This is a genomic window from Gilliamella sp. B3022 (genome assembly GCF_028751545.1).
Classification (GTDB): Bacteria; Pseudomonadota; Gammaproteobacteria; order Enterobacterales; family Orbaceae; genus Gilliamella.
Map to the genome: position 1 here is coordinate 1,672,472 of NZ_CP071867.1, position 57,671 is coordinate 1,730,142.

Consider the following 57,671-nt stretch of genomic DNA (forward strand, 5'->3'; position numbering starts at 1 on the left):
ATCCTGATATAGGAGTTACTTTTTTCGCAACCGTTGTGATTATTACTATGATTGCATCACAAAAATTTGATCCGCGCTTAATTTGGGATCACTCTCCAGTTAAAAGTTATAATAAATAGGAATACTATGGCAACATCAAGTAAATTAGCGAAAATCATCAAAATTCGAGCTATCTCGGCTATATGGATTATTCCAATTGTTACTGCAATTGTTGGTCTTTGGATCATCTATTCGCATTTTGCTGATAGAGGGACTTCTTTTACCTTACTTGCGAAAGATGCAAGTGGTATTGTCGCAGGCAAAACAGTTATAAAAAACCGTAGTGTTGATATCGGTATTGTCGATGAAGTAACTTTATCAAAAGATTTTGAAAAAGTGGTTATTAAAGGTCGGATCTATAATGATATGGAACCACTTCTAAAAAATGATTCTATTTTTTGGGTTGTCAAACCGGAGATTGGTCGTGATGGTGTGACAGGGTTAGGCACTATTGTATCTGGTGTTTATATTGAGTTAGCGTCAGGAAACGATACGCATAATTTCAAAAATAATCCTTTTATACTATCCGATACTCCACCATTATCTGATCCAAGTATTAAAGGAATTCGAGTCAATCTTGAAAGTGATCAAAATGGTGTGATTCCACGTGGAGCATCAGTGATGTTTCATGGTTATCGTGTTGGTAATGTTGAAACTTCCGAGTTTGATATTAATTCACGTAAAATGAAATACCAAATTTTTATTACTAAACCTTATGATGCTTTAGTCACTCAAAATGTCCGCTTTTGGAAGGAAGGAGGCATTGATTTAACATTGTCTTCGTCCGGTGCTAGTCTGAACGTACCTTCCTTAGATGTTTTAATGTCTGGTGGGATTAGTTTTGATTTGCCGGATGGCTCTAAGTTAGGAGCGCCAGCTGAGCAATATGCAGTATATAAATTATATGAAAATAAAAAATCAATTCAAGATTCACAATACACAGAATATAAAGAGTTTCTGATTATGCTCTCTGAATCCATATCAGGATTGGTTGAAGGGGCACCTGTTGAATATCATGGTATTCGGCTAGGTACAGTATCAAAAGTCCCATTTTATACAGCTGAAATGTTAGATAAAACATCTATTTTAAATCAAAAAGTACCTGTTTTAATCAGGATTGAGCCCGATCGCTTATCGGAATGGGTTGATGAAAAGATCGATATCGCAACCTTAATAATGAATGAGCAAAAAAATGGATTAAGAGCCTCGTTAAAAACTTCTAATATGTTTACAGGTGCGCTTTATATTGATCTTGATTTTTATCCTGAATTAAAAAATAAATATAATGCCAACTTATCCAATCAATATGGTTATAGTACTATAGAAACAACGTCAACAGGTATTGCTCAAATTCAAGCCAAAGTCATGCAGTTATTAGACAATTTTAATCATTTACCATTGAATAATACTATGACGGAATTTAATAAATCGCTCGCTTCAAGTCAGCGCTTAATAAATTCATTAAATCAAATAATGGCAAGTAATGAAATGCAAAATATGCCAAAAGATCTACAAAAAACCTTAAGAACATTAAATGATACCATGAAAGGCATACAACCAGGATCAGAACTTAATAAGCAAATGAATGAGAGTTTGCAAAAAGTTCAACAAATGATGGATGAATTAACGCCATTACTTAATACACTCAATGATAAAAGTAATGCATTGATTTTCTCAGCTCCGATTAAGAAAGATCAAGAACCGAAAGCAAAGGGTAAAAAATAATGAATAAGATGATGAGAAATTTACTTCTAACATTTTGCGGAACTGCATTTATGTTATTAGTTGGCTGTTCAACGAATATACCTAACAAAAGTTATTTCCAATTAGCTACTAGTTTACCTATTCAAACACCAAAAACATTGAAATCAACCGATCGTTTTCTAATGATCGACTCAGTTGATGTGGTCAGTTTTTTAAATAAGTCTGGTATTGTTTTGCAAACAGAAGATATCAAGTATGTCACAGCAACAAATAATTTATGGGTTTCGACGCTTTCTCAACAGCTTGAAGAACGTTTAGTACAAGATTTAAGTTTGTTACTACCAGATTATTTGGTTTCGAGTACATCTTTGACCACACCAACATTAACTGTGAAACTTTTTATTGATGGTTTTCATGGTAGTTATAATGGTGATGCAATTATAAAAGGACGTTGGATTGTTACTGATAATAAAAATCATATTGAAACAAAACCATTTGAACGCCATGTTCCATTAGCAAAAAATGGTTATGATGCTTTAGTTAAAGCATTGTCAAAAGGTTGGCAAGAAGAAGAGCAAGATTTTGTTTATTCTATAACACATTAAATTATTAAATATTCCGTCAGAATTCTGGCGGAATATTTAAATAATAAAAGATCACAAGAGCCGCTTAAACCGATCAAATACTTTATTATCAATTTCAACCCATTTACGAACACTATTAATAAAGGCAATTTTATCTGCATTTAATAATTCGTTAATTAAGATTGTTTTTTCAATTATTTGTTTTTTATCCAAATAAAATTGTCGCATAGTACCAGCCAATAATCCCGATTCAATTTTAGGTGTTACCCATTGATTATTAATCAATAGCACAAGATTGCCGTTAACAAATTCAGTTATTTCATTATATTGATTAAAATTAATATATTCCTTACCTATAGTTAATTGTGGGAAATGTTCACGGTTTGATGTTTTGTGATACAAATAGACATTTTTGTTATTCACGCATTGTGGTGCCAATACGATTTCATTAATGTTCATAGCTGTATTAATAACATCTTTACTTATTTTCCATTGACCATCTTGTTGTAGTAAAATTCTGATTTTATAACTACCTTCAGTATCTGAATTGGCTAATTTAACCAATTGCAATTTGATAGATTCAATATCACATTTAAAATCAAAATAGCTAGCCGAATCAGTCAGTCTGGTTAAATGTTCATTGAGTAATAAAAATTGCCCATTTTCTAATAATAATGATTCAATAAGATATCGAGGAGTCGTTGTTGTGGAGTTTAATATAGCGGTCTTAGCTAAAATTTCCTCGTATTCATCGTGTGATGTTGAATCCCAAGTGATTCCTCCTCCAACACCATAATGTATCTGCTGATTGTGAATGGTTAACGTCCGAATTGGAATATTAAATATTGCTGCTTTCCTATAGGGTTTAATGTAACCTATGGTTCCACAGTATATGCCTCTAGGTGAGTTCTCCGTGTCTGCAATGATCCGCATTGTACTTGTTTTAGGTGCACCAGTAATTGAACCACAAGGAAACAATGCTTGAAAAATTTGATACAAACTGACATTTTCTGCTAATTCAGCTTGAATGGTTGAGGTTAACTGCCAAACGGTAGGGTATTTTTCGGTAGAAAATAATTTGGGTACAATGACTGATCCTGTCTTAGCAATTCGGCTTAAATCATTACGTAATAAATCAACAATCATCATATTTTCAGCCTGATTTTTCTCAGAAAATAATGTTTCTAACTGTTGTTTATCATGTTGATTATTTAAACCACGAGCAGCGGTTCCTTTCATCGGCCTTGTCGTAATCGTTTGATTGTCTAATTTAAAAAATAGCTCAGGTGAAATTGATAAAATCTGATAATGTTCAAATTCAAGATAAGCACAATAATGCGCTTGGTTATTTTTTTGTAAAAATTTATAGTAATTAAAGGCATTATCATTAAATGGTGCACTAAATTGAATCGTGTAATTGGTTTGATAAGTATTTCCTAATTCAATTTGTCCGCGGATATAGTCGATTTTTTGATTATATTCTTCAATTGAAGTATCGCATTTTAAATCGAACAGAGAAGGTTGATAATCATTTTTGGTTGATGATTCAACTATTGAATAATCCCTGTAAATACCAAAGAGTAACACAGGTAATGCATCACTTGAGTTAGAGATTTTTTTGGTTCTATTTGCTTGATTAAATCCCATTGCACTTTCATAAGCAAGATAACCGACCGCATAAAAGCCTTGCTGAGTGAATTTTTCAATTGCATCTAATTGCTGTTTAACAGTAGTGTAATCGTTAGATCTCAAAATTGTTATTGGGTCAGAAAAACATTTCTGTTGATTCTCAAAATCAATATACATTTTCATATTCATTTTACTCATATATAAAATTATGAATCATTTGTAAACCTGATTCTGTTTTGATTGCTTCTGGATGAAATTGTACCGATTCAATAGGTAATGTCTTATGACGTAATCCCATAATAAGACCTTGTTTGTTGCGCGCAGTAACAATTAGTGGAGAGTTTGTGTGAGATAAATTGTCGTTAACAATTAAAGAGTGATAGCGAACTATAGAAAGCGGGTTTTTAATGCCTTTAAATAATCCTTGACCATCATGTGTAATTTCATCGATTTTGCCGTGCATAGGTAAAGGTGCTTTACAAATAGAATAACCATAATACTGTGCAATCGCTTGATGTCCCAAACAAATTCCTAATATAGGGCAATAATGAGCAAATTCAGCAATCACAGTAAGTGATACTCCGGCATTACTTGGTGTTCCTGGGCCAGGTGAAATAATTATTTTAGCAAAGGGGAGCTGTTTTATTTGTTCAATGGTCATTTCATCATTTTTTATCACTTGGACAGTTGCATCCAATCGGCATAAATAATCATATATATTGAACGTAAAAGAATCATAATTATCTATTAATAGTATCAAAATATTTTCCGTTAATTAAAAAAATTCTTTGTCAACTTGGTAATGATGTAAATCATCATTATAAATGATAAGACACTACAGCCGACATTATCGATAACACTTTTATTACATTGATTTGATTAATCAAGTTAGCTTTAGTTTAAATCTGTATACTTCTGGCTCCATTATACAAGCAAGAAACTCAAATGAGAGATGATTGCTAACTTAATATTGCACATTATTCTTATTTTTTTACTTAAACGTACCCATAACCTGAAACATCTTGACAAGATTACCTTATTTTTGTGATGCCACTCGCAAAAACATACAACTCTACTTGTATGGTAGTATTAATATCGCTATTTTTGTGATGCTTAATTTCTACAAAGAGGTATCAAATGAAAATAATTAAAGCCGAAGTTTTTGTATGCAGTCCAGGACGAAACTTTGTCACATTGAAAATAACTACAGATGAAGGGGTTTGTGGTATTGGTGATGCAACACTTAATGGACGTGAATTATCAGTGGCTTCTTATCTTAAAGATCATCTTTGCCCACAATTAATAGGGAGAGATGCCAGTCAAATAGAAGATATTTTTCAATATTTCTATAAAGGTGCCTATTGGCGTCGAGGCCCCGTGACGATGTCAGCGATATCTGCCATAGATATGGCGTTATGGGATATCAAAGGTAAAGTTGCCAATATGCCACTTTATCAATTATTGGGCGGTGCTTCACGCACTGGCGTAATGGTGTATTGTCATACTACAGGAAAAGATATTGGAGAAGCATTGGATGATTATGCTAGACATAAAGAGATGGGTTTTAAAGCAATTCGAGTCCAATGCGGTATACCGGGAATGAAAACGACATATGGTCAAAGCAAAGGGAAAAATCTGGCATATGAGCCTGCTACGCGTGGCAATTATCCTGAAGAGCAGTTTTGGGCAACAGATAAATATCTCGACTTTACACCAAAATTGTTTGAAGCGGTAAGAAGCAAATTCGGTTTCAACGAGCATTTATTACATGATATGCACCATCGCTTAACTCCAATTGAAGCTGCGCGTTTTGGTAAAAGTATTGAGGATTATCGTCTATTTTGGATGGAAGATCCAACACCTGCAGAAAATCAAGAATGTTTCCGTCTAATTCGTCAACATACAGTTACTCCCATTGCTGTCGGTGAAGTATTTAACAGTATATGGGATTGCAAACAGCTAATTGAAGAACAGTTGATTGATTATATCCGAACTACAATTACTCATGCAGGTGGTATTACTCACATGCGTCGTATTGCTGATTTTGCTGCACTTTATCAAGTTAGAACTGGCTCTCATGGACCATCTGATTTATCACCAATTTGTCATGCTGCTGCTCTACATTTTGATATGTGGGTACCTAACTTTGGTGTACAGGAGTTTATGGGCTACTCAGAACAAATGTTAGAAGTCTTTTCACCTAATTGGACTTTTAATGATGGTTATATGCATCCAAGTGATGAACCGGGTTTAGGTATCGATTTTGATGAAAAACTCGCCAAAAAATACCCATACAACCCAGCTTATCTGCCAATTGCTCGTTTAGAAGATGGCACTTTATGGAATTGGTAAGTTCAAGGAGTTTATATGAAAAGTATTGTAATAAAACAACCTAATGAATTAGCCATTGAAGAGCGTGAAGTTCCTCTGCCGAAATCTGGAGAAGTTAGAGTAAAAGTTAAATTAGCAGGCATTTGTGGTTCAGATAGTCATATTTATCGCGGTCATAATCCTTTCGCCAAATATCCAAGAGTAATTGGACACGAATTTTTTGGTGTAATTGATGCAGTTGGAGAGGGAGTTGAGCAATCAAGAATTGGTGAGCGTGTTTCAATCGATCCTGTACTTAGCTGTGGAGATTGTTATCCTTGCTCGGTTGGTCGACCAAATGTATGTACATCATTAACTGTACTGGGTGTTCATCGTGATGGTGGATTTAGTCAGTATGCAGTTGTACCAAGTAAAAATGCTTATGTAATACCAACTGAAATCGATGATGAACTTGCCGTAATGATAGAACCTTTCACAATAGCTGCTAATTCAACGGCACAGTTAAAACCGACCCCAAACGATACTGCATTAATTTATGGTGCAGGTCCGATGGGATTAACCTCAGTACAAGCTCTGAAGGGTGTGTATAACGTTAAAGAAGTGGTCGTTGTTGATCGCATTGATGAACGTTTAATTATGGCAAAAGATAGCGGTGCTGATCGGATTATTAATAACACATCATTTTCTGTAAAAGATGAATTGGAAAAATTGAATATCAAACCAACGGTAATTATTGATGCCGCTTGTCACCCATCGATTTTACAAGAGGCTATTACAATTGCATCGCCAGCAGCAAGAATTCTCATAATGGGCTTTTCAAGCGATCCATGTCAGATAACACAACAGGGCATTACCAGTAAAGAGCTTTCTATATTCTCTTCACGACTCAATGCGAATAAATTCCCAATTGTTATTAATTGGTTAAATAAGAAACTCATTGATCCTAAAAAACTTATTACTCATCGATTTGATTATACAGATGTGATTGAGGCTATCCAAACTTTCGAAAAAGATCAGAGTAAGTGTTGCAAGGTTTTACTGACTTTTAGTTAGGTGAATTTTTATGTACTAAATGATAAGCGAGTTAGATATGAATAAGATAGGAAATAATAAAAGTGACAGAAATACTTCAGATTTAGTTAAAGCAGCTGTTTCTGGTTGGCTTGGAACCGCATTAGAATTTATGGATTTCCAATTATATTCTTTAGGCGCAGCACTTGTATTTCGCGAAATATTTTTTCCAGAACAATCAGCAATTATGGCATTGATATTAGCTATGGGAACCTATGGCGCAGGATACATTGCACGTATTGTTGGCGCTTTTGTTTTTGGTCGCATGGGGGATGCCATTGGTAGAAAGAAAGTATTATTTATAACGATCACTATGATGGGTATTTGTACCACGTTGATAGGATTTTTACCAACTTATGCACAAGTTGGTATTTTGGCACCATTAATGTTGGTTGTTTTACGTATTATTCAGGGATTGGGTGCTGGTGCTGAAATTTCTGGTGCTGGTACTATGCTCGCAGAATATGCACCAAAAGGTAAACGAGGGATTATTTCATCACTTGTCGCAATGGGAACCAATTGTGGTACTTTAAGTGCAACAGCAATTTGGGCAATAATGTTTTTTTTACTGGACAAAGATCAGCTCATATCTTGGGGTTGGCGAGTACCATTCATTGCTAGTGTCATTGTTATGTTTTTTGCCATATGGCTTAGAATGAATTTAAAAGAGAGTCCTGTATTTGATGATATAAGTGATGCAAATGTAGAAAAATTTAATGATGAACCATCAATTAAGCATATTTCGTTATTAGAAATGTTTAAAAGCAAATCTTTTTGGTTAGCAACGGGTTTACGTTTTGGTCAAGCTGGAAATTCAGGTTTAATCCAAACTTTTTTAGCCGGTTACTTAGTACAAGCATTATTATTTGAAAAAAGTATACCAACTGATGCTTTAATGATCAGTTCGATTGTTGGATTCTTCACAATTCCTTTCTTAGGTTTGTTATCAGATAAAATTGGTCGCCGCCTACCTTATATCATTATGACTTTGTCAGCAATGATTCTTGCTTATCCAATGTTATCCATTATTGTTAATAAAAATCACCCAGTAAATACCATTATGTTATGTTTAATTGTTATTCATAATGTTGCAGTATTAGGACTGTTCGCTTTAGAAAACATTACAATGGCGGAAATGTTTGGGGCTCGTAATCGTTTTACACAAATGGCGATATCCAAAGAAGCGGGTGGACTTATTGCTGTAGGGTTTGGGCCAATATTAGCGGGAATTTTCTGTAATATGGTGAATGATTGGTGGCCAATTGTTGTTATGATTATTCTCTATTCATGCATCAGTTTAATTTCCGCAATTTTTATGCCAGAAGTCAAAGATCGTAATTTATCTGATTTAAAAGATGCTGCAGAATAAATATAAAAATATAAAAATGGAAAAAAATAATGAAATTATCTAATCAAGCTTTATTACAACTACCTAAAGAGGTCATTGTCCCAAATTATGATAGAAATCAAATTAAAACGAAAATAGTTCATCTTGGTTTTGGTGCTTTTCATCGTGCTCATCAAGCAGTGTTTACTGATATTTTAGCTGCAGAACATAATAGTGATTGGGGATACTGTGAAGTCAATTTAATGGGTGGTGAAAAACAAATCGCTGATCTTAAAGAGCAAAACTATTTATTTAGTGTGTGTGAGATGTTCTATGATAACTGGTCTACCCGAGTTGTGGGTGTAGTTAAAGAAGCATTACATGTTGATGTAGATGGCATAGTGAAAATTCTAGATGTCATGACGCACCCACAAATCGCGATTATATCACTAACTGTTACCGAAAAAGGTTATTGCTATTTACCCGCAACAGCATCAATTGATATCAATAACGTACTTATTAAACACGATATAGATAATCCAACTAATCCTAAAAGTGCACCGGGTGTAATTGTTGAAGCTTTACGTATTCGTAAAGAAAAAGGCTTAAAACCCTTTACTGTCATGTCTTGTGACAATATGCCTGAAAATGGTCATGTAACACGTAATGTGATTTTGGCTTTAGCAAAAATAAGGGATGCAAATTTAACACAATGGATTGAAAAAAATGTCAGCTTTCCATCTACAATGGTTGATCGAATTGTGCCGGCAGTAACGTTAGATACAATGGCAAAAATACAAAAGCAGTTGGGAGGCATAGAGGATCTTGTTGGTATTGCCGGTGAACCATTCATACAATGGGTTATCGAAGATAATTTTGTAGCAGGTCGCCCAGAATGGGAAAAATCCGGTGCTGAGTTAGTAAATGATGTTTTTCCGTATGAAGAAATGAAATTACGTATGCTGAACGGTAGTCACTCCTTTTTAGCCTATTTAGGCTATTTGGCTGGGTATCTACACATAGATGAATGTATGCAAGATCCTTATTATGTAAAAGCCGCTCGTCACCTTATACTTCAGGAGCAAGCAACAACCTTACGTGTAAAAGATATAGATTTACTAGCCTACGCGAATTCGTTACTTGATCGTTATCGTAACACGGGTCTTAAGCATCGTACTTGGCAAATCGCAATGGATGGTACATTAAAATTACCACAACGCATGCTCGATTCGGTTCGTTTTCATTTAGCGAATAATACACCATTTCATTGTTTAGCTTTAGGTATCGCGGCTTGGATGCGATATGTTAGTGGTGTCGATGATAATGGTAAAGTTATTGAAGTTAGTGATCCTGCTGCCGAGCAACTAAAAGCGTTGGTATCAAACAGCCCAGATAATCAAGAACGAATCAAAGCATTATTATCATTGACGCATGTTTTTGGTAAAGATTTATCCAGCAATCAATATTTTATCGATCAAGTTACCAACGCTTATTTATCTTTAAGGGATAAAGGGGCTAAACAAACCGTCGAACAATTAGCGCAGAGTTTTCAATACAACTAACAATAATCCCTAAAATCAAAGTGTAATTACCAGTAATGGTATTACACTTTTCTAAATATTTAAGTATAAGACAGAACCCATTTTATTGTTTTGAGTTTTTATTAAAAAAACTTTTCATATACTTAAAAATCACCTACTATTCTTAGTAATTTATTTTATTACTTTAAGATGGTATATGTTTAAATCTATCGACTTAAATATTTCTGAACCTGTTAATCAACAAATTTATCGTACATTAAGAAAAGCTATTATTACCTGTTATGTATTGCCTGGTGTTTTACTTTCAGAAAAAGAAATTTCCAGTCAATTCAATGTTTCTCGCCAACCTGTTCGTGAAGCGTTCATTAAACTAGCTGAAGCAGGTCTTGTACAAATTCTCCCTCAACGTGGCACATTCGTAACCAAAATTTCTATTAAAAAAGTAATTGATGGACAATTTATTCGTGAAGCGGTTGAATGCGCTATTATCAAACGCGCCGCTATAGAAATTAGCCAATCAGATATTTCATTGTTACAAAAAAATCTTGCGGAACAAAAACAAGCCAATGAATGTAAAGATGTATGCTATTTTCTGGAAAAAGATGATGAATTCCATCAAATATTAATGAATGTAATTGATTGTCCCATGGCATGGCAAACGGTAGAAAATATCAAAGCAATGATGGATAGAGTAAGATTTTTAACATTAGAAGATATTTCTCCACCGGAAGATTTAGTTAAACAACATGAAAAAATTTTGATTGCACTGGAAAATCATGATCCAGAGCTTGCAGTACAAGCTTTACATGAACATTTGTCGACGATTCTTCAAACCATAACAATTGTATCGCAGAAAAAAAATGAATGGTTTATTGATTAATTTTTATTTCATGGATTGTAAAACCGAACCATTTTTAAAATGTTAGATTTATATCTTTGGCTTTTAGTTAAAGAAGAATGAAATTATTGGTTATCATTATGCTAGGATGTTTTTGTTTTGAAAAAACTGGGTAAAGTTGTAATATGATTAAACAATTAAAAATTCAAGTGAGTGGACGGGTACAAGGGGTTGGATTTCGTTTTTTTACTCAACAAAAAGCGAAAAAACTTGGATTATTGGGTTACGTTAAAAATTTGGATAATGGTGATGTTGAAATTCTTGTTCAAGGAGATAGTCTGCAAATAACCCAATTCACTGAATGGCTTAACCATGGGGGTCCCTCTTCTGCTCGAATTAGCAATGTTAGTATTTATGAATTAATACCTGATATTGATTTAACTTCTTTTAATGTCAGATATTAATTTAATAAAAAATAAAGTAAAATAACTGAATTGCTGAACTTAAAGATAACGATTTATCCTTGTTATTGATTAAACTTATTCGTGTGATAAAAATATGCTATGAATAAAAAAAATTTAATCTATATCTTACTTATCATTGTGGTGATTGGTGTTTATTATAATTATCAGAAAGATGATGACTCAGATACAATGTCAACAATCAATTTAACTGATACACCAATATATCAAAGCGATAATATGATAACAAATATTTATGACATATCAGGAGAGATCATCTATAAAATAGAATCAGTTAAAGTTAGACATTTTGAAGAATCAAATAATACTGAATTTGATTTACCCAATTTGACTATTTATGATCGAATGCATTCTGCTACATGGCATATTCACTCACAAAAAGCTACGTTAACCAATGATAAGCTGATTTACCTAAATCAAAATGTTCAATTAGATAATTTAACTACTGATGCTCAATTACAGCATATATTAACAGATAATGCCATTATTGATTTAACGACCCAAAATGTCACCTCTAAAGATCTTGTTACTATAAAAGGGGTTGGTTTTTTTTCAAAGGGTCAAGGATTAGCTGGAAATCTACGAACAAAAACCGCGAACATACTTGAAAATATAAAAACTTATTATAACACTGGGGCACAATAAAAAAATGAGATTGCAAAAACGGTTTATTTATCCATTATTTTTTATATTATTTATTTCATATGGGTGTTTTGCTGATGAACCAAATACATCAACACCCGAAGTACAACAAGATAAAAAGATGTTAGTTAATAATAAACCTATTACTATAGATGCTAATAACCAACAGATTGATATTGACAAAAATATCATAACATTTAGTGGTAATGTGCATATAACTCAAGATGGTTTAACAATCATAGCTGATAAAGTGATTGTTACTGATATGCAGGATTCTACAAAACAGAAAATTACAGCTTATGGTAATCCAGTAAACTTTAAACAAATATTACCTCAAAATAATAAAATTGTGACAGGACATTCAGAGCAAATTATCTATGATGTTAAACAAAATATTGTCACCTTGCAGAATAATGCAGAATTATTTCAGCAGGATAATCATGTTGTTAGTTCAATCATTACTTATAATGTTAAAAAGCAGTTGATACTAGCTCAACCTAAACAAGGTCGAGTAAAAAGCACTATAATTCCAAGCCAAGTTAAAGAGATTAATAAATAAAATGTCAATTTTAAAAGCGGAAAATTTAGCCAAAATTTACAAGAAACGTCGTGTGGTTGAAGATGTAAGTTTAACTGTAAACTCAGGTGAAATTGTTGGTTTATTAGGGCCTAATGGTGCTGGTAAAACCACCACTTTTTATATGGTTGTTGGTATTGTAACTTTAAATGCGGGTAAAATATTTCTTGATGATCATGATATAAGCATATTACCTTTACACGAACGAGCTCAAAAGGGAATCGGTTATTTACCTCAAGAAGCTTCAATCTTTAGGAAACTCTCGGTTATTGACAATATTATGGCCATTTTAGAAACACGGAATGATATTGATAAAAACGAAAAAATTGAACGAGCTGAAGAACTTCTTGAGGAATTTCATATCACCCATATACGTGACAATAGTGGACAATCTTTATCTGGTGGTGAAAGACGTAGAGTTGAGATTGCTAGAGCGTTAGCGGCTAACCCTAAATTTATTTTACTTGACGAACCTTTCGCAGGAGTTGATCCTATATCGGTTATTGATATAAAAAATATAATTAAACATTTACGCGATAGAGGACTTGGCGTATTAATAACGGACCACAATGTGCGCGAAACATTAGACGTTTGTGAACGGGCTTATATTGTAAATAAAGGACATTTAATTGCTGAGGGTTCACCAAGTGATATCTTAAGTAACGAATATGTTAAACGCGTTTACTTAGGAAATGAATTTAGATTATGATAAAACCCAGTTTACAACTGAAAATTTCTCAACAGTTGTCAATGACACCTCAACTTCAACTAGCGATACGACTGTTACAGTTGTCAACGTTAGAATTACAGCAAGAAATTCAAAGTGCACTTGAAAATAATCCGTTACTTGAGATTGCAGATCAATATGATGAAGTAAATATTGAGCAAATTGAATTAAGTGAAAACGTTGACACTCGTGAAGCCTTAGATAGCCGAGAAATTCCTGATGATATACCGCTTGATGCTTCATTAGATGATATTTATACAGCAGGAACGCCCTCAGGAACTCATTCTGATTATCGTAATGATGAATTACCTGTTTATCAAGGCGAAACTCATGAAACATTATATGACTATTTAAAATGGCAACTTGATTTAACCCCTTTTAGCGACATTGATCGTGCCATTGCTGTGTCAATTCTTGATGCTATTGATGAAAGAGGCTATTTGACTGTTTCATTGGATGAAATCTTAGAAGAACAAGGTAATGATGAGATTGAACTTGAAGAAGTTGAAACGGTTTTAAAACGAATTTGGCATTTTGATCCAATCGGCGTTGGAGCAAGGACGTTGCAAGAGTGTTTATCAATTCAAATCCAATATTTGACTCCACCAACATTTGTTAAACAAATTATTGATAATTATCTTGATTTATTAGCAGTTCGTGATTATCGCACACTGAAAAAAATATTGAATGCAACAGATGAACAACTCAAAGAATCTATTGATTTTATTCAGCATTTGCAACCTTATCCGGGTGATTCAGTAAATACTACCCCTCCAGATTATGTGATCCCAGATGTATTAGTCAAAAAAATGAATGGGAGATGGATTGTTGATTTAAATAATGACACGATGCCTACTTTACGTATTAACCAGCAATATGCAGCTATGGAAAAAATTGCCAGTCAAAGCGATAGCCAATATATAAAATCACATTTACAAGATGCTAATTGGTTTATTAAAAGTATAGAAAATCGTAACGAGACTTTGTTAAAAGTTAGCCAATTTATTGTTGAACACCAACAAGAGTTTTTCGAGCATGGTGCAGAATCTATGAAACCAATGATTTTATCGGATGTGGCTACGGCTATTGATATGCATGAATCAACAATTTCTCGTGTGACTACTCAAAAATATTTACAGAGTCCTGCTGGAATATTTGAACTAAAATTCTTTTTCTCAAGCCATGTTAATACTGAATCTGGGGGGGAAGCTTCGTCAACAGCTATTCGGGCATTAATAAAAAAATACATATCCACAGAAGACCGTAAAAAACCATTGAGTGATAGTAAGTTAGTTTCGATGTTGGAAAAGCAAGGAATAATTATTGCTCGAAGGACAGTGGCCAAATATCGAGAAGCTTTGTCTATTCCACCATCAAGTCAACGAAAACAGCTTTGAGCTATAAGTTAAAGCAAAAGTGTTATTACAATCATTTGAATGGAAAAATTAAAAAATTCTATTGATTTGATTAATTATAATATTTGTTGTGAATAAGCCGTCAAATTGCCGTTAAAAATAATTTTCTGTATAACTAATAGCGATTCTTGATAAGTTCCAATAATTTCGACTAATAGTATCGTTGTGCGCATGTGTTTAATCTATGTATCAAAACAGTATGTTAAAGGGTGATCAGCAATATTATCGATCGTAAATTCTGTTTTGGTCATAAAGGTTAACTATTCACGAGGCGTATAGTCACAAACATGTGGTGTATCATGCAACGCCTCAATTATTTGTAACCAAATATCCGATACTGGATGTTTAAAGAATACCACATCCATTATTATTAATTTGCCATTTGTTTTAATGATCGTATACAGTTCATGTCAACTTTTATCCATGTCACAATAGTGGTGTGTGGAATAGTGACTTGCAACAAAATCAAATTGACTATCAGCAAAAGTATGCTGTTCGGCACAATCTGGTACTGTCGATGAGATTACTTAAACCATGTTCCTTAGCTGTTTGAAACACAACAGATATCATTTCATTAGATTGATCATAAGGCAATAACTTGTTTTACATGTGGTGCGACAGTAACACTAATATGACCTGCTCAGTAGCCCATATCAAGTAATTAAGCCTAAGTATTGCAAACAAATATAGATAAATATTGAAGATGGGGGCTTGGGTATCAACTTTACTGGTTAAATAGGCGTTTGCTTATTGGTAAAATTTCAGTTTTATATGATTATAATATATTGCCATGGCGATTTTGCGTAGTTAGGCGCCTAAAGGGCGCCTTCAATGATTAAGCTAAAAAAGGTGGGATTTTATTTTCAAATGTGCTGATCGCAGCTTCGTGCTGTAAAGTCAATCCAATATTATCCAAACCATTTAGTAAACAATGACGTTTAAACGCATCAATTTTAAAAGAATATTGTTTATCATCAGCAATTACAACTTCGTTAACCAGATCGACAGTAAATTCGATACCTTCATTCGCTTCAACAATTTTAAATAATTCATCAACATCTTCTTCCGACAAATTAACTAAAAGTAACTGATTATTAAATGAGTTGTTATAAAAAATATCAGCAAAACTTGAACCAATGATAGTTTTAAAACCATAATCTGCAAGTGCCCATGGCGCATGTTCACGTGAAGAGCCGCAGCCAAAGTTTTCGCGGGCTAATAAAATACTCGCCCCTTCATAACGTGGTTTGTTTAGTACAAAATCAGGATTGGGTTGCAGACCAGCATCATCTAAAAAGCGCCATTCATGAAATGCATGTTTACCAAAGCCTGTACGTGTTACTTTTTGTAAAAACTGTTTAGGGATAATTGCATCCGTATCAACGTTAGCCGCATCTAAAGGAACGACCAATCCGGTATGTTTTGTAAATTTAGCCATGACAAGCCTCCTTAAAATGATTCACGAATATCAGTAAAATGACCAGTAATTGCTGCTGCTGCAGCCATAGCAGGACTTACTAAATGCGTTCTGGCATCACGACCTTGACGACCTTCAAAATTGCGGTTGCTGGTGGATGCACAGCGATCGCCTGGTGCCAACTTATCATCATTCATCGCTAAACACATTGAACAGCCCGGTAAACGCCACTCAAAACCAGCTTCAATGAAGATTTTATCTAAACCCTCAGCTTCGGCTTGTTCTCGAACAGGTCCAGATCCTGGAACGACTAATGCTTGTACACCATCGGCAACTTTACGGCCTTTAGCAATCTGAGCAGCTGCGCGTAAATCTTCAATACGTGAGTTGGTACAAGAACCAATGAAGACTTTATTAATTTTTATGTCAGAGATTTTGGTACCAGCAGTTAGGCCCATATAAGCTAGAGCACGTTCTGCTGAATTTTTTTCGATAGGATCAGTAAAATTATTAGGATTTGGCACTTGAGCATCAATTGAAGTTACTTGACCTGGGTTAGTTCCCCATGTCACTTGAGGTGCAATATCTTTACCTTCTAAAGTCACTATGGTATCAAAATGGGCGCCTTCATCAGTTTTCAATGTTTTCCAGTAAGCTACTGCTTTGTCAAATTCATCACCTTTTGGTGAAAATTGACGACCTTTCAAATACTCAAATGTGACTTCATCGGGAGCTATAATGCCAGCTTTTGCGCCCATTTCAATTGCCATATTACATAAAGTCATACGACCTTCCATGGATAAAGCTTTTATAGCTTCTCCACAAAACTCAACCACATGCCCAGTACCACCAGCACTGGTCGTTTTACCAATAATGGCAAGGATTATATCTTTTGCCGTAATGCCATCAGCAACCTGCCCTTTGACTTCAATTTTCATGGTTTTGGCTCGACCTTGTTTTAGAGTTTGAGTTGCTAACACATGCTCAACTTCTGAAGTACCAATACCAAAAGCTAATGCACCAAACGCTCCATGTGTGGCTGTATGCGAGTCACCACATACAATGGTCATTCCCGGTAAAGTCATTCCTTGTTCAGGTCCGACAACATGGACAATACCGCGTAAAGGGCTTTGTAAACCATATAACGAAACCCCGAATTCTTTGGCATTTTTTTCCAGTTCAGTTAATTGAATTTGTGCCATTTCACTACAAGCGCTAAGATCATTACTTTTAGTTGAAGTGTTATGATCCATTGTTGCAAAGGTTTTATTTGGTTGACGTACTTTACGATTCATGGCTCGTAAACCATCAAAAGCTTGCGGAGAGGTAACTTCATGAACTAAATGGCGATCGATATATAAAATAGGCGTCTCATTTGGCGCTTCGTATACGATATGTGCATCATACAATTTTTGATACAGTGTTTTTGACATTGCTGTTTTCCTTGTTATTTCTTATAACGGGTACTAAAAATTTAGCTAACATACATCATTCTCTAATAGTTAAATAATCATTAAAACCTAAAAGAGATATTAATGACTTATGCATTCTTAATACTCAAATATCCCTTTATTAGATTGACCAAAAACTATTAAATAAGTTTACAAATAACATCACCCATTTCATCGGTTGAAATTGATGGCTGTTTTTGGGCAAGATCAATTGTACGATAGCCTTTTTCTAATGCTTGATTAACGGCTGTTTCGATTGCTGTTGCAATATCATCGCGTTTTAAGCTGTAACGAACTAATAACGCTAATGACAAGATTTGTGCAGCAGGATTAGCAATATTTTTACCAGCAATATCTGGTGCACTACCGCCAGCAGGTTCGTATAAACCAAATCCTTGCTCATTAAGACTCGCAGATGGTAGCATTCCCATTGAACCTGTAATCATTGCGCACTCATCGGACAAAATATCACCAAATAAATTAGAACACAAAATTACATCAAATTGTGAAGGATCTTTTACTAATTGCATGGTGGCATTGTCAATATACATGTGTTCAAGAGCAACATCAGGATAATTTTTTGCAACTTCAGTCACAACTTCACGCCATAAAATTGAGGTTTGAAGTACATTGGCTTTATCAACAGAAGTCACTTTTTTACGACGTAAACGTGCAGCTTCAAAGCCCATTTTAGCGATACGCTCAATTTCAAAACGGTGATACACTTCGGTATCAAAGGCTCTTTCTTGAGCTCCGCTACCTTCACGTCCTTTAGGTAAACCGAAATAGATGCCACCTGTTAATTCACGCATACACAAAATATCAAACCCATGTTTTGCTATATCTGCACGTAATGGACAAAGCTCTTCTAAACCTTGGTATAACCGGGCAGGGCGCATATTAGCAAATAATTTAAAGTGTTTACGTAAGGGTAATAATGCTCCACGTTCTGGTTGTTGATCCGGTGGTAAATTAGTCCATTTAGGTCCACCAACTGAACCAAATAAAATTGCATCAGCTTTTTCACAGCCTTCTAACGTGTCTTTAGGTAATGGGCAGCCATGAATATCAATTGCAGCGCCACCAACATCATATTCACTGGTTGTAATAGATAGATTATATTTCTTTCGGATGACTTCAAGTACTTTATAGGCTTGTTTCATTACTTCTGGACCAATACCGTCGCCGGGTAGTACTGCAATATGGTAAGTTTGTGTCATGTTCTTATTCCTTAACAATTTAATGTATTGACTTACTTTATTACTTGAATAACAAAATAATATTAAACAAGGTGTAATTTTTGTTTTTCTTGTGCGACTTGATTTGCTCGATAAACATTATTTAAAACATTAATTAATGCTAATGCCGATGCGTGAACAATATCGGTAGCCAGTCCTACTCCATGGAAATTTCGTCCTTTGTATTCAGCAACAATATCAACTTGACCTAAAGCATTTTCACCTTGTCCTTTTGAGGCTAATTGATATTTAACAATGGCAATAGGTTGATTAGTGATTCGATTTATTGCTTGATATACAGCATCAACAGGACCATTACCCGTTGCTGCATCGGAAAACTTTTTATCTCCAATTTTTAAGCTGACCGAAGCTGTTGATACAATCGTTGAGCCAGATTGAACATTAAAATAATCCAAAATATAATGCTCTTTTTCATCTTTGAGTTGGTTTATAAAAATAAGCGCTTCAAGGTCGTAGTCAAACACTTGCCCTTTTTTATCGGCAAGTTCTAGAAATGCTTTATAGACTTGATCTAAGTTATAATCTTTATCATGATAGCCTAATTCCTCTAAACGATGTTTCACCGCGGCCCTTCCTGAGCGAGAAGTGAGATTCAATTGAATTTGATTTAATCCAATTGATTCAGGTGTCATGATTTCGTAAGTTTCGCGGTTTTTTAGTATCCCATCTTGATGGATTCCTGATGAGTGTGCAAATGCATTACTACCAATAACCGCCTTATTAGACGGTATTGGTGTATTAGTAATTTGGCTTACAATTTGGCTGGTACGATAAATTTCTTGATGATTGATATTAGTGTGAACGTTTAAAATATTTTGACGAACTTTTATTGCCATAATAACTTCTTCTAAGGCTGTATTGCCTGCTCGTTCTCCCAAACCATTCATCGCGCCTTCAATTTGCCTAGCGCCTTCTTGAATCGCGCTAATCGAGTTAGCCACCGACATGCCCAAGTCATCATGACAATGAACAGAGATAATCGCTTTATCAATGTTCGGGACACGTTCAAATAAGGTACGAATAATGCCACCAAATTGATAAGGGACAGTATAACCGACAGTATCTGGAATATTGATCGTTGTTGCCCCTGCTTGAATTGCTGCTTCAACAATCCGACATAAGTTATCAATTGGGGTACGGCCTGCATCTTCACAAGAAAACTCCACATCATTAGTATAATTACGTGCACGTTTAATACAGTGCACAGCCCTGTTTACGACATCTTCAAATGTCATTTTTAATTTGTCTTGCACATGTAAGGTTGAAGTTGCCATAAAAGTATGAATACGAAATTGATCGGCAACTTTTAACGCTTCTGCTGCAACATCAATATCTTTATCGACACAACGAGATAGGGCACAAACTCGGCTATCTTTAATTGTTTTTGCGATGGTTTGCACCGATTCAAAATCACCAGGAGATGAAATAGGAAAACCAACTTCCATGACATCAACGTGCATTCTTTCTAACGCAAGCGCGATTTGCAATTTTTCTTTAACGCTTAAACTTGCCTGTAATGCTTGTTCTCCATCGCGTAAAGTTGTATCAAAAATAATGACTTGATCGCTCATTGTTTTTTCCTTTTTTTATATTCTAGTGCTATTGCGGTATTTCATGTTAAGAAAACAAAAAAACCCGCACTTTAGCGCGGGTTCTTGTTAATTTGTCGAGTTATTTAATTGATTATCTTTACTCCACACACAAGTCATCCGCGCAAAAAAATGCGAGGAGGTGAGTGAGCAAAAGGTAATTTGTTTTAATCATTAAAACTCTCAAATTGTTTAATTTAAATTGTTCAAAATATTATCAATAGTTTTATCAAATAATAATTTGAATGTCAAGGCTAATATTTATTGATTATTCATTTTAATCTAATGATAATAGAGTAAATATTTTGTATACATTAATAAATATAGGTTATTATAATTAGCGATGTAGCTTATTAATGTGACCATTTCTTTTGGTAATTCCGTAAAGAAATGTCATTAAAGTAACAATTATATTGTAATTGAGCGAAATGCGTGCACAATATTAATCAATTTTTATTGAAAATACATTGAATGCATTCTTTTTAATGTTAGCCAAATCGTAAATTTGACAAGAATATCTAATTAATCTAATTTAAAAATCCTTAATTTACCTTTATTAACAATCATCTAGATGGAGTTATGATATGAATATTGTCGAAATTTCTCAAAACCGTTACACAACAAAACATTACGATAAAAGTAAGAAAATTCCTAAAGAAAAAATAGAACAATTATTAACGGTTTTAAGAAACAGTCCATCATCGGTCAATTCTCAGCCATGGCATTTTTTTGTGATTAATAATGATACGGTTAAAAATAAAATTTTACCGGCTATTGCTGAGTTTAATCAACCTCGAGTTACAGACTCATCACATACTATTGTTTTTTGTATTAAAACGTCATTAGATGAAGCGCATTTGGTCAATTTATTAAATCAAGAAGAAAAAGATGGGCGTATCCCAACCGCAGAATTAAAAGATGCTCAGGATCAAGGTAGACGTTATTTTGTTAACTTAAATAGCTCAACACCTCAGTCTCAGCAATGTTGGGAGGGTAAACAAGCTTATCTTGCTTTAGGACAATTGCTTTTCGCCGCTGCTACTATTGGTATTGATTCCACTGCCGTCGAAGGTTTTGATTGTGAAAAAATGGATGAGATCTTAGATTTAAAAGCAAAAGGATTGAAAAGTTTAGTGATTGCGACACTAGGTTATCGATCTGAAAATGATGGTAATGCACATCGACCTAAATCACGTTTACCAAAAGAACAAATTTTTACTTTTTTGTAAACAGTAAATTTTAGTGATATTTATGATTATCCCATCTAATTATAGGTGGGATAAATTAAAAAACAAAGTTCACAATTTTGATAATAATATTTATATTTCAGTGAGTTATATTAAAAAGGTTGCTGTTGTTTTCGTGTTAATGCCTCATGAAAAAACAACCACTACAAAAATGTAGACAAAATAAATACTCGTTTTTAACTTTAATTAAAACCACCATTTTTTATTATTAATCAAAACCAACATATCGCATAATATTTGCCGCTGTATCATTCAATTTTTCATTAATTTGATGTGTTAATTCTCAATATTTTTACTGATAAGCTCCAAGCCAATATTTTATATCTAATGGAATTAAATAACTGCTTTTTGGATGGTGATATATTAATTAGTCTATTAAAGATCACCTACTGGATAACTATTTTCTTAATTTACATCATAATTCATAAATAACCCTAGACCATACAGATAGAATCATTACAATATATGCCATCAATCACATAGCAATTCGATTCGATTGCTAGTTTTAATTAATTAAACGGATGATGTTTTATGGCACAATATGTTTATACCATGAACCGCGTAGGGAAGATTGTTCCCCCTAAACGCTATATATTAAAAGATATCTCTTTAAGTTTTTTTCCGGGTGCCAAAATTGGAGTGCTAGGTTTAAATGGTGCAGGTAAATCCACTTTATTACGTATCATGGCCGGAGTGGATACCGAGATTGAAGGCGAAGCTCGTCCACAACCTGATATTAAAATTGGTTATTTACCTCAAGAGCCCAAGCTTGATCCTAAGCAAACTGTACGAGAGGCGATTGAACAGGCGGTTGGTGAAGCCAAAAAAGCGCTCGCTCGGTTAGATGAAGTTTATGCAGCCTACGCTGATCCTGATGCAGATTTTGATAAATTAGCCAAAGAACAAGCAGAACTTGAAGCAATTATTCAATCACAAGATGCACATAATTTAGATAACCAATTAGAGCGTGCTGCCGATGCCTTACGTTTACCCGATTGGGATGCGAAAATTGAAAATTTATCCGGTGGGGAGCGTCGTCGCGTTGCTATTTGTCAGTTATTACTTGAAAAACCAGATATGTTATTAATTGATGAACCTACCAACCATCTTGACGCTGAGTCGGTTGCTTGGCTGGAACGTTTTCTGCATGATTATGAAGGAACAGTTGTTGCCGTAACCCATGACCGTTACTTCTTGGATAATGTTGCGGGATGGATTTTAGAGCTTGACCGTGGTGAAGGTATTCCATGGGAAGGCAACTACTCATCTTGGCTTGAACAAAAAGATCAACGCTTAGCACAAGAAGCGGCAACCGAATCTGCACGTCGTAAATCGATTGAAAAAGAGCTTGAATGGGTAAGGCAAAATCCAAAGGGTCGTCAAGCGAAAAGTAAAGCCCGTTTAGCAAGATTTGAAGAGCTAAACAGTAATGATTATCAAAAACGTAACGAAACAAACGAACTTTTTATTCCACCTGGGCAACGTTTAGGTGACAAAGTTATCGAAGTAAGTAATTTAAGTAAATCTTATGGTGATCGCTTACTGATTGATAATCTTTCATTCACCATTCCAAAAGGGGCAATTGTGGGAATCATTGGCCCAAATGGGGCGGGTAAATCAACCCTGTTTAGAATGTTGTCAGGTAAAGAACAACCGGATTCAGGTACTATTAACTTAGGTGATACTGTGCAATTAGCATCGGTTGATCAATTCCGAGATAGCATGGATGATAAAAAGACCGTATGGGATGAAATATCCAACGGACAAGATATTATGCGCATTGGCAATTTCGAAATTCCAAGTCGTGCTTATGTCGGTCGCTTTAATTTTAAAGGCGTTGATCAACAAAAACGCGTTGGTGAACTTTCAGGTGGTGAGCGCGGTCGGGTACATTTAGCCAAATTATTACAAGTTGGTGGTAATGTGTTATTGCTTGATGAACCGACCAATGACCTAGATGTTGAGACATTGCGTGCGCTTGAAAATGCGTTATTAGAGTTTCCTGGTTGCGCCTTAGTGATTTCGCACGACCGCTGGTTCCTTGATCGTATTGCAACTCATATTTTGGATTACCAAGACGAAGGGCATGTTGAGTTTTTTGAAGGAAACTTCACTGAATATGAAGAATGGAAAAAACGTACTTTAGGAGCAGATGCTGTTGAGCCAAAACGCGCGAAGTACAAGCGTATCACTAAATAATTGCTAATACTTTTATTAATAAAGCTTATCCGCCGATAATGATTCGGCGGAAAATCAATAAATAAAAAAATAACGGGACATAACCACTATGTTTTGAACTGTTATCCAAGCAATTATTTACCATATTTTTTAACTAATCTATTTAATAATACTTATTTAATAAACGCTTAAGCTAAATCTTTTGATGCTTTGACAATTTTAGCAAATGTATCCATTAACAAATTAGGTATAGCACTTACACCACGGGATTTTGCGTTATCACAAATAGCAATGGCTAAATCCGGTTTAGAACTTCGATGGATAGCTTTTTGAATAATTTTAGATATAGGCATATCAATATATTGTACGGTATTATACGCCGCTAATTTATAAACATCGCTAAATCCATGTTTAAATAAAAAATTTTCAATATCTCGAGCAGGCAATACGGTTAAATAATCACTTAAATCTTTGCCTTCAGGGCAGAGCGATTTTACGGTATCGGCATATTTTTTACCTGCTATATCACCATCGGTTATTACATACCAATGAATGCCCATTCTATTTGCGTACTTTATCAACGGTTTTAAACCGCATTGGGCAAATTCGATTAACTGTATACCTTCCGAACTTAAATGATAATTACTTTGTTCTGCCAGTTCTCGTAATAACCAAACTTCAGTTTCACCTTCCACCAATAGCCAACAACGAGCAAATATGGCACTGGCACGTCGATAGAAAATATGAAACAAAATGCGACGACTATCATCCGCTCCAAAAGAATATGGCTCAATGTATTTAGCAATAATTTTACTGGGCAGACGAATCAAGCGAAATATACTATCTAATGGAAAAAGTGATACTAAATCACTTGAATTAGAAGTAATAATTTTTTGAGTCGGTAGATGTTTAAGTAATCGAAATCCAACCGATAAAATGATTGGGTGAATTTGGCTTTCTGGCTCTTCTAATATTAAAATTGGTACTGAACTTTCTGATAAGGTGCTATTACCTTTGGCACTAATAATTGAACCAAATACCCCCAACAAAGTTGTACGTAAGTAATCATCATCTAAATCATCTAAAATATTATTGATATGTTCAAGCGAATCCCAGTCTTCACTGCGTGGGCTCGTTTTTTTAGCAACTTGTTTATAGTGATAACGATGCTGCTGATCCACAAAATAATACTCCAAAAGTGCTCGAGCAGCCTGCAAACCACGTTGTAATTCATTTTGACTTAATTGTGAAGAATGTTTTTTTAATTGAGTAGACAGTTTCTCAACAAAATATTGTGACAGTGGTTGATTAGTAATGGGTAAATCATTACTGTTAATTGTATTTTTTAGCGCCATTACTGGGTTTAATTCGATTAATTGAGCAATCAATAATTTAGGATCTTCAATATCAAATGGTTTATCTTTTGCATCAATCAACAAATGCTGACTCATAATATCATCACCTTGTTTATCGGCGCTAATATGGTATGTAATACGACGCAACTTATCTTGTTCTGAATACAAGCTAACAGGGATTAATGAATGATAAGCTTGATTATCTAGCTCATTTAAGGCCGATTCACAATAAGTAATTTTGATGCTTATGCTATCACCATAAACATGATTTTGGTCGTGATAAAAGTCAGTGTCAACAAATTGATAAAACTTATTGTTTAGGGATAATAACGACAGCGCACTAATTAAACTAGAGCGTCCCCAACGGTTTTCGCCGATTAGTACGCTTGAACTTGCGTTAAATTTCAAAGATAACTGGCTTATACCTCGAAATCCTGTAATATCAATTTTCTCAATAAACATAGTATTTCCTTATTGTTACAGTTGATACTTCTTTGTCCGATGACCAATACGTTCTGCTTTTTGTTGTGCACTTGTAATCAATTCATTTTCATCGTGTAAAATTGTTTTAAGTGGCTTATTAAAATAAATTTTCAGAAATCGCCAAATATCCCGATCCGTTAAGCCTATATGATTTGATGAAAAATAAAGTCCAATTAGATCTTTATCGCGCCAACGCGTAGGGACTTTATTACGAGTTTGGGCTCGATGTAAATCAATTACTGATAATTTAATATGCTGATGGTTTTCATATAACGGTAAATCTAGCAAAAAATGACATAAATAGCAGTCACGATGATTAACCCCAGCAGCATGCATTTTAGCGGTCATATTTGCTAAATTAACAATCAATGAACGTTTTAAATGATAATTCGGAGGCTGAGTAGACCATGGTTTAGTAAAATCTTCTAAACTCATGGTAGGGTTAAGATCTTCGGTAATAATAAAAGAGTGACGTGTGAGTGGATTCAAACCTTTTCGTCCAAATGCGCGACCATTCATCGTATCTACACCAGCTTGTTCTAAACGATGAATGGCATCCCATTCTTGTTTAGCATCTAAAACAGGTAAACGTAGCGCAATTAGATTTTTTACAATCTCTTTAATTGTTGTACCACGGTGAATTTTTATAAAATATGATTTACCTTTTAATTGAAAGTTTAAAGTTTTACGTTGTTTGACTGCACGAAAGATTTTACCTGAAATTCGTTCAACCTCAGTAAAGGGATCTTTTTTTTGCCATAACTGCTTAAAGGGTGATTTAAGTTTAATCTCATTCATGATGACATCCTAAAATAATGTCTGCTGCTCGCTGTGCTAGGTGATATAAATCTTCATTATTACTATAGGCAATGGCATTTTTATGCCAACTCAGCCATTGCTCTTTATTATTGATTGACTGAATTAACGCTTGATCTAAATCATTTTGATGATAAGGTTCAGTTAATACAATACCAGCATTAGCCTGGCTAATGTGAAAAGCATAGCCAGAAATACCCGAAACCATTACAGGTACACCTGCTACTAATGCTTCAATCAATACCATACCTGCAGCTTCTTGTCTGGCTGGATGAAGTAAAAGATCGGCTGAAAATAAAAAATCCGCAATATCATCGCGACCTGAAAAGAATCGTACATGTTTTGTAATATTTAATTCTTGAGCCAATTTTTGATAGGGTTCAGGTTTATCTTGTCCAACAACCAAGTAGGTAACTTTCTGTTTTAATTCATTAGGTAAAGCAGCAATGGATTTTAATGAACGATCAACTCCTTTACGTTTAAAGTCTGAACCAATTTGTACTATTACAAAATCATCCTGGCTTATTTGATTCTTTTGTCGAAATTGTTCACGCTTTATTGGGGCATAAACATTGTATTTGCGATTTAGAGCAATTCCTGGTGGTAATAAATAAAAGCGTTCATCTTGAGTATGATAATAATTTTTGAAATCATGAATTTGTTGTTTTGTTAACACCATGATTTTAGTGGTTGAGGTTTGATTAAAAACAGCTTGTTCAAATGTTAAATAGTGTTTATAACGTTTGGATTGTTTATAAAAAAAACCTTTGTGTGCAGATTTTTCGGCAAAACAAGTATCACCAGCAAAATAGACATCTAAGCCGGGCATTTTGTTAAAACCAATAATACAATCGACTGGATTAGACTTAAGATGATCCCTAACCCAATTGTAATAAGCTTGATTTCGGCTATGGTTTGAAAGGCCTTTTTTGGCAACCAATATAACTTCAAATTCGTCAGGTATATCGCCTTTCCACTCCATTACATAAACACGAATTTTATGACCTCGATCATGACAGGCTTTAGCAATTTGCAAAAAATCACGTTGCAAACCGCCATAGGGAAAATATTTATAGATACAAAAAGCTAATTGCATGCAAATTGCCTCGAGTAATAAAGGGATATTATATACTTAGTATTGATTGTTGCGCAAAGTTTGATTTTAAGAGTCAAGTTTATTATGACGGTTAATACAAATGAGTTTTTACGTATAAAATCATTTGAATCGTAACCAACTTATTGACCCCTTTAAATTAGTTGAATAATTTTTCCTTTGAAAAAGGCTTTATCAGATATTTTAATATTCAATTATTGACATCATAGTCTCAATTTCTCTATTTTTTATTCATACCAACCAATTTAAAAGAGGAATTCTAACTGCCGAAGCATTGTTTGACCACACTACGCAATAATTGCAAATGGGCAGCAAGTTCACTCAAGCCCATTGTTTTACCATCTACAGTTTGCTGATAATCCGTTGAAAAATATTTTACAATTCATTCATTAATATCAAGATAGGATGATTAGTAAATCATTTTATGCATGATTTACTATTTGAATGCTATCCATTAAATCATCCTATGATTTAAAACAATAATTATCACCGATGGCGCTACCTTGCACGCCAAATTGACGTAAATTATGATCGACGGCATTCATCGATTGCCAATGGTTTTCACACCAATCAGGGGCAAGTAAAGTTGGCTTTCTGGCATTGGCTGAAATTCGATGATATAAAATATTCGCTGGAGTTTGCCTGATAATATCACCAGCAATATCTACATATTCTTCTAATGACAACACATCAAGACGTCCAGCGCGCCATGCCTTGGCCATAATACTACCATCAACAATATGCAACGGGTGCAGTTTTAAGCCATCCACACCACAATTTAATACTTGTTCTAACGTAAATAAATTATCTTGTTTGGTTTCCTTCGGTAGACCAATAATTAAATGTGTACAAACTTTAATCCCCAGTTGGCGAGCTTTTTGTACTGTTTGGTAATAATCGTCATAGGTATGCCCACGATTAATATGGTGTAATGTTTGATCATTAGCGGTTTGCAAACCCAGTTCTAACCAAACTTCGTATCCTTGATCTTGATAATGAGCAAGTAAGTTTAATGCTTCTTTAGGTACACAATCTGGACGTGTACCAACACAAAGACCGACAATATCAGCACTATTGAGTGCTTCTTGATACATATTTTTAAGAATTTCAACCTCAGCATAAGTACTGGTATAAGCTTGAAAGTAGGCAAGGTAGCGCTTCGATTTTTTCATTTGATGCGCTTGTGTGGCAAGCTGCTGCGAAATTGATTTGACTTGGATAGATTCATCGATAATTGACGCCACATTACAAAAAGTGCAACCACCAACACCAAGAGTACCATCACGATTTGGGCAACTAAATCCACCATGTAACGTCAATTTATAGATTTTTTCTCCATAACGGCGCTGCAAATCGGATCCAAACGTATTAATCACTAAATGTAATTGCATAACAAACCAAAACAAAAATTTTGTTTATTGTACGAAGATAACTAATGAACATCAAGAACTGACAAAACATTACTTTCACTACTGCTTCTGTTTTAGTAAAAGTACTAAAGCATTAATTATTAATTATTATTATGTATCTTATTAACATATTGTTATTAAATAATTTTATTTCTAAATTGATTAGGTGAATTTTCGATGTCTTTATACTGAAACATAGGTATAATCTGAAACTTTTTGAAAAAGATGAATGAATTTTACTCAAAAGAAAACTCCGTGTATGTATTGGAAACATTTTCTTAGTTTCTATTTCCGTTTTGAACTGCAATGGTTTATTCCGGTACATAAAGAGATTATGGTTATAACTATCTGTTTTATAATTAAATATTAACATTAACCTTTATTAACTTTCTAGTGCATTTTTTTATTGAATTTGTTTTGATTAGTATTTTTATAACTAGCTAATAAATGCTATAAAGCTGAGATTTGAGTATGTTCGATAACGATAATTGGTTTGATTATTATTCATAATTATAATCAGTTTAATTTTGTTTCAAAATGATAATTATTATTATTTGATATTGATAATTATGATCATTAGCAATAAGATATCACCACATTATTACCAAAAGGTCAGAGGTGTGCTATGCCTTGGGGTTTACGGAAGACCGTTGCCGTTCTATTTTTATTATTGTTTTCTTTATCATTTTGTTATGCCGATATTACTTTACCGACACCACAAACTAAAGATGGAATGAGCCTGTTTGAAAGTCTTAAAAAACGCGCATCTACCCCAGGCGGTGGATTTCCTTCAGAGCAAGTTACAGTTGATGAATTATCTACAGTACTTTGGGCTGCTAGCGGATTAAACCGTGGTAAGTCAGGTTGGACAGTACCGATGGCAAAAGGCAAAGCTCCTTATGTGCGCATTTATGTTGCAAGTGAAAAGGGCACTTTTTTATATGAATGGGAAGGTCATTACCTGCACGAAATCAATAATCAAGATATCCGTGGTGATATTGGTCAGCAAAGTTTTACTAAACGTGCAGCTTATTCGTTGATCTTTGTGTTAGATGCAGGTGCATTAACTGATATTACACCAGAGGAAATCACTAACTTTAGTTATACCGCAGTTGGTGCTATGAGCCAAAATGTGTATTTAGCAGCGGCGGCTTTAAAATTAAGTGCTCGTTATATTCATTCCATTAAATCAGAAGCAATAAGCCAAGCATTACAATTGCCAAAGGATGATGTACCGTTAAGTATGATTTTGTTAGGTAAGTAAAAAGGTAAAGGACGTTATGAAAAAGTTTTTTACGCTAGCTTTACTGCTTATTGCTAGCTTGGTTGCTTTTGTACCCTCATCTTATGCCAAAGAAAAACAATACAAAAGCTGGAACGAAATTATTGATGAAATGGATGTAATCTTAAATGATGCCTATGATATCTATTTCATAAAAGACGTCGAACGAGCTAAGGCTCGAGTTAATAATGCCTATTTTGGTTTTTATGAAAAGCATGGCGTTGAACGAGCGGTAATGTCTTATATTTCAGGAAAGCGTGGAACAGATACTGAATATCAATTTGCTAAAATTAAGCGATTAATGACCAACGGCGCACCGAATAAAACAGTTCGTGCTGAAATCGATGTAATTTTAAAAATGTTACATGAAGATGCAAACGAATTAGATGGTAAAAAAGAGAGTGGTTTGAGTGTCTTTCTTGCTTCTTTCATCATTATCTTCCGTGAAGGTTTAGAAGCCATATTGGTGATTGCAGCCATTTCTGCCTATTTAGTGCGTACTAATAATAAACCAATGTTGAAGGTGGTGTATGTTAGCTCATTAGTAGCCATTTTTGCTAGCATTCTTGCAGCAATTGCCTTGCATACTGTTGTTGGTTTAAGCGGTGCTAACCAAGAAATTATGGAAGGTGGTGCCATGTTATTAGCTACTGTTGTCCTGTTATTTATCAGTAACTGGATGGTTTCAAAATCTGAAGCGGAAGCTTGGAAAAGCTATGTAGAAGGTAAAGTCCAAACAGCGGTGACGACTGGCAGTAGTTTTGCCTTAGGATTTGCTGCATTTTTAGCCGTATTTAGGGAAGGTGCTGAAACCATTATCTTTTATCAAGCCATGTTAGCGGATGCCAAAGAACATATGGATATGGTGTGGTATGGTCTGTGTGTAGGAACAATCATTTTATCAATTATCTTTATTGTCATTCGCTTTGGAGCAGTGAGATTACCACTTAAACCATTTTTTATTTGCACAAGCATGCTAATGTATGTGATGGCGGTAGCTTTTGCTGGCGGTGGTGTAAAAGAGTTACAGGAAGCTGATATTATCCCTGTTACACCCGTTGATTTTGTACATTCGGTAGAAATTTTAGGTATCTATCCAACTGTCGAGACATTGATACCACAGGTAATTATGGTACTTATTGTGGTACTGTCAGTGATGTACTACAAAAAAAGTAAAAATAATCAGAAAGAGCAATAGATAAAAATTTTTCTTGTTAAGGTTTAACGATTAAATCACAAAGGTGGAAAAGTAACAGACTATTTTAGTAACCTTGTTTTGACAAAACAAAGAATGTACTGAAAGTGATAGTGCTGTTATCAAAGAGTAATAACAGATAGTTAATCAAAAGTAGCTAAAACTGATCAATAAGATTGTTAAACTACTATTTAAATTGTAAAGGAGTCTCCAATGAAAAAATTATTTATAGCCGTGGGTATTTCATCAATATGTGCATTATCTTCATTTGCTCATGCTGCGGCACCTGCACCAGGTGAACAAAAAGGTTTTGAAGAATTTCCAATCGGTGACGAAGTGACAGTTGGTCCATTACATATTGGTGCAGTATATTTCCAACCTGTTGATATGGAGCCAGCTGGTATTGGTGGTTTACCAGCATCAAAGGCTGACATGCATATTGAAGCTGATATTTCAGCAGCAGAAGGCAATAAATTAGGTTATGGAGTGGGCAGTTTTGTTCCTTATTTAACCGTAAAATATAAAATCCAAAAAGAAGGCAGTAATAAAGCCATTGAAGGTAACTTTATGCCTATGAGTGCATCAGATGGTCCACATTATGGTAATAACATTAAACTTGAAGGTGCAGGTAAATATAAAGTGACCTTTATTATTGAAAATCCAGAAAAACAAGGTTATTTATTGCATGTAGACAAAGAGACTGGTGTTGAAGGACGTTTCTGGAGTAAACCAATTGAAGTTTCTTGGGATTTTGATTATCTCCCTCGCGCATGGTAATGTGTTATAAAAAAGCAGTATAATGTTTTTTAAATTAGGATGATTTAAGGCGAGCATTAAGTTCGCCGATCTATATTATAAAAACCAGGCAATGATTATGCTTCAATATCTTATCAAAGTTACCGACAATACGTTTATTCCTGTAATTATGATTGCACTTCTCAGTGCAATAATAGCCAAATCAAACACCTTCCATCAAAAAAAAATTATTTCTGTTGGTTTCATATTAGGATTTATTGCAGCATTAATTTATGCCATTTTAAAACGTAACACTGGATTTGCAGTCCGTGAATTTTATGATCTTGGTATAATTATACCTTGGGTCATTATTGCCTTACCTTTATTAGTTTGCATTTGGATGCAAAATTTTTGTTATAAAACCTTGACTAAGGTTTTATTGATAATGTTATATGTGCTGGCTTGTGGATTAATTACGGCACAATACCTACCGAATTTAATGCTTTATCCATTTGAATTTTCTGTCGGAATGGAATCTATTTTTAATAATGAATATTTGTTCAAATGGGTCGGATATGGTTTTGCTTTACTGATTTGTGTATTAATTGGTTTATTTACTTATCGACTGTGTGGCAGGTTATCTAATCGGATAGTTACAATAGTCACAATGCTTTTAATGATTATTTTTACCATTCAAAATGGTATTAATATTATGCAAATTTTAATTGTTAGACGATTTATTGCTTCACAAAAATGGATGATGGAATGGGTGATGTTTATTTTAAGTCATGTCAATTTTTTCACGTTTATTTTTATGTCAATCTTATCGCTGTTAACGATTATTCTCTACTTTAAATCAAAAACAACCTCGTTAGTGGGTAGCAATCCAGCACAAATTCGCAAACTTAAATCGCAATTACTTCGGGATAGAAGAACCTCATTATTGCTGATGGCTGGCGTTGCTATGACAGCTTATACAGTGACACGAGCGCGTTATATTTTTGAAAAAGGGGTAGAGCTGACACCTGCCGAACCAATTGTAGCCAATGCGGACAATTTAATTGTTATTCCTCTTGATCACATCAATGATGGTAATTTGCATCGTTATGGTTACCAAGCAAACGATGGTACTTTGGTTCGCTTTATTGTGATTAAAAAAAGCGAAAATGCCTATGGTGTTGGCTTTGATGCTTGTGATATTTGTGGCGCAAGTGGTTACTACCAACGTGGTAATCAAGTCGTTTGCATTTTGTGTGATGTCGTAATGAACATTGCTACTATTGGTTTTGCTGGAGGTTGTAACCCAGTACCACTTAAATATGAAATTATTGACGGCAATATGGTGATTCGTCCTGCGCATCTTGAAGCCGAAAAAGGTCGTTTTAAATAAAGAGTATCCAAGGAATAGAGTATGTTTCGTAGAATGTTACTAAGCGTGTTAGTACGCCAAAAAAAGAAGCTCTTTTTAATTGCGCTTACTGTTGCTTTGGGTGTTTCTTTAGCCACTGCCATGTTAAATGTAATGTTTGATGTTGGTGACAAAGTCAATCAAGAATTAAAAGCGTATGGTGCCAACCTAAATATTGTACCTAAAAGTACCGCATTAGTAAGCGAAATGTACAAGTTGGATAATAATGATCATCAACAAACGATACAATACATCAAACAAGAAGATTTAGTTAAAATTAAGATGATTTTCTGGGCATATAATATTGTCGATTTTGCTCCTTATCTTAATGTTCAAGCAATGTTAAATAATAAACCCATTACACTTGTCGGAACTTGGTTTAATCAACACCTTAAAATACCAACTGGCGATGAGGTCGATACTGGTATGTTAGCCATGAAATCATGGTGGACAATTGAAGGCGATAAGATGACTGATGATAACCTGCAAGGTGTAATGGTTGGTGAGTCGGTGGCTAAACAGTGGAGTTTAAAATTAGGTGACCGTATCGAGATTACTTCTGCATTAACTAAACAAAAAATAACTTTAACCGTACACAATATTTTTCATAGTGGTGGTGTTGAAGATTCACAATTATATGTTCCACTCCCTATCGCACAGCAGTTAGCTGATAAAAATGGACTGGTTGAACGAGTTGATGTGAGTGCATTAACCACTCCTGAAAACGAATTAGCCCGTAAAGCAGCGCAAGATCCTAATAGCTTATCCCGCACCGAATGGGATACCTGGTATTGTACTGCTTATATAAGTTCAATTGCTTATCAACTAGAAGAGCTAATGCCAGATGTTCGCGTTAAAGCCATTATGCAAGTGGCTGATTCAGAAGGTTCTATTTTACAAAAAACTCAGTTATTAATGCTATTGTTAACTGTTTTATCATTGATGTGTTCTGCCTTAGCTATATCAAATTTAGTAACGGCAAATGTGATTGAGCGCAGTACCGAAATTGGCTTACTCAAAGCGCTCGGCGCGACTAATGGGGCAGTTGCCATGCTCATTTTAATTGAAATTTTAATTATTGCCTTAATTGGTGGTATTTTTGGTTACTTTATTGGTCTTGGCTTTGCGCAAATTATTGGTCATACCGTATTCGGTTCGTTTGTCGAACCTAAAATGATTATTGTTCCTTTAGTATTAATAATGGTGGCCCTAATTACTTTTTTAGGTAGTTTACCTGCATTGCGTATTATGATGTTTTTACGCCCTACTGAAGTACTGCATGGACGATAAGGGCAAAGGTAGATATGATGATGAATAAAAATCGACGCTTTATTATTAAAACTGTATTGAGTTCGCTCATTCGTCGACGCTCACGTATTACTATTGCATTATTAGGCGTGGCGATTGGCGCAACGGTATTATTAGGTATGGTTACGCTTTGTTTTGATCTTCCAAGACAGATGGGGCAGGAGTTTCGTTCTTATGGTGCGAATTTATTATTATTACCTGGTAATAATCAACCAACGATGTCAATGGTTGATGTACAAAAAGCTGTAAGCTTATTACCACAAGATAAACTACTTGGCGTCACACCGTTTCGCTATGGTAATGTGCGCGTTAATCAGCAACCCTATACCATTGTCGGTACAAACTTCAATCAAATTACTAAAACCAGTCCTTATTGGCATATTGAGGGCGGTTTGCCCAAAAAAGACCATGAAGTGATGATTGGTACTGATGTAGCTAACTTTACCAATTTAAACGTTGGTCATGAAATATCAATTTCGGGTAAATCTAAGCAAGGTTCTCATTTTGATGAAGAGTTAACTATTACCGGTATTGTTAAAACCGGTAGAGCAGAAGATAATTTTATTTTTGTCGATCTTTATGATTTAGAACAGTTTTTCGAGGAGAGTGATCAAGCCGACGTTGTTGAAGTCAGTATCACTGCATCACAAAATGAGTTAAAGCATTATATAGAAGTCATTAAAAGCCAATCAGCCACAATTGAACCACATTTAATTAAATGGGTGACACAATCGGAAACTTCAGTATTAGGTAAGCTGTCATCATTACTTTATTTAGTGACTTTTATAGTATTAGTTTTGACCATGATTTGCGTGGCTACCACCATGATGACTGTCGTAATGGAGCGGCGTAAAGAAATAGGTCTTAAAAAGGCCATTGGTGCTAAGAATGAAAGTATCGCTAAAGAGTTTTTAGCGGAGGGATTAGTTTTGGGGATTGCTGGGGGGATAATTGGGGTGATTTGTGGGCTTATTTTTGCGCAGGTGATCAGTTCTAACGTTTTTGGTCGTTCAATCATTATTGAATTTTATTTGATACCCAGTACCGTTTTAATATCAGCAATTGTGACGGTTATTGCTTGTTTAATTCCCGTTAAACGTGCATTAGATGTTGAGCCAGCATTAGTATTGCGTGGCGAATAGGATGTAAAGTATGAATATACTCGAAGTTAATAATGTATCTAAGATTTATGGTTCTCTTCATGCCTTATCAGAGGTGAATTTAGTAGTTGAAGAGAGCAAGTGGTTATCTATTATGGGACCATCAGGCAGTGGCAAAACGACCTTGATGAATATTATTGGTTGTATGGATAAACCATCATTAGGATCAGTCATTTTAGATGGACAAGACATTACCCAATTATCTCTACCCGAATTAACCGAAATCCGCCGTGATAAAATTGGTCTTATCTTTCAACAATTTCATTTAGTGTCTTATTTAACTGCACTGGAAAATGTTATGGTGGCACAGTATTATCACAGCATGGTTGATGAAAAAGAAGCCATGCAAGCATTGGAAAGGGTCGGTCTTGCTGCTCGCGCTAAGCACTTGCCAAATCAGCTATCAGGTGGGGAACAGCAACGTGTGTGTATTGCCCGAGCCTTAATCAATTATCCAAAATTAATATTAGCCGACGAACCTACAGGTAATTTAGACGAAAGCAATGAAGCAATGGTTATGAATTTACTGCATCAACTGCACGAAGAAGGGAGTACTATTATTGTTGTGACTCACTCACTTGAAGTATCAAAACATGCACAAACAACTGTTGTGCTTGAACATGGCAAGGTTGCCCAAGTAATTAATAATTAACAAAAAGGTTTTAAATTATGCAAAATCGTATTGTTTCATCATTAGTTTATATCATTATTGGCATATTATTTATTTTATTTCCTCTGTATATTTTACCCGTTTGCCCACCAGAAACAGTTAACCTACCCACTGCAACCATGCATGGTCAAGCAGAGCATGTGCATGCGGGAGTTGGAAAAATTATGAAATGCTTTTGGACAGGTAGAGCTGAGATTGGCGTGGGGAGTATGATTATTGCAATTGGCATCTTGATGCTATTTTGTCGTAAAATTTTTCTGCGAATGGGATTGAGTATGGCGGTCGCCTGTATTTCGTTATTTGCTGCGGCTATTCCAACCATTTTAATTGGCGTATGCAGTAACGAGATGATGCGTTGTAATATGGGCGCTAAACCAGCGCTAGTATTATTGTCCGTGTTATTATTTATTGTATCACTTGTTAATATTTTCTATCTAAATAAAGCAGCCAGACGAAGCATTTTTTAGATATGCTCCATCTTTGTTAGGAAACAGGATAAAAACATGCAAGAACAACCCATTACTTTGGCTAATTTGGCGTGGCGAAACATTCAACGGCGGCCATTTCGCAGTTGTTGTTTAATTATCATTGTTGTGTTGTTTTCTGCCACACTTTTTGGTGGCAGTGTCATTATGAAAAACCTCAGTTTGGGAATTTCAGGTATGGCAGATCGCCTTGGCGCTGATATTTTGGTTGTTCCTTATGGTTACGAAAAAAATCTAGAAATAGCCTTATTACGTGGTGAACCAAGTAGCTTTTATTTAAAGGTTGATTTAGTTGATAAAATCAAGAACATAAAAGGAATACAAGCAATATCACCTCAGTTATTTATCGCTTCTCTCAGCGCAGGTTGTTGTACTGCAAAAGTGCAACTAATTGGCTTTGATCAGCAAAGTGATTTTGTGATCAAACCTTGGTTACAATCGCAACTAGCTGAGCCTCTTACTGATAATCAAATAGTGGTTGGATCGAAAATTAGCTCAAATATTGGCGATGAAGTTATGTTTTTCAATCATCCATTTAAAATAGCAGCTAAAATGGACAGTACTGGTATGGGCTTTGATACTTCGGTATTCATGACGATGCAAGCGGCACATACCTTAATGAAAGAAGCCGGATTAGTACAAGGCGATGTGGATCATTTTGCGGATTATGCTTCTTCAATTTTTATCAAAGTTGCTCCCGATTTTCAGCCTAGAGATATTGTGAATCAAATTATGCCAAAATATGCTATCGACTATAAACTCGATTTTGTTATAACTAAAGGTATGTTAAGTAAGATTTCCAAATGGTTAAATGGCTTTTCGGCAGTAGTATATAGTTTATCGGTAATTTTTTGGGTATTAGCAATAGTGATTATTTTTGTAATTTTCTCGTCAAGTTTAAATGAGCGCAAGCGAGAAATCAGTTTATTACGTATCTTAGGCGCGTCACGTCGAGATTTGGTAAAAATGTTGTTGCGTGAATCTTTGATTATTAGTGCGTTAGGTGGCTTAATGGGAATTTTATTAGCAGGCGTATTATTATATGCATTTAGTTTATTAATCTGCCAAACCATTGGTTTGCCATGCATTAATCTTTCTGTTATTGATGCGATAGGCTATGCCGTAGGAGTATTTGCATTAACTGTAATTATTGGTCCATTATCAAGTATCTATTCGGCTTTATCTATGACAAAATTTGATACTTATAGTACGCTCAGAGAGGGGGAATAATGGAACTGCATGTTAAAAATTTGCGTAAAGATTATCAACGTGCTCAGCAAACTTTTGCAGCAGTGAATAATATCAGTTTTAGCATGAAACAAGGCGATTTTAATTGCATTATGGGGAAATCCGGTAGTGGTAAAACCACGCTTCTGAATATTATTGCGGGTTTATTAACACCAACACAAGGAAAAGTAACCTTCAATGATGTAAATCTATTTGAATTAGATGATCAACAAGTATCGGCGTTTCGTAATCAGCATATTGGTTATATTCCTCAAGGCAGCAGTTTACTTTCTAATCTCACTGCAATAGATAATATTCGCTTACCCTTTTATTTAACTAAGCGTTCCAACCAGAATAGCTTAAGTTATGCACAGAAATTATTGGAAAAAGCCAAAGTCAGTTATTTGCAAGATGTGTATCCAGCAAATATGTCGGGCGGTGAAATGCGTCGTATTGCGATATTGAGAGCACTAATTTGCCAGCCACAAATTCTCATTGCCGATGAACCAACCAGTGATCTTGATGAGGAAAGTTCTAACGATATTATGCAACTGCTAAAAGAAATTAATCAACAAGGTACCACTTTATTGATTGTTACTCATGATAATGATGTGGCAAGTTATAGCCAAAATATTATGAACCTATCGGCAGGACGGTTGATTGATAAATAAGTCAATGTTCACTCACCTAATATTAAGTGAATACTGACTTATTGAGTTTGCATCACTTATTAAAGAAATAATGGATTACAATCCATGTCAATCATTATTTTATTAAGTTTTAACAGCGGTAATCCGACTAAAGAATTAATATCATCACCTTCTAATTTCTCAAACAGCGTTATACCGAGCTCATCACATTTAAAACTACCTGCACATTGTAAGGGCATCTCTTTTGCGATATAAGCCTCAATTTCTGCACAACTTAACTGACGAAAAGTGACTTTGAATGGCTCGCAAATAGTTGTTGATTGACCCGAACGAGTATTAATAACTGTCATACCGGTATAAAAATAGACTGTTTTGCCACTGCTATTGGCAAGTTGTTTACGAGCATTTTCAACCGTATGTGGTTTGCAAACAATTTTATCTTCCAAAACCCCCACCTGATCTGAGCCAATAATTAAACTATTTGGATATATGTCGACTAAGGATTGCGCTTTCAGATTCGCTAAACGTACCACTAATTGCTCGGCAGACTCTCCAGAAAGTGGCGTTTCGTCACAAATTGGTGGGACACATTCAAAAGGTATAGCGAATTTTTCAAGTACTTTTTTACGTGATAGTGATGTTGATGCTAAAATGATTCTCATATTGATTAGTCTCTTAAAATCCAAGCTGAAGGATGGGCATTAAATCCGATATGTTCATAATAATCAACTGCATTTGGTGCTGCTAGTAAAGTGATTGAGCATCCCTCATGAGTATTGTTTTTTACTTCTTTAATCAATTGTTTTCCAATACCTTGTTTTTGATAATTCTCATCCACAGCGAGATCAGCTAAATAAGTTATATAGACAAAATCTGTTAAACAACGGGCAATACCAATTAATTTATCATTATGCCACGCGGTTATAACTAAATTAGCATTATTTAACATAGCTTGAAATCGTGTTGAATCTGCAAGTGGTCGGCGTTCACCTAGTGAACAGTGACGATAAAGCTCAATAGCTTGTTCGAGTTCTGGTTTGATGTCAGAACGGTAAATGATATTACTCATGGTGATCTCCGTCATGAAATGAGCAAAAAAAAGTTTCATTTTTCTAAATTGGATTTAGGATATTATAGTGAGCATCAACTAACTTAACTATTAAAATAAAAAAATGAATCCAAATTGCGTATCCTAGTAATCAAAATCACGATTATCAAAATACAGAACAATTAAACCATATTGTTAATGATCTTTTATCCGGTTTTTTATCAAGGGGGAAAGTTTTATGTACAACAAAATTTTAGTACCAATTGATGTGCTTGAAGATGAGTTGACCCAAAAAGTCATCCCACATGTTGAATGTTTAGCAAAATTATCAAATGCTGAGGTGATTTTCTTTCATACTTTACCTTTAGCGTCAGCAATTGTGAATGCTTACTCATTTGGATTTGATGAATTTAAAGATAAAGCGACAGTAAAAACTGAACAGTGGTTAAATAAATTAATGGCTTCGGTTAATTTACCGCAAGAAAAATTGTCGTTTTCTATCGCGTTTGGTAACCCAAGGGATGAAATTCTTCATATTGCGGAAGAACTAAAACCCGATTTAATTATACTGGGATCTCGCCGCCCTAATATTACCACTCATTTATTAGGATCAAATGCAGCAGGTGTAGTTCGTAGCGCTCAAACCTCAGTTTTGGTCGTTCGTTAGTTTAGAGTTGTATTGTTTAAATCTATAGCGAGGAGCGAATAACTCCTCGTAAATAATTTGTAATCAGAGGATCTTTGTGAATACTCAAATCGATAACAATGCGATCTATTATAGGTTGTACATGTTATGAATATTCATTTTATTAATGACACATTGTTCTTAGATGTATTTATGCATAATTCTTAATATTGGTATCGATAAAATAGAAAACCAGATTTATTACTCGACTTAGTCATTATTTGGCATAACGAACAGATTAATTGACTCACGAAAAAGAAATAATTATTATTATATAATACAGATTATCATCTATATGTATCCTTGTTTTTTATGAAGATCAATATAGCATTTTGCAAATGAAGGATTATTGTATGGGCATAATGGAGAAACTGGACGATAGCTTAGCTTCGCTTACCGGACACTTATCATACACTAACTATCTGTTTTCAGTTGATAAGTTCGACGGGTTATCCGGTATTTTTGTCGTATCAATTAAAGGTCAAGCGTGGTCAAATGCACTTTGGCAATATCAGATGGATTTGACCTGCAAAGATAAGCAAATTTCAATTGCATCCTTCCATATCCAAGCCATCTTTCTGACTCTTCCTCTTAACCAATTTCCACTAGTAGTGACAAAAATCAGCTCATTTGGTCATGTTGTAAAAATAAGCAATTTGTACGGATTAATCACTGAATTTATTATTGTCGTAGAGAGCGAAGATCAAGCACATTGTCGAGTGAAGCGTGAGGTACGCAGATTTAATGATAGTTTTTCACTGTGTTAGGGATTTACAAGTCAGCAGTAAAATTATGCTAAGTCAGTTGTAACGATCCTAGTTATTGGATAAGTGACTTTATAACTAATCACTTATCAAAAAATGATGTAACCAATAAAGGAATAAGGAAATAGAATGGACAAAAATAATGATCCCCAAAGTGCCGTATTTCACACAGTACCACGTTCAAATAAGAAAATGGAAAAAATTCATATTGAAAAAGAGCGTAAAGTTATACCTATTATTTTTTTGCCTGGCGTAATGGGAAGTAATTTAAAGGTAAAATCTACAAACGGTAAGGATTCAAATACGAAAAAAGTTTGGCGTTTAGATAGTTCGGCTTCAGTAGCTGGTTGGGCACTTTGGGGTGTTGGTGGAGCCAAAGCAAGAAAAAAAGAACTTGATCCTGAAAAAACAGAGGTAGATTACCGTGGAACTGTTATTGATGCAGCAGAAAAGGAAATTTCGAATATAAAAAAACAATACATCAAAGATATTGCTAAGTATAGCAAATATCAGGTTAATAAAATTTATGACGAAACAGTAATAAGAAATCAAAAAATAAAGCAAGCAATCAATAACCATCCTGAAAATCGGCTCTTTGGTGTTCGTCGAGCAAGAGGATGGGGAAGCGTTGGTTATAAGAGTTATGGCAAGTTTTTAGAAACCTTTCAATCATACTTATTTCAACCAAATGGACAATTATCCAGTAAAGTAAAAAGTCTGATTAAAGCTTTACCTTTTGAGTTAGAAAAAGGATCAAAAGCAAAGTTAACGTTTAATAATGATCAGATTCAGATCTTTAAAAATTATGATTTCCCTCTTTATGCGATGGGTTATAACTGGCTAGAATCTAATGAAAAAAGTGCAAAAAGACTTAAAATCCTAGTTGAAGAGACAATCCCAAGATTTTATAAAAAACGAGGCAGAACTTGCGATAAAGTGATTTTAATTACCCATTCTATGGGCGGATTGGTTGCGCGTTATTATACTGAAGTTCTGGGTGGGCGTGAAAAAGTATACGGTGTGATTAACGGTGTACAACCTTCGACGGGAGCTGCTGCCGCTTATACCCGCATGAAACGAGGAAGTGAAGCTTATGGTAGTAGTACTATGATAAATTGGGCTACTGCAAATGTTTTAGGGAAAGATGCTGCAGAAATGACGGCTGTGTGTGCTCAAGCTCCTGGTCCATTACAATTGTTACCTAGCGAAAAATATGTATCAAAATGGTTAATCATTACTGCTCCTAACGGAAAATCATACTCGTTTCCTCAAAAGAATCCTTATGATGATATTTATTTAAATAAATATCACTGGTGGTGCGTTTGTGAACCGCATTTAATTAATCCATTAAATTCAAAGCATGATTTAGCTACAATGCGAATTGATTGGCAAAACTATAAAAAGTTAATTTATAGAGATGTTAAACCTTTTCATGAAAAGATCGCTAATAAATATCATCCCAATACCTATGTGTTTTTCGGAATAGAAAATAACAGAAATAAAATGCGTAAACAGTTTTTTACCTATCAAACTGTACATTGGCAAGGTAAGGTTATTAAAGGGTATCAAAAAGAGGAAAAACGACCAGCAATGAATCATATTGGTGCTAATAATCGATTAGATTTAAACGAGATAACTGAAATCAGAACTCTTAAAGCAAGCTTCAATGATTGGAAAGAGGTTAAACGCGATTATCATTTTTTTTGGGGAACCCAAACCGTTTCGGAAAAAAGAGGCAATATTGCGGAAGAATACACATTAAAAAAAGCCGATAGCAATGGCGATGGTACCGTACCACAAAGTTCTGGTGAAATTCCACTTAATCAGATTCAAGCTCGTATGCATATACCCGTTGAACATGAACCTGCGTATCAAAATGCAATCGGTCAAGAGTTTGCTTTGCGTGCAATAGTCGATATTATTCAGAAGGTTATATAATGATCCATAACTTAAAACTTAATAAAAAACATTTTTTTTTAATTGTCATTTTATTCGTGATTACCCTCTTTAGTTACCAATTTTTTAGCAAGGATATACATATGGCAACTTTATCAACTGAACAACAACAACAGGTCGATGAGCTACTTACTGATACGGCTACCCGTTGCTTAGGAACATATTTAATTGATTTACCAAAACAATTTAAATCATCCAAAGTAAATTCATTCAAATATGATTATAATCAAGGCATTAATATCGCAACCAATCAGCAATATTTTCCCCCTTTTAAACAGATGCTAGCCCGACGAGAACAAGAGTTAAAAAACACTCAACCAGACGATCCTATTGATGGTAAATTTTTAAAAGCAATCTACCCTTTGTCAGTTGCAAATAGTGCTGAAATAGAAGGTCTTATTTTTGAACGGATGCAGAGTGAGGGAGTTCCTGATGTAGCCCGAATTTTAGAAGGTTATCGTTGGCAGGACGAAGTTACCTTCAAAATTGAAATGGAAGCTACCAATGGTTCGGCCAGTCGGTATGATGAGGATAGAAAAAAATATCCAGATATCCATAATAACGATGTGCCGGAAAAGATAGTGCAAATGCGAAAATTGTTTGAACGCATTCGTGTTCGTGATGATTTTACTGTTCCAAACGAACCTGGTTTTTGTTTTACAAATGGCTTTATGCAAGGCGATGATGACAAACCAAAAGAAATCGATTTCATTTATCGTTATGAAGATAGGGATGATTTTTATTTTCGTATTACATTTAATAATTATGCTGGAGGTTATTCGTTATTTGATATTCCTGACTATTTTATTATTCAGGGTGAAGGGCAAAAAATTTATAAAGGGACACGTGAGAGTCACAATCTGCATTTAGAGGAAATAATTGTTAAAAGTAAGGATTTTAACGATGAAAACCTCGATGAATTTAAAAAAGAGAGTTATATCTTTAATTTAGGCATTAATATGGAAGAGCCTGATAATAAAAATCCCAACTTATTGGTTGAAATGTACTATATTGTCCCACTTGATAGCCGTAAAGCCTATAGTGAAGATCAGTTAATGGTCATATGGCGTGAAGTAACCAGTAGTATTCGTATTCGTGAAATAAAAAATCAATAACGATATTCATAAAAGTTCTAAATATTTATTCTCTTTACTAATTTATCATCCTTGATGATTGTTGTAATCTGTAAATAAGTTTTTAGTATAACGTAATTAGAATTCAATTAATTCTCTCTTATAAATGATTAAGTATTAAAAAATTGCTTTAGATGTTGTTCGAATAATGGTTGAATTTTTATAAATATTTCCATTACTAAAGGTAAAATAAACGAGTAATACTCAATTTATTTTTACCATTGAATTTATTTATTTAATTTTTCAAAAAGAGTTTAAATTAAAACAATTCTCCTTAAAAAGATCTATACTGATTTATTTTAAGGAGAATTCCGTCAAAATTTTTTCATTTTCAGTGATATTTTATTTTTGATGTTGGACAATAAAACAGCAGTGAATTTGCTTATTACGTTTAAAGTCCAAAGATAATGTTTTATTGGTGATCTCTTGATAAGTCAATCCAAGGTTTTGCATACCAGTATTATCCATTTTAAAACCACGTTTATTGTTTGAAAACACAATGATTCCATTTGGTCTTAATAACCGTTTTAGATGTGTCATTATTTTTAAGTGATCACGTTGTACATCAAAAGTATCACTCATCCTTTTTGAATTCGAAAATGTAGGCGGATCAATGAAAATTAGATCGAATTGACCATCACTTTGTTCTAAATACAATAAGCAATCAGCTTGAATTAAGCGGTGCTGTCGACCAGTTAAACCATTTTGTTTCAAATTACGATCGGCCCATTGTAAATAAGTACGTGACATATCAACTGTCGTTGTTGATTTAGCGCCACCTAGTCCAGCATAAACAGTTGCACTACCAGTATAAGCAAACAGATTTAAAAAATCTTTACCAGAACTCATCTCACCAATCATTTTGCGTGCTAAACGATGATCTAAAAACAGCCCAGTATCTAAATAATCAGTCACATTTACCCAAAATTGAGTTTTGTGTTTATTAATGGCATATTCATGCACTAAAAAATAATCCTGTTTTTGGCTCAACTTTTGATATTGCTGTTTGCCTTTTTGCTTTTCACGAGTTTTTAAAACTAACTGATCGGCAGTAAGTTCTAGCACTGACATTGTGGCGTTGATAATATCAAACAGTCGTTGCCGAGTTTTTTGTGGTTCAATATTTTTAGGTGCTGCATATTCCTGTACTATTATTTTATCTTTATAACGATCGATAGCTACATTGTATTCAGGTAAATCGGCATCATAAAGGCGATAACATTCTAGCTGTTCTTGTGCAGCCCACTTTTCAAGCTTCTGCTTATTTTTTCGTAAACGATTAGCAAAATCAGCGGCTGGCAATATGGGGGTACTGACTTGTTCGGTAGAACGTTGCGCAATTGTATAATTTTTTTGTACGCAATCTAATGGACCATTCTTCGCTTTAAATTGTCTTTCGGCACGCATTTGTAAACAGTCTAATAATTGTGGCGCAGCACTAAATAAAGAAAGTCGCCAGCCACCAAAATATTGTTTAATTTGACGACCAAGCGCTGTATGCAATGCAACAAGAGCAGGTTCACTTTCTAATCTTTCGCCATAAGGAGGGTTACTGATTATCATACCCATTACATCATCAGGCAGTGGATTGGTTAACTGCGTTACATCTTGCAGTGCATAGGTAATCAAATCGCCTACACCAGCTTGAATGGCATTTTGTTTTGCTCGCTCTAAAACAACGGCATTATTGTCGTAACCGATAAATGGTGTATTTGGTTTACTAATATTATGTTTAGCAGCAAATAAGAGTTCATTCCAAAGTTTTGCATTAAAACCTTTCCAGGCGAAAAATCCCCACTGTTTTCTCAATAAACCTGGTGGAATTTTTGCAGCGATCATTGCCGCTTCGATCAATAGTGTTCCCGAACCACACATTGGATCGATTAATGGCGTGTCTATCTGCCATCCTGATCGCATAATGATTGCTGCCGCTAAGTTTTCTTTTAATGGAGCCTGCCCAGTTTGCTGACGATAACCACGTTGATGCAAACTACTGCCACTCAAATCTAATGACAGTGTTACACGGTTCTTATTTAAATAAGCATGAATACGAATATCTGGATCTTGCTTAGCGATATTAGGACGCTCGTTAGAATGACGAGAAAAGTGATCAACAATTGCATCTTTAATTTTGAGTGCGCCATATTGGCTATTACGAATAAAATCGTTGACACCAACAAAATTAATGACAAAGGAGTTATCAACTGCAAAAATATCTGGCCATTTAAGATTAAATACACACGAATAAAGATCTAAATCACTGTAAATATCAAACTCCGCAATGGGCAATAAAATACGCGATGCCAAACGAGACCATAATAATGATTGATATAGTGTTTTTTCATCCGCGTCAAAAAAAACACCACCCTGGGCGATTTTACAATCGACCGAACCTAACTCTTCTAACTCTTTTTTTAATAACTCTTCAAGCCCGCGCGACGTGCTGGCAAATAGTGTTTTCATGCATAATCCACTTAACAATAAAATTGAATGCATTATAGCGAGTTATTTTTATTGTGGGAAATAAAGGATAATCCTTTTTGGATCTTGATGATTTTTGAGTATGAAAACAGTAAATTTTGTAAAAAATATTTAGGAGTCTATACCGTTTCATTAGAAATTCAAACTTACATTCAACCCCGAATGTACGAATCTTAATTCAAAAGGAGGAGACTATAAAAAAGTAAATGATTTGTCTGTCACCGACAAAATTTGAATAGCATAATGAAATATAAATCACCCTGAAATTGAAAATTTTTGTTGTGTCAATAGATAGAAACTATTACAGTTTTTTTGCCAAACTGAGAGCCATACTTAACTTAGTTTGTTATGATTTAATAGAAGGATTGAATGTGTAGGTAAATTGTTTCAAAATTAATGCCATTGGTAAGGAACCATGTTTATAATAGTTCTCCCTTTATGTGATCTTGATTAAGACCAGTTTTTGTTTTTCGATGAGTCCTTGGTTTTTTATTAACCAACTGTTTTAAAGATGAATTTTCTCTCTTTAAGGGATGCAGTGAATATTTTGTTTATTAATCATACGTACCGTCAGATCCGTAATAGCGATAATCAGTGCTGAGCGTATCATTTGTTGATATCGATTTTGATAGATGGATGACTTTAATGTATCGACAATACCAGAATCCTTGGCTTTTTGATGTTGTGAATCCCAATTTGATGGCAGTACCATATCATGTAATAGACTAATCGGACCTAATATTTCATCGTCGAGGTAAGTGTATTTTTTATCGTCATGATCAAGTTCGTCTAATATGGCAATTAATAGCTCGACATCTTCATACTCTTCGTGCGTTATGATTCCAAACACATAAAGTAATTTTAAACAGATGGATGTATCATTGAGCGGACCATTTTTATCAATGAGTGAAGGTATGACAAATTTTATAGCGTGAGGTTCTTTACGAAAGGACTTTATAAGCAATTGACTAATAATGCTATTGATCATTTTTATCGCCTCCGCCAGCAAGCTGTGTATGTCAGCTTGCTGGTTGAGTTTTTCAAGTATTGTGTTTTCTGCTAATGTTGATTCTAGCATTATTCATTTAGTATTGATGATGTTGCATGGAAGTATAAAGTTGTTCAATTTGACAAACAATAGGATTATTGATTTCGATACCTGAAATATCACAAAATGTTTGAATTAAGCCTTTTTCAACGATTTGTTTATTTAAGTCAATAGCTTGATGGTCATCAACATTGTAATAATTAAGTGCTGCTGCAATACCGATGAGCAAGTTGTTATTGCTTAGTTCATATTCAAATGTGCCAAGTAGCGGTTTAACTAATCGATCGTTAGACCCTAATTTACGAATGGGTTGACGACCAACGCGAGCTGTATCGTCTTGGAGATATGGATTTTCAAAGCGCGTAAGGATCTTTTCAATATAGGTTTGGTGTTTAGCAGGGTCAAAATTGTAACGTTTTATCAGTACTTGACCGCTTTCCTGCATTGCTCCTTGTACAACTGTGCGAATGCTATTAACTAAAATAGCATCACGGATGGTTGCAATATTATTGTAAAATCCTAAATAAGCGGTGATGGCATGACCTGTATTTAAAGTAAATAATTTACGTTCGACAAATGCCATTAAATTATCGACTGGTTCCATACCTTTGATTGATGGGATATCGCCAATAAATTGATTTTTATCAACAATCCATTCCGAAAATGTTTCAACTGTGACTTCTAAAATATCGCCTATTTTAGATGTTGCTGGTGGTACGATGCGGTCAACGGCTGAATCAACAAAGCCAATATGACTGTTCATCCATGAGTGGAGTTCATAAGGTATGTATTTAAATACTTCTTGTTTTAATTGGCTGGTTCCTCGTACCATGTTTTCACAAGCAATGATATTAAGTGGTGCGTTGTTGGTTTGTTGATATCTTGCAATCAATCCTTTTGCCATATCTTCAGCAATCCGAGCTAAAATCTGTGGACCCACTGCGGTGGTTACTAAATCGACTGTTCCAATATAGTCAATCACTTCGGACGATGAGCTATTAATCGCGTCAACATTGTGAACAATTTCAGTGGTTGATTGCTCGCCCACCACATTAACAGGGTACTGATGACGTTTGGCAATTTCGTCAATCACTTGTTGGTTAACATCGACAAATGTTACATGAATACCTGCGTCTGATAATAATTTACCGATAAATCCGCGCCCAATATTGCCAGCGCCAAAATGTAATGCTTGCATTTTTTACCTTTAATTTGTATTTAATATAATTGGTTTAACAACTTTCCTTAAGTAAAGTGAAGGAAGTCATTGTGATGTCATACTTAACTTAATATTGCTAACACTTCATCAAAACGAGAGGTATTGGATAGTTTGGCAATAAGGTTTGGATCGTCCAGCGCGTTAGTTAATTTGGCTATGACATCTAAATGTTCGTTATTGCGTGCAGCGATGCCAATAACGATTTTGGCTTTGTCATTCGCTTCTTCACCAAATTCTATTCCAGCTGGATATTGACAAAAGACGATACCGGTATTGATGACACTATCTTTGGCTTCAATTGTGCCATGAGGTACAGCAATGGATTGGCCAAGATAAGTTGAAGTTAGCCGTTCACGCTCTAGCATTGCTTCAATGTAAGCGGATTTAACATAGCCGTTATCCATTAATTTTTGCCCTGCAAAACGGATTGCTTCTTCTTTGTTTTGAGCGGTTAAACCTAAAAAGATGTCCTTTTCTGTGAATTGAAATAATGGTTGGATATTATGCGTTGATGTTTCAATATTACTACGATTAATATTGCTAACACCTTGTGCAACAATCAATTCGTTTACAAGTTGGCTATATAAATCACTGTTTAAGAAATTAGTTAATGAGATGTGATGTGCATTGGGTGCATATTGTTTTGCTCGTTGAGTTAAATCTCTATGAGTAATAACGATATCGGTATCGGAGGTTAGATTGTTGATGGCAAGATTAATAACACAAATGTCTAAATTAGCATCTTGTATTTTTTTGCGAAGTACACCTGCACCCATTGCACTCGATCCCATCCCTGCATCGCAAGCTACAACAATTTTTTTCACATTATCAAGATTAAATGTTTCAGTTTTTAAAGCTTTGTATTCATCCTTCATCGCTATGACATCTGATTTTGCATCTTCAAAGCTTTTATCGATATTTTTAGTTGTTTTTAATAATACGATTGATACTAAGAATGATACTGTCGTTGCGGCTAGGACCGAGGTAATCACACCAAGCATTGAATCTTTAGGCGTTACTGCTAATAGGGCAATAATTGAACCTGGTGAAGCGGGGGAACTTAAGCCTGAATTAAAAAGGGTAAGTGTAAATACACCTGTCATCCCACCTAAAATCATGGCAATAATTAAGCGAGGATTCATTAACACATATGGGAAATAAATTTCATGAATACCACCAAAGAAGTGAATGATTGCAGCACCACTTGCTGAACCTTTTGCCGCGCCTTTACCAAAAAGCATATAAGCAAGTAATAATCCCAAACCTGGTCCAGGATTAGCTTCAATTAGAAAGAATATTGATTGTGTATGTTCGGCTGCTTGTTGAATACCAAGTGGTGAAAATATACCATGGTTAATTGCATTATTTAAAAATAAGATTTTTGCTGGTTCAACAATAATAGAAGTGAGTGGTAATAAATTATGTTGCACCATAAAGTCAACACCGCTTGCAAGTACCTTAGATGCGACAACTACTGAAGGTCCAATGGCAAAGAATGATAATAAAGCAAGGAGCATACCAATAATACCGGCTGAAAAATTATTGACTAACATTTCAAAGCCACTTTTGATTTTACCGTCTATGGTCTTATCAAATTGTTTAATCACCCAGCCACTTAATGGACCTACAATCATAGCCCCTAAGAACATTGGAATGGATGCTCCAACAACCACACCCATAGTTGTTACGGCTGCAACGACACCTCCTCGTTCTCCATGAACTAATTTACCGCCACTATAGCCAATGAGCAGTGGCAATAAATAAGTGATCATTGGACCAACGAGTTTGGCAACATTTTCATTAGGATACCAGCCCGTTGGAATAAAAATTGCCGTTATAAATCCCCAAGCAATAAAAGCCCCGATATTAGGCATCACCATATTACTTAAGAATCGCCCAAAGTTTTGGACTTTTAATTTAATATTTAATGTTGTCATAAAATGCATCTTTCCTTATTGATGAATATAATTATTATGCTTTTATTTTATAGGGATTTATTCATAATATTCATCTGGAATAATGAGTAAATGTGACCCTTATCACACTTCAAAAAACAGGGTATTTTCTGATTATGTGATGTGGTTCACACTTGCAAAATGGTTAAATGCTTGGAAGGATGTTTGGCATAAATTTTATGCCAATGGTTTGTGATGCTTGTCTGATTTTTATTGATCTTTACCCATAATAATTGACCCTTATGGTCTTAATAATTATGGGTTTGGTTTTACTCGACTGTTACCGACTTTGCTAGATTCCTGGGTTGGTCGACATCTGTGCCTTTGATTAATGCCACATGGTAAGCCAGTAATTGAGTTGGTACAGTGTAGTAGATTGGTGCGGTAAGCTGTTCAATATGGGGTAAATTAATAATATGCATGGTGTCGTCGCTGACAAAACCGGCATCTTGCTCAGCAAATACATAAAGTTGACCACCACGAGCACGGACTTCTTCAATATTGGACTTTAATTTTTCCAACATTTCGTTAGTTGGTGCCATAACTATTACCGGCATGTCTGCATCAATTAATGCTAAAGGACCATGCTTGAGTTCACCAGCAGCGTAAGCTTCAGCATGAATGTATGAGATTTCTTTTAGTTTTAATGATGCTTCCATAGCAATTGGGTATTCATCGCCTCGCCCTAAGAATAGAGCGTGATGCTTATCAACAAATTGACTGGCGAGTTTTTTAATTTGTGGTTCACACATTAATACCTGTTCAATACGATTTGGTAAGGTTTGTAATGCGTGAACAATGGCTTGTTCTGTGCTTTCTGCCATGTCATTGAGTCGCCCCAATTTGGCAACTAATAACAGCAATACCGTTAATTGAGTAGTAAATGCTTTTGTGGACGCAACACCTATTTCTACCCCAGCTTTAGTTAATAGTACTAATTCTGCTTCACGAACAAGGGTTGATGCTGCTACATTACACACTGCGAGTGTACTTAGGTAGTCGATTTCTTTTGCTAGCCTTAGTGCGGCTAAAGTGTCTGCAGTTTCACCTGATTGCGATAACGTGATAAATAAGCTGTTTTTTCGACGTGCTGGTTTACGATAGCGAAATTCTGACGCTATTTCGACATCGCAAGCAATACCGGCTAAAGCTTCAAACCAATAACGAGCAACCATACCAGCATTATAAGCAGTACCACATGCCACGATTTGAATATGTTCAACTTGTTTTAAAATATTTTCGGCACGCTCCCCTAGTTCAGATAAATCTACTCTTCCATGTGCCATACGACCTTCAAGCGTATTTTTTATAGCATTAGGTTGTTCGTAGATCTCTTTTTGCATATAGTGGTTGTGTCCTGCTTTGCTCCCAGCGTCATATCTGGCATCGGATTCAATACGTGGACGGGTAACATGTTGATAATTTTTATCTATGATTGTAATCGCGCTGTGGCCAATAAGGGCAATATCACCTTCTTCTAAAAAGATAAATTGACGTGTGACTGGTAATAATGCAAGTTGATCTGAGGCAATAAAATTTTCACTCATACCACAACCAATCACTAAGGGGCTGCCCGAACGTGCAGCGACTAATATATCAGGGTTACGAGTATCCATTATCACAGTGCCATAAGCCCCACGTAGCTGTGGTATCGCTTTTTGGACAGCATCAAATAATGAGCAATCTTCAGTTGCAATGATGTCATGAATTAGATGAGCAATAACTTCAGTATCGGTTTCGGAACGGAACTGGTAACCTTTAGCAATGAGCTGTTCTCGTAATGGTTCAAAGTTTTCAATAATACCGTTGTGCACCACACTAATAAATCCGGAAACATGTGGGTGGGCATTATGTTCAGCCGGTTCACCATGTGTTGCCCAGCGTGTGTGGGCAATACCAGTTGAACCTTTGAGTGGGTGCGCATCGACGGCATCTTTTAGGGCTTGAACTTTGCCAACGCGACGAACGCGTTGTAATTCGCCTTGTGGCGATATAATGGCAAGCCCAGCAGAATCATAACCGCGATATTCTAATCGTTTTAAACCTTCTAGTAATATATCAGCAACATCACGTTTGGCCACACCACCAACAATTCCACACATAGTCTATTCCTCGTTGTTTAATTTAGTTGGACGTTTCCAACCAGCAAATTGCTTTTGTTTTACTCGGCTTACTACTAATTCGTTATCATTAACATTATTGGTGACAGTAGTACCTGCAGCGATGGTTGCACCTTTACCAACTTTAACTGGGGCAATGAGTTGGGTATCTGAGCCTACAAATACATCATCTTCAATGATGGTTGTCAATTTATTGGCACCATCATAATTACAGGTAATCGTGCCTGCACCAATGTTGACATTGCTACCGATTTGGCTATCGCCAAGATAGCTTAAGTGTCCAGCTTTGGTTGCTTTGCCTAAATGCGCTTTTTTAAGTTCAACAAAGTTACCAACGTGTACTTGTTCGTCAAGTTCTGAACCTGGTCTTAATCGTGCAAAAGGTCCAATTGTACATTGCTTAGCAATGGTTGAATTTTCAATTATGCTGTATGGGCTGATAACGGAATCATCATCAATACGGCAATTTTTTAAGATACACCCTGCGCCAATAGTAACGTTATTACCGAGTGTTACATCACCTTCAATAATGACATTACTATCAATTACGACATCTTTACCATGGGTAAGAGTGCCACGTAAATCAAAACGGTTTGGATCAAGTAGGGTTACACCTGAAAGTAATAGATTTTGTATTTGTTGATGTTGATAGTGTCGTTCTAATATCGCTAACTGTAATCGATTATTCACACCTTCAACTTCGAATTGCTTTATTGGATGAGAGGTGAGAATTTCGTAACCATCTTGATTAGCAAAAGCAATGATATCAGTCAAATAATACTCTTTTTGTGCATTATTATTGGTTAATCGCGTTAGCCAATTTTTTAATAGTTTGCCCGTTACTAACATAATCCCAGTATTGACTTCATTGATTTTTTGCTGCTCTGATGAAGCATCTTTTTCCTCTATAATCGCAACGACTTTGCCATTTTTCCGCTCAATACGCCCATAACCGGTAGGGTCATCAAGTACAACAGTCAATAACGCAATACCTTGTTTGGGTTTACTGGCAATTAAATTTTGTAAGGTTGGTATTGATATAAGTGGGGTATCGCCATATAAAATTAAGATGTCTTCGTCATCTTCAATATAGGCAATAGCTTGTTGTACTGCATGTCCAGTACCAAGCTGTTGATCTTGATAAACCCATTGTACAGGTTGATCTTTAAACGCATTTTTAAGCTGTTGTTTACCATGACCATAAACAACATTGATGCGATTGGTATTAAGTTGTTTAACTGTATCAATTACATGTTGAAGCATCGGTTTGTTACCGATTTTATGTAAAACTTTAGGAAGGTTGGAATACATCCGTGTGCCTTTTCCTGCCGCCAAAATAATTGCACTAAGTTTTGGGGGTGAAATTGCCATATTCATTTCCGATCAGGTTAAATTAGTATAATACTATAATCAAAGTTTTTTAGTAAATCATCCACAATTTATTAATTTTTATCATAAAAAAAGTTACATCTACTTTAATGATTATCTCTTTTAATTATGAAAATTGTGTTCTAAAAAATATTTTCAATATAGATTCAAGACTTAAGTCGATGTTTCAAATTCTATAATAAATAGAGGCAATGTTTCGATGAGTAATAAAAAGGTAATTAGTCCTGTTTCCATTCAGATTTCATCAATGTGATATAGAAATGTCAAAAAAGCTATTATGATTTGCCACAAAGGTTTAGTTATGATTCAAATAGCCGATAATTTCAATGCATAGATCAGTGGGCAACCGTTCAAAACTATAATCTACTTTTTAACCAAAAAAAGAAAATCCATTCAACAAAATTAAGTTAGCCATTCTGATTAGATATGATGATTTAAGTAAATATAAAGTACTGATTAATCTTTAACGTTTATATATAATAGGTTTCGCTTGCTATCCTATAGTCAGTTAATTACGACTAAATGAATTAAAAAGTTGCAGGTATAAACCCTTTAATAGGAAATTTAAAAATGAAAGTTTTATTACTCTATACTACTTACGAAAAGCAAACATTTAAAATTATGCAGCGTATCGAAAATCAACTCGCGGGTAAATGTGATTGTGATGTCATTGAGCTTTTACCAACGATGAATATCGATCTTACAAAATATCAAGCAGTTTTGTTAGGATGTTCTATTCGTTATGGATTTTACAATAAAGTAATGAAAAAATTTATTGATGATAATTATCAGCAATTAAATAAAATTAAATCGGGTTTTTTTGGTGTGAATGTTGTGGCCAGAAAGCCGCATAAAAATACCCCTGAAACCAATTTGTACACGAGAAAATTCTTAGCTAAAATCGCATGGAAACCAACAATTAAAGCCGTTTTTGCTGGCGCACTTTATTATCCCAAATACAATTGGTTTGATCGTAATATGATTCGTTTTATTATGTGGCTAGGTAAGGGTGATACAGACGTGACAAAACCTATCATTGAGTATACCGATTGGGCTAAAGTTGATCAGTTTGCAACACAATTTTATACTCAAACGTATAGATAACCCTAAACTTCTTGTCAAAATAGATTAATATTTTTGTAATGTTATCAAGTAATGACGTTCTTTTAAATAAACTTTGTGATATAGATCAACATTTGGGCTAAAAAGGTGTACAATATCGCGCCTAAAGAATCTATCTCCTAATTGGGATTTTAATTGTGATTGAAAATTTAAGAAATATTGCCATTATTGCGCACGTTGACCATGGTAAAACAACTTTGGTTGATAAATTGTTAAAACAATCAGGTACGCTAGATAATCTGCGTGGTGACGACAATGAACGTATAATGGACTCTAATGCGCTTGAAAAAGAGCGTGGTATTACCATTTTAGCTAAAAATACAGCGATTGACTGGAATGATTATCGTATAAATATTGTCGATACCCCAGGTCATGCTGATTTTGGTGGTGAAGTTGAGCGTGTTATGTCGATGGTTGACTCGGTGTTATTGTTAGTCGATGCTATGGATGGACCAATGCCACAAACTCGTTTTGTCACACAAAAAGCGTTTGCTTATGGTTTAAAACCAATTGTAGTAATTAATAAAGTTGACCGTCCAGGTGCGCGTCCAGATTGGGTTGTTGATCAAGTATTTGATCTGTTTGTAAACTTAGGTGCAACTGACGAGCAGCTCGATTTCCCTATTGTTTATGCTTCTGCATTAATGGGTATCGCTGGTTTAGATCATGAAAATATGGCTGAAGATATGACACCATTATTTGAAGCTATCATTAAACATGTTGAGCCTCCAAAAGTGGATTTAGATGGGCCATTCCAAATGCAAATTTCTCAACTTGATTATAATAATTATGTTGGGGTTATTGGTATCGGTCGAATCAAACGAGGTCGCGTAAAACCAAATCAACAAGTGACGATTGTTGATAGTGAAGGTAATAAACGTACTGGTAAAGTAGGGCAAGTCTTAGGTCATTTAGGTTTACAACGTTATGAAGCAGAAGTTGCCGAAGCCGGTGATATAATTGCGTTAACTGGCCTTGGTGAATTAGGTATTTCTGATACGATTTGTGATAACAGCTGCATTGAAGCATTACCAGCATTAACTGTTGATGAACCAACTGTTACTATGTTCTTTAATGTTAATAGTTCACCGTTTGCAGGTAAAGAAGGTAAATTTGTGACTTCTCGTCAAATTCTTGAACGTTTGAAGAAAGAACTTGTACATAATGTGGCACTTCGAGTTGAAGAAACGCCTGATCCTGATGCATTTAGAGTCTCTGGTCGCGGTGAATTACACTTATCGGTATTAATTGAAAATATGCGTCGTGAAGGTTATGAACTTGGGGTTTCTCGTCCTAAAGTTATCTTCAAAGAAATCGACGGTAAAAGACAAGAACCATTTGAACAAGTAACCCTTGATATTGAAGAACAACATCAAGGTTCTGTGATGGAAGCGCTTGGTTTACGT

The 57,671-nt window shown here is 34.9% G+C and carries 49 protein-coding genes (2 of these 49 running past the window's edge); 31 read left to right on the forward strand and 18 right to left on the reverse strand.

What is annotated here, in order from left to right; translation table 11 throughout:
* The 3 genes in view from J4T76_RS07565 to J4T76_RS07575 are tightly spaced (at most 7 nt apart) and all read left to right on the forward strand, a layout consistent with a single transcriptional unit that may run on beyond the window.
* Positions 1–119 carry the 3' portion of a PqiA/YebS family transporter subunit gene (locus J4T76_RS07565; RefSeq protein WP_267339856.1) on the forward strand. It extends 1,135 nt beyond the left edge of the window, so only the last 119 of its 1,254 coding nucleotides appear in the window; the start codon falls outside the window, past its left edge; the stop codon is at positions 117–119.
* Between the two features lie 7 nt (positions 120–126).
* Positions 127–1,764 carry an intermembrane transport protein PqiB gene (pqiB, locus tag J4T76_RS07570; protein WP_267355568.1) on the forward strand — a complete coding sequence of 546 codons (1,638 nt, stop codon included), beginning with the start codon at positions 127–129 and terminating at the stop codon, positions 1,762–1,764.
* On the forward strand, positions 1,764–2,348 hold the full coding sequence (locus J4T76_RS07575; protein WP_267355570.1) for an ABC-type transport auxiliary lipoprotein family protein: 585 nt from the start codon (positions 1,764–1,766) through the stop codon (positions 2,346–2,348). Before pqiB ends, J4T76_RS07575 begins: the two co-directional genes overlap by 1 nt.
* A 51-nt stretch (positions 2,349–2,399) precedes the next feature.
* Here J4T76_RS07575 and pabB read toward each other — a convergent pair whose 3' ends face one another.
* Positions 2,400–4,139, reverse strand: coding sequence for an aminodeoxychorismate synthase component I (gene pabB / locus J4T76_RS07580; protein WP_267355572.1), 1,740 nt, complete (start codon positions 4,137–4,139; stop codon positions 2,400–2,402).
* Between the two features lie 7 nt (positions 4,140–4,146).
* Positions 4,147–4,716 (reverse strand): anthranilate synthase component II, encoded by a 570-nt coding sequence (locus J4T76_RS07585; protein ID WP_267339850.1) that lies wholly within the window; start codon positions 4,714–4,716, stop codon positions 4,147–4,149.
* Positions 4,717–5,093: 377 nt separating this feature from the next.
* On the opposite strand from J4T76_RS07585, the gene manD reads away from it, so the two are divergent.
* The 10 genes from manD (at position 5,094) to J4T76_RS07635 (ending at position 14,889) form a co-directional block, all read left to right on the forward strand.
* Positions 5,094–6,308: a D-mannonate dehydratase ManD gene (gene manD / locus J4T76_RS07590; RefSeq protein ID WP_267345336.1), complete on the forward strand. Its 1,215-nt coding sequence runs from the start codon at positions 5,094–5,096 to the stop codon at positions 6,306–6,308.
* 15 nt (positions 6,309–6,323) lie between these two features.
* Complete coding sequence (locus J4T76_RS07595; protein WP_267354601.1) at positions 6,324–7,340, forward strand: Zn-dependent oxidoreductase; 1,017 nt, start codon at positions 6,324–6,326, stop codon at positions 7,338–7,340.
* A gap of 37 nt (positions 7,341–7,377) precedes the next feature.
* Positions 7,378–8,727 carry an MFS transporter gene (locus J4T76_RS07600; RefSeq protein ID WP_267354602.1) on the forward strand — a complete coding sequence of 450 codons (1,350 nt, stop codon included), beginning with the start codon at positions 7,378–7,380 and terminating at the stop codon, positions 8,725–8,727.
* 29 nt (positions 8,728–8,756) lie between these two features.
* Positions 8,757–10,247 (forward strand): mannitol dehydrogenase family protein, encoded by a 1,491-nt coding sequence (locus J4T76_RS07605; RefSeq protein WP_267355574.1) that lies wholly within the window; start codon positions 8,757–8,759, stop codon positions 10,245–10,247.
* A gap of 175 nt (positions 10,248–10,422) precedes the next feature.
* Complete coding sequence (locus J4T76_RS07610) at positions 10,423–11,106, forward strand: GntR family transcriptional regulator (protein WP_267339844.1); 684 nt, start codon at positions 10,423–10,425, stop codon at positions 11,104–11,106.
* Positions 11,107–11,249: 143 nt separating this feature from the next.
* On the forward strand, positions 11,250–11,528 hold the full coding sequence (gene yccX / locus J4T76_RS07615; protein ID WP_267339843.1) for an acylphosphatase: 279 nt from the start codon (positions 11,250–11,252) through the stop codon (positions 11,526–11,528).
* Between the two features lie 99 nt (positions 11,529–11,627).
* Entirely contained in the window at positions 11,628–12,191 is a 564-nt protein-coding gene (gene lptC, locus J4T76_RS07620) for an LPS export ABC transporter periplasmic protein LptC (RefSeq protein WP_267339842.1), read from the forward strand.
* Between the two features lie 4 nt (positions 12,192–12,195).
* A complete protein-coding gene (lptA, locus tag J4T76_RS07625; RefSeq protein WP_267339841.1) occupies positions 12,196–12,747 on the forward strand; it encodes a lipopolysaccharide transport periplasmic protein LptA in 552 nt (183 codons plus the stop codon).
* Between the two features lies 1 nt (position 12,748).
* Positions 12,749–13,474, forward strand: a complete 726-nt coding sequence (gene lptB / locus J4T76_RS07630) for an LPS export ABC transporter ATP-binding protein (RefSeq protein ID WP_267339839.1) — start codon at positions 12,749–12,751, stop codon at positions 13,472–13,474.
* Positions 13,474–14,889, forward strand: a complete 1,416-nt coding sequence (locus tag J4T76_RS07635) for an RNA polymerase factor sigma-54 (protein WP_416380550.1) — start codon at positions 13,474–13,476, stop codon at positions 14,887–14,889. Before lptB ends, J4T76_RS07635 begins: the two co-directional genes overlap by 1 nt.
* A gap of 853 nt (positions 14,890–15,742) precedes the next feature.
* Here J4T76_RS07635 and leuD read toward each other — a convergent pair.
* From leuD to leuA, 4 genes are all read right to left on the reverse strand, one after another.
* Positions 15,743–16,345 carry a 3-isopropylmalate dehydratase small subunit gene (gene leuD, locus J4T76_RS07640; RefSeq protein WP_267339837.1) on the reverse strand — a complete coding sequence of 201 codons (603 nt, stop codon included), beginning with the start codon at positions 16,343–16,345 and terminating at the stop codon, positions 15,743–15,745.
* Positions 16,346–16,356: 11 nt separating this feature from the next.
* Positions 16,357–17,757: a 3-isopropylmalate dehydratase large subunit gene (leuC, locus tag J4T76_RS07645; RefSeq protein ID WP_267339836.1), complete on the reverse strand. Its 1,401-nt coding sequence runs from the start codon at positions 17,755–17,757 to the stop codon at positions 16,357–16,359.
* Between the two features lie 158 nt (positions 17,758–17,915).
* Positions 17,916–18,995 carry a 3-isopropylmalate dehydrogenase gene (gene leuB / locus J4T76_RS07650; protein WP_267345327.1) on the reverse strand — a complete coding sequence of 360 codons (1,080 nt, stop codon included), beginning with the start codon at positions 18,993–18,995 and terminating at the stop codon, positions 17,916–17,918.
* A gap of 62 nt (positions 18,996–19,057) precedes the next feature.
* Complete coding sequence (gene leuA, locus J4T76_RS07655) at positions 19,058–20,605, reverse strand: 2-isopropylmalate synthase (protein WP_267339834.1); 1,548 nt, start codon at positions 20,603–20,605, stop codon at positions 19,058–19,060.
* Positions 20,606–21,207: 602 nt separating this feature from the next.
* On the opposite strand from leuA, the gene nfsB reads away from it, so the two are divergent.
* Together nfsB and ettA are read left to right on the forward strand one after the other, a co-directional pair.
* The gene (gene nfsB / locus J4T76_RS07660) at positions 21,208–21,852 is read left to right on the forward strand and encodes an oxygen-insensitive NAD(P)H nitroreductase (RefSeq protein WP_267339833.1); all 645 of its coding nucleotides are present in this window, start codon (positions 21,208–21,210) and stop codon (positions 21,850–21,852) included.
* A 549-nt stretch (positions 21,853–22,401) separates the two neighbouring features.
* Positions 22,402–24,069 carry an energy-dependent translational throttle protein EttA gene (gene ettA / locus J4T76_RS07665; RefSeq protein WP_267345326.1) on the forward strand — a complete coding sequence of 556 codons (1,668 nt, stop codon included), beginning with the start codon at positions 22,402–22,404 and terminating at the stop codon, positions 24,067–24,069.
* Positions 24,070–24,236: 167 nt separating this feature from the next.
* Here ettA and J4T76_RS07670 read toward each other — a convergent pair whose 3' ends face one another.
* The 4 genes from J4T76_RS07670 to J4T76_RS07685 form a co-directional block, all read right to left on the reverse strand.
* Positions 24,237–25,865, reverse strand: a complete 1,629-nt coding sequence (locus J4T76_RS07670) for a DUF2813 domain-containing protein (RefSeq protein WP_267355576.1) — start codon at positions 25,863–25,865, stop codon at positions 24,237–24,239.
* Positions 25,866–25,880: 15 nt separating this feature from the next.
* Positions 25,881–26,684, reverse strand: a complete 804-nt coding sequence (rfaP, locus tag J4T76_RS07675) for a lipopolysaccharide core heptose(I) kinase RfaP (RefSeq protein WP_267339828.1) — start codon at positions 26,682–26,684, stop codon at positions 25,881–25,883.
* Positions 26,677–27,798: a glycosyltransferase family 4 protein gene (locus J4T76_RS07680; protein ID WP_267345322.1), complete on the reverse strand. Its 1,122-nt coding sequence runs from the start codon at positions 27,796–27,798 to the stop codon at positions 26,677–26,679. Before J4T76_RS07680 ends, rfaP begins: the two co-directional genes overlap by 8 nt.
* 482 nt (positions 27,799–28,280) lie before the next feature.
* Positions 28,281–29,207 (reverse strand): TIGR01212 family radical SAM protein, encoded by a 927-nt coding sequence (locus J4T76_RS07685; protein WP_267339825.1) that lies wholly within the window; start codon positions 29,205–29,207, stop codon positions 28,281–28,283.
* A 643-nt stretch (positions 29,208–29,850) separates the two neighbouring features.
* On the opposite strand from J4T76_RS07685, the gene J4T76_RS07690 reads away from it, so the two are divergent.
* The 10 genes from J4T76_RS07690 to J4T76_RS07735 all read left to right on the forward strand — a co-directional run bounded on the left by J4T76_RS07690 (position 29,851) and on the right by J4T76_RS07735 (position 39,366).
* A complete protein-coding gene (locus J4T76_RS07690; protein WP_267339824.1) occupies positions 29,851–30,489 on the forward strand; it encodes a nitroreductase family protein in 639 nt (212 codons plus the stop codon).
* A 16-nt stretch (positions 30,490–30,505) separates the two neighbouring features.
* Positions 30,506–31,705, forward strand: a complete 1,200-nt coding sequence (locus J4T76_RS07695) for an FTR1 family iron permease (protein ID WP_267345321.1) — start codon at positions 30,506–30,508, stop codon at positions 31,703–31,705.
* A 210-nt stretch (positions 31,706–31,915) separates the two neighbouring features.
* The gene (locus tag J4T76_RS07700; RefSeq protein ID WP_267339821.1) at positions 31,916–32,479 is read left to right on the forward strand and encodes an iron transporter; all 564 of its coding nucleotides are present in this window, start codon (positions 31,916–31,918) and stop codon (positions 32,477–32,479) included.
* Positions 32,480–32,576: 97 nt separating this feature from the next.
* A complete protein-coding gene (locus J4T76_RS07705) occupies positions 32,577–33,827 on the forward strand; it encodes a Fe-S-containing protein (RefSeq protein WP_267345319.1) in 1,251 nt (416 codons plus the stop codon).
* 21 nt (positions 33,828–33,848) lie between these two features.
* Positions 33,849–35,135: an ABC transporter permease gene (locus tag J4T76_RS07710; RefSeq protein ID WP_267339817.1), complete on the forward strand. Its 1,287-nt coding sequence runs from the start codon at positions 33,849–33,851 to the stop codon at positions 35,133–35,135.
* Positions 35,136–35,152: 17 nt separating this feature from the next.
* Positions 35,153–36,295: an ABC transporter permease gene (locus J4T76_RS07715; RefSeq protein WP_267354605.1), complete on the forward strand. Its 1,143-nt coding sequence runs from the start codon at positions 35,153–35,155 to the stop codon at positions 36,293–36,295.
* A gap of 10 nt (positions 36,296–36,305) precedes the next feature.
* Positions 36,306–36,965 (forward strand): ABC transporter ATP-binding protein, encoded by a 660-nt coding sequence (locus J4T76_RS07720; RefSeq protein ID WP_267339813.1) that lies wholly within the window; start codon positions 36,306–36,308, stop codon positions 36,963–36,965.
* A gap of 17 nt (positions 36,966–36,982) precedes the next feature.
* Positions 36,983–37,450 (forward strand): DUF4418 family protein, encoded by a 468-nt coding sequence (locus J4T76_RS07725; protein WP_267339811.1) that lies wholly within the window; start codon positions 36,983–36,985, stop codon positions 37,448–37,450.
* Positions 37,451–37,486: 36 nt separating this feature from the next.
* The gene (locus tag J4T76_RS07730; RefSeq protein WP_267354606.1) at positions 37,487–38,698 is read left to right on the forward strand and encodes an ABC transporter permease; all 1,212 of its coding nucleotides are present in this window, start codon (positions 37,487–37,489) and stop codon (positions 38,696–38,698) included.
* Positions 38,698–39,366, forward strand: coding sequence for an ABC transporter ATP-binding protein (locus tag J4T76_RS07735; protein WP_267339807.1), 669 nt, complete (start codon positions 38,698–38,700; stop codon positions 39,364–39,366). The genes J4T76_RS07730 and J4T76_RS07735 overlap by 1 nt, the downstream gene beginning before the upstream one ends.
* A 59-nt stretch (positions 39,367–39,425) precedes the next feature.
* Here the strand turns inward: J4T76_RS07735 and J4T76_RS07740 are convergent, their stop codons facing one another.
* A complete protein-coding gene (locus tag J4T76_RS07740; RefSeq protein WP_267339806.1) occupies positions 39,426–40,007 on the reverse strand; it encodes a Maf family protein in 582 nt (193 codons plus the stop codon).
* A 5-nt stretch (positions 40,008–40,012) separates the two neighbouring features.
* Positions 40,013–40,414 carry a GNAT family N-acetyltransferase gene (locus J4T76_RS07745; protein ID WP_267339805.1) on the reverse strand — a complete coding sequence of 134 codons (402 nt, stop codon included), beginning with the start codon at positions 40,412–40,414 and terminating at the stop codon, positions 40,013–40,015.
* Between the two features lie 217 nt (positions 40,415–40,631).
* Here J4T76_RS07745 and J4T76_RS07750 point away from each other — a divergent pair, with 217 nt between their 5' ends.
* The 4 genes from J4T76_RS07750 (at position 40,632) to J4T76_RS07765 (ending at position 44,913) form a co-directional block, all read left to right on the forward strand.
* Positions 40,632–41,060 (forward strand): universal stress protein, encoded by a 429-nt coding sequence (locus J4T76_RS07750; protein WP_267355578.1) that lies wholly within the window; start codon positions 40,632–40,634, stop codon positions 41,058–41,060.
* 371 nt (positions 41,061–41,431) lie between these two features.
* Positions 41,432–41,845 (forward strand): hypothetical protein, encoded by a 414-nt coding sequence (locus J4T76_RS07755; protein WP_267355580.1) that lies wholly within the window; start codon positions 41,432–41,434, stop codon positions 41,843–41,845.
* A gap of 126 nt (positions 41,846–41,971) precedes the next feature.
* Positions 41,972–43,780, forward strand: a complete 1,809-nt coding sequence (locus J4T76_RS07760; RefSeq protein ID WP_267355582.1) for a lipase family alpha/beta hydrolase — start codon at positions 41,972–41,974, stop codon at positions 43,778–43,780.
* A 101-nt stretch (positions 43,781–43,881) separates the two neighbouring features.
* Positions 43,882–44,913, forward strand: coding sequence for a T6SS immunity protein Tli4 family protein (locus J4T76_RS07765; protein ID WP_267355584.1), 1,032 nt, complete (start codon positions 43,882–43,884; stop codon positions 44,911–44,913).
* Positions 44,914–45,273: 360 nt separating this feature from the next.
* Here J4T76_RS07765 and rlmKL read toward each other — a convergent pair whose 3' ends face one another.
* The 6 genes from rlmKL to glmU form a co-directional block, all read right to left on the reverse strand.
* Positions 45,274–47,394 (reverse strand): bifunctional 23S rRNA (guanine(2069)-N(7))-methyltransferase RlmK/23S rRNA (guanine(2445)-N(2))-methyltransferase RlmL, encoded by a 2,121-nt coding sequence (rlmKL, locus tag J4T76_RS07770; protein WP_267355586.1) that lies wholly within the window; start codon positions 47,392–47,394, stop codon positions 45,274–45,276.
* Positions 47,395–47,938: 544 nt separating this feature from the next.
* On the reverse strand, positions 47,939–48,490 hold the full coding sequence (locus tag J4T76_RS07775) for an MltR family transcriptional regulator (RefSeq protein ID WP_267339797.1): 552 nt from the start codon (positions 48,488–48,490) through the stop codon (positions 47,939–47,941).
* 7 nt (positions 48,491–48,497) lie between these two features.
* Positions 48,498–49,658, reverse strand: coding sequence for a mannitol-1-phosphate 5-dehydrogenase (locus tag J4T76_RS07780; protein ID WP_267339795.1), 1,161 nt, complete (start codon positions 49,656–49,658; stop codon positions 48,498–48,500).
* Between the two features lie 83 nt (positions 49,659–49,741).
* Positions 49,742–51,616, reverse strand: coding sequence for a PTS mannitol transporter subunit IICBA (locus J4T76_RS07785; protein ID WP_267339793.1), 1,875 nt, complete (start codon positions 51,614–51,616; stop codon positions 49,742–49,744).
* 287 nt (positions 51,617–51,903) lie between these two features.
* Positions 51,904–53,736, reverse strand: a complete 1,833-nt coding sequence (gene glmS, locus J4T76_RS07790) for a glutamine--fructose-6-phosphate transaminase (isomerizing) (RefSeq protein WP_267339792.1) — start codon at positions 53,734–53,736, stop codon at positions 51,904–51,906.
* A 3-nt stretch (positions 53,737–53,739) separates the two neighbouring features.
* A complete protein-coding gene (gene glmU, locus J4T76_RS07795; RefSeq protein WP_416380549.1) occupies positions 53,740–55,119 on the reverse strand; it encodes a bifunctional UDP-N-acetylglucosamine diphosphorylase/glucosamine-1-phosphate N-acetyltransferase GlmU in 1,380 nt (459 codons plus the stop codon).
* 594 nt (positions 55,120–55,713) lie between these two features.
* Between glmU and hemG the strand changes: the two genes are divergently transcribed.
* Together hemG and typA are read left to right on the forward strand one after the other, a co-directional pair.
* Complete coding sequence (gene hemG / locus J4T76_RS07800; RefSeq protein ID WP_267339789.1) at positions 55,714–56,247, forward strand: menaquinone-dependent protoporphyrinogen IX dehydrogenase; 534 nt, start codon at positions 55,714–55,716, stop codon at positions 56,245–56,247.
* 155 nt (positions 56,248–56,402) lie between these two features.
* Positions 56,403–57,671, forward strand: partial view of a translational GTPase TypA gene (gene typA, locus J4T76_RS07805; RefSeq protein WP_324123778.1) — the 5' portion only. It continues 558 nt past the right edge of the window; 1,269 of the gene's 1,827 nt are visible here — the first part of the coding sequence; it begins with the start codon at positions 56,403–56,405; its stop codon lies beyond the right edge, outside the window.

Bases quoted from the DNA above. Each gene is read 5' to 3' on its own strand.
- pqiB (WP_267355568.1), top strand. From the start codon at position 127: ATGGCAACATCAAGTAAATTAGCGAAAATCATCAAAATTCGAGCTATC.
- J4T76_RS07575 (WP_267355570.1), top strand. From the start codon at position 1,764: ATGAATAAGATGATGAGAAATTTACTTCTAACATTTTGCGGAACTGCA.
- pabB (WP_267355572.1), bottom strand. From the start codon at position 4,139: ATGAAAATGTATATTGATTTTGAGAATCAACAGAAATGTTTTTCTGAC.
- manD (WP_267345336.1), top strand. From the start codon at position 5,094: ATGAAAATAATTAAAGCCGAAGTTTTTGTATGCAGTCCAGGACGAAAC.
- J4T76_RS07595 (WP_267354601.1), top strand. From the start codon at position 6,324: ATGAAAAGTATTGTAATAAAACAACCTAATGAATTAGCCATTGAAGAG.
- J4T76_RS07600 (WP_267354602.1), top strand. From the start codon at position 7,378: ATGAATAAGATAGGAAATAATAAAAGTGACAGAAATACTTCAGATTTA.
- J4T76_RS07605 (WP_267355574.1), top strand. From the start codon at position 8,757: ATGAAATTATCTAATCAAGCTTTATTACAACTACCTAAAGAGGTCATT.
- J4T76_RS07610 (WP_267339844.1), top strand. From the start codon at position 10,423: ATGTTTAAATCTATCGACTTAAATATTTCTGAACCTGTTAATCAACAA.
- yccX (WP_267339843.1), top strand. From the start codon at position 11,250: ATGATTAAACAATTAAAAATTCAAGTGAGTGGACGGGTACAAGGGGTT.
- lptC (WP_267339842.1), top strand. From the start codon at position 11,628: ATGAATAAAAAAAATTTAATCTATATCTTACTTATCATTGTGGTGATT.
- lptA (WP_267339841.1), top strand. From the start codon at position 12,196: ATGAGATTGCAAAAACGGTTTATTTATCCATTATTTTTTATATTATTT.
- lptB (WP_267339839.1), top strand. From the start codon at position 12,749: ATGTCAATTTTAAAAGCGGAAAATTTAGCCAAAATTTACAAGAAACGT.
- leuD (WP_267339837.1), bottom strand. From the start codon at position 16,345: ATGGCTAAATTTACAAAACATACCGGATTGGTCGTTCCTTTAGATGCG.
- leuC (WP_267339836.1), bottom strand. From the start codon at position 17,757: ATGTCAAAAACACTGTATCAAAAATTGTATGATGCACATATCGTATAC.
- leuB (WP_267345327.1), bottom strand. From the start codon at position 18,995: ATGACACAAACTTACCATATTGCAGTACTACCCGGCGACGGTATTGGT.
- leuA (WP_267339834.1), bottom strand. From the start codon at position 20,605: ATGAGCGATCAAGTCATTATTTTTGATACAACTTTACGCGATGGAGAA.
- nfsB (WP_267339833.1), top strand. From the start codon at position 21,208: ATGAATATTGTCGAAATTTCTCAAAACCGTTACACAACAAAACATTAC.
- ettA (WP_267345326.1), top strand. From the start codon at position 22,402: ATGGCACAATATGTTTATACCATGAACCGCGTAGGGAAGATTGTTCCC.
- J4T76_RS07670 (WP_267355576.1), bottom strand. From the start codon at position 25,865: ATGTTTATTGAGAAAATTGATATTACAGGATTTCGAGGTATAAGCCAG.
- rfaP (WP_267339828.1), bottom strand. From the start codon at position 26,684: ATGAATGAGATTAAACTTAAATCACCCTTTAAGCAGTTATGGCAAAAA.
- J4T76_RS07680 (WP_267345322.1), bottom strand. From the start codon at position 27,798: ATGCAATTAGCTTTTTGTATCTATAAATATTTTCCCTATGGCGGTTTG.
- J4T76_RS07685 (WP_267339825.1), bottom strand. From the start codon at position 29,207: ATGCAATTACATTTAGTGATTAATACGTTTGGATCCGATTTGCAGCGC.
- J4T76_RS07690 (WP_267339824.1), top strand. From the start codon at position 29,851: ATGCCTTGGGGTTTACGGAAGACCGTTGCCGTTCTATTTTTATTATTG.
- J4T76_RS07695 (WP_267345321.1), top strand. From the start codon at position 30,506: ATGAAAAAGTTTTTTACGCTAGCTTTACTGCTTATTGCTAGCTTGGTT.
- J4T76_RS07700 (WP_267339821.1), top strand. From the start codon at position 31,916: ATGAAAAAATTATTTATAGCCGTGGGTATTTCATCAATATGTGCATTA.
- J4T76_RS07705 (WP_267345319.1), top strand. From the start codon at position 32,577: ATGCTTCAATATCTTATCAAAGTTACCGACAATACGTTTATTCCTGTA.
- J4T76_RS07710 (WP_267339817.1), top strand. From the start codon at position 33,849: ATGTTTCGTAGAATGTTACTAAGCGTGTTAGTACGCCAAAAAAAGAAG.
- J4T76_RS07715 (WP_267354605.1), top strand. From the start codon at position 35,153: ATGATGAATAAAAATCGACGCTTTATTATTAAAACTGTATTGAGTTCG.
- J4T76_RS07720 (WP_267339813.1), top strand. From the start codon at position 36,306: ATGAATATACTCGAAGTTAATAATGTATCTAAGATTTATGGTTCTCTT.
- J4T76_RS07725 (WP_267339811.1), top strand. From the start codon at position 36,983: ATGCAAAATCGTATTGTTTCATCATTAGTTTATATCATTATTGGCATA.
- J4T76_RS07730 (WP_267354606.1), top strand. From the start codon at position 37,487: ATGCAAGAACAACCCATTACTTTGGCTAATTTGGCGTGGCGAAACATT.
- J4T76_RS07735 (WP_267339807.1), top strand. From the start codon at position 38,698: ATGGAACTGCATGTTAAAAATTTGCGTAAAGATTATCAACGTGCTCAG.
- J4T76_RS07740 (WP_267339806.1), bottom strand. From the start codon at position 40,007: ATGAGAATCATTTTAGCATCAACATCACTATCACGTAAAAAAGTACTT.
- J4T76_RS07745 (WP_267339805.1), bottom strand. From the start codon at position 40,414: ATGAGTAATATCATTTACCGTTCTGACATCAAACCAGAACTCGAACAA.
- J4T76_RS07750 (WP_267355578.1), top strand. From the start codon at position 40,632: ATGTACAACAAAATTTTAGTACCAATTGATGTGCTTGAAGATGAGTTG.
- J4T76_RS07755 (WP_267355580.1), top strand. From the start codon at position 41,432: ATGGGCATAATGGAGAAACTGGACGATAGCTTAGCTTCGCTTACCGGA.
- J4T76_RS07760 (WP_267355582.1), top strand. From the start codon at position 41,972: ATGGACAAAAATAATGATCCCCAAAGTGCCGTATTTCACACAGTACCA.
- J4T76_RS07765 (WP_267355584.1), top strand. From the start codon at position 43,882: ATGGCAACTTTATCAACTGAACAACAACAACAGGTCGATGAGCTACTT.
- rlmKL (WP_267355586.1), bottom strand. From the start codon at position 47,394: ATGAAAACACTATTTGCCAGCACGTCGCGCGGGCTTGAAGAGTTATTA.
- J4T76_RS07775 (WP_267339797.1), bottom strand. From the start codon at position 48,490: ATGCTAGAATCAACATTAGCAGAAAACACAATACTTGAAAAACTCAAC.
- J4T76_RS07780 (WP_267339795.1), bottom strand. From the start codon at position 49,658: ATGCAAGCATTACATTTTGGCGCTGGCAATATTGGGCGCGGATTTATC.
- J4T76_RS07785 (WP_267339793.1), bottom strand. From the start codon at position 51,616: ATGACAACATTAAATATTAAATTAAAAGTCCAAAACTTTGGGCGATTC.
- glmS (WP_267339792.1), bottom strand. From the start codon at position 53,736: ATGTGTGGAATTGTTGGTGGTGTGGCCAAACGTGATGTTGCTGATATA.
- hemG (WP_267339789.1), top strand. From the start codon at position 55,714: ATGAAAGTTTTATTACTCTATACTACTTACGAAAAGCAAACATTTAAA.